The 48,034-nt window shown below is 63.5% G+C and carries 42 protein-coding genes and 1 riboswitch (1 of these 43 running past the window's edge); of the genes, 23 read left to right on the plus strand and 19 right to left on the minus strand.

Features of this window, described 5'->3' with window-relative positions; translation table 11 throughout:
• From ABB27_RS07065 to ABB27_RS07130, 13 genes are all read right to left on the minus strand, one after another.
• Positions 1 to 40, minus strand: the 5' portion of a protein-coding gene (locus tag ABB27_RS07065) for a hypothetical protein (RefSeq protein WP_152984475.1). 2,858 nt of this gene lie to the left of the window's left edge; the window shows 40 of its 2,898 coding nt (coding positions 1-40); the start codon lies at positions 38 to 40; its stop codon lies beyond the left edge, outside the window.
• A 26-nt stretch (positions 41 to 66) separates the two neighbouring features.
• The gene (locus ABB27_RS07070; protein WP_057627766.1) at positions 67 to 762 is read right to left on the minus strand and encodes a type II secretion system protein; all 696 of its coding nucleotides are present in this window, start codon (positions 760 to 762) and stop codon (positions 67 to 69) included.
• A gap of 12 nt (positions 763 to 774) precedes the next feature.
• Positions 775 to 2,031, minus strand: coding sequence for a type II secretion system F family protein (locus tag ABB27_RS07075; protein WP_057627768.1), 1,257 nt, complete (start codon positions 2,029 to 2,031; stop codon positions 775 to 777).
• Entirely contained in the window at positions 2,028 to 3,743 is a 1,716-nt protein-coding gene (locus ABB27_RS07080; RefSeq protein ID WP_083491191.1) for a GspE/PulE family protein, read from the minus strand. Before ABB27_RS07080 ends, ABB27_RS07075 begins: the two co-directional genes overlap by 4 nt.
• Positions 3,730 to 5,163 carry an ExeA family protein gene (locus ABB27_RS07085; protein WP_057627769.1) on the minus strand — a complete coding sequence of 478 codons (1,434 nt, stop codon included), beginning with the start codon at positions 5,161 to 5,163 and terminating at the stop codon, positions 3,730 to 3,732. The genes ABB27_RS07080 and ABB27_RS07085 overlap by 14 nt, the downstream gene beginning before the upstream one ends.
• Positions 5,160 to 6,137, minus strand: a complete 978-nt coding sequence (locus ABB27_RS19910; RefSeq protein ID WP_161809623.1) for a tetratricopeptide repeat protein — start codon at positions 6,135 to 6,137, stop codon at positions 5,160 to 5,162. The genes ABB27_RS07085 and ABB27_RS19910 overlap by 4 nt, the downstream gene beginning before the upstream one ends.
• A complete protein-coding gene (gene mshL, locus ABB27_RS07100) occupies positions 6,134 to 7,750 on the minus strand; it encodes a pilus (MSHA type) biogenesis protein MshL (RefSeq protein ID WP_211263684.1) in 1,617 nt (538 codons plus the stop codon). The genes ABB27_RS19910 and mshL overlap by 4 nt, the downstream gene beginning before the upstream one ends.
• A gap of 135 nt (positions 7,751 to 7,885) precedes the next feature.
• Positions 7,886 to 8,632 carry a type II secretion system protein gene (locus tag ABB27_RS07105; RefSeq protein ID WP_057627776.1) on the minus strand — a complete coding sequence of 249 codons (747 nt, stop codon included), beginning with the start codon at positions 8,630 to 8,632 and terminating at the stop codon, positions 7,886 to 7,888.
• Entirely contained in the window at positions 8,629 to 9,213 is a 585-nt protein-coding gene (locus tag ABB27_RS07110; protein WP_057627778.1) for a hypothetical protein, read from the minus strand. Before ABB27_RS07110 ends, ABB27_RS07105 begins: the two co-directional genes overlap by 4 nt.
• A complete protein-coding gene (locus tag ABB27_RS07115) occupies positions 9,210 to 9,716 on the minus strand; it encodes a hypothetical protein (protein WP_057627780.1) in 507 nt (168 codons plus the stop codon). The genes ABB27_RS07110 and ABB27_RS07115 overlap by 4 nt, the downstream gene beginning before the upstream one ends.
• A complete protein-coding gene (locus tag ABB27_RS07120) occupies positions 9,713 to 11,098 on the minus strand; it encodes a hypothetical protein (protein ID WP_057627782.1) in 1,386 nt (461 codons plus the stop codon). Before ABB27_RS07120 ends, ABB27_RS07115 begins: the two co-directional genes overlap by 4 nt.
• A complete protein-coding gene (locus ABB27_RS07125; protein ID WP_152984476.1) occupies positions 11,095 to 11,643 on the minus strand; it encodes a hypothetical protein in 549 nt (182 codons plus the stop codon). Before ABB27_RS07125 ends, ABB27_RS07120 begins: the two co-directional genes overlap by 4 nt.
• Before the next feature lie 7 nt (positions 11,644 to 11,650).
• A complete protein-coding gene (locus tag ABB27_RS07130; RefSeq protein WP_083491193.1) occupies positions 11,651 to 12,466 on the minus strand; it encodes a prepilin-type N-terminal cleavage/methylation domain-containing protein in 816 nt (271 codons plus the stop codon).
• Between the two features lie 157 nt (positions 12,467 to 12,623).
• Here ABB27_RS07130 and ggt point away from each other — a divergent pair, with 157 nt between their 5' ends.
• The 9 genes from ggt to ABB27_RS07175 all read left to right on the plus strand — a co-directional run bounded on the left by ggt (position 12,624) and on the right by ABB27_RS07175 (position 28,095).
• Positions 12,624 to 14,333, plus strand: coding sequence for a gamma-glutamyltransferase (gene ggt, locus ABB27_RS07135; protein ID WP_152984477.1), 1,710 nt, complete (start codon positions 12,624 to 12,626; stop codon positions 14,331 to 14,333).
• 204 nt (positions 14,334 to 14,537) lie between these two features.
• Positions 14,538 to 15,680: a YncE family protein gene (locus tag ABB27_RS07140; protein ID WP_152984478.1), complete on the plus strand. Its 1,143-nt coding sequence runs from the start codon at positions 14,538 to 14,540 to the stop codon at positions 15,678 to 15,680.
• Positions 15,668 to 18,040 (plus strand): NHL domain-containing protein, encoded by a 2,373-nt coding sequence (locus ABB27_RS07145; RefSeq protein ID WP_057627792.1) that lies wholly within the window; start codon positions 15,668 to 15,670, stop codon positions 18,038 to 18,040. The genes ABB27_RS07140 and ABB27_RS07145 overlap by 13 nt, the downstream gene beginning before the upstream one ends.
• Before the next feature lie 42 nt (positions 18,041 to 18,082).
• Positions 18,083 to 18,184: riboswitch (TPP riboswitch) on the plus strand.
• A 110-nt stretch (positions 18,185 to 18,294) separates the two neighbouring features.
• A complete protein-coding gene (gene thiC, locus ABB27_RS07150; RefSeq protein ID WP_057627794.1) occupies positions 18,295 to 20,169 on the plus strand; it encodes a phosphomethylpyrimidine synthase ThiC in 1,875 nt (624 codons plus the stop codon).
• Between the two features lie 106 nt (positions 20,170 to 20,275).
• Positions 20,276 to 20,866, plus strand: a complete 591-nt coding sequence (locus tag ABB27_RS07155) for a DUF4136 domain-containing protein (RefSeq protein ID WP_057627796.1) — start codon at positions 20,276 to 20,278, stop codon at positions 20,864 to 20,866.
• A gap of 68 nt (positions 20,867 to 20,934) precedes the next feature.
• Complete coding sequence (locus tag ABB27_RS07160) at positions 20,935 to 21,612, plus strand: ion channel (protein ID WP_057627798.1); 678 nt, start codon at positions 20,935 to 20,937, stop codon at positions 21,610 to 21,612.
• A gap of 240 nt (positions 21,613 to 21,852) precedes the next feature.
• Positions 21,853 to 24,126 carry a winged helix-turn-helix domain-containing protein gene (locus ABB27_RS07165; protein WP_057627800.1) on the plus strand — a complete coding sequence of 758 codons (2,274 nt, stop codon included), beginning with the start codon at positions 21,853 to 21,855 and terminating at the stop codon, positions 24,124 to 24,126.
• A gap of 133 nt (positions 24,127 to 24,259) precedes the next feature.
• Positions 24,260 to 25,162 carry a helix-turn-helix transcriptional regulator gene (locus ABB27_RS07170; RefSeq protein WP_057627847.1) on the plus strand — a complete coding sequence of 301 codons (903 nt, stop codon included), beginning with the start codon at positions 24,260 to 24,262 and terminating at the stop codon, positions 25,160 to 25,162.
• A gap of 62 nt (positions 25,163 to 25,224) precedes the next feature.
• Positions 25,225 to 28,095 (plus strand): TonB-dependent receptor domain-containing protein, encoded by a 2,871-nt coding sequence (locus ABB27_RS07175; RefSeq protein ID WP_057627802.1) that lies wholly within the window; start codon positions 25,225 to 25,227, stop codon positions 28,093 to 28,095.
• A 337-nt stretch (positions 28,096 to 28,432) separates the two neighbouring features.
• Here ABB27_RS07175 and ABB27_RS07180 read toward each other — a convergent pair whose 3' ends face one another.
• Positions 28,433 to 29,548: an HDOD domain-containing protein gene (locus ABB27_RS07180; protein ID WP_057627804.1), complete on the minus strand. Its 1,116-nt coding sequence runs from the start codon at positions 29,546 to 29,548 to the stop codon at positions 28,433 to 28,435.
• A 161-nt stretch (positions 29,549 to 29,709) separates the two neighbouring features.
• On the minus strand, positions 29,710 to 30,255 hold the full coding sequence (ppa, locus tag ABB27_RS07185; protein WP_057627806.1) for an inorganic diphosphatase: 546 nt from the start codon (positions 30,253 to 30,255) through the stop codon (positions 29,710 to 29,712).
• A gap of 220 nt (positions 30,256 to 30,475) precedes the next feature.
• Between ppa and ABB27_RS07190 the strand changes: the two genes are divergently transcribed.
• From ABB27_RS07190 to ABB27_RS07235, 11 genes are all read left to right on the plus strand, one after another.
• Positions 30,476 to 30,976, plus strand: coding sequence for an RNA polymerase sigma factor (locus ABB27_RS07190; RefSeq protein WP_057627809.1), 501 nt, complete (start codon positions 30,476 to 30,478; stop codon positions 30,974 to 30,976).
• Between the two features lie 88 nt (positions 30,977 to 31,064).
• Positions 31,065 to 32,036, plus strand: coding sequence for a FecR family protein (locus ABB27_RS07195; RefSeq protein WP_057627811.1), 972 nt, complete (start codon positions 31,065 to 31,067; stop codon positions 32,034 to 32,036).
• Positions 32,037 to 32,162: 126 nt separating this feature from the next.
• Positions 32,163 to 35,078 (plus strand): TonB-dependent receptor, encoded by a 2,916-nt coding sequence (locus ABB27_RS07200; protein WP_057627813.1) that lies wholly within the window; start codon positions 32,163 to 32,165, stop codon positions 35,076 to 35,078.
• A 177-nt stretch (positions 35,079 to 35,255) separates the two neighbouring features.
• Positions 35,256 to 35,846 carry a biliverdin-producing heme oxygenase gene (locus tag ABB27_RS07205; protein WP_057627849.1) on the plus strand — a complete coding sequence of 197 codons (591 nt, stop codon included), beginning with the start codon at positions 35,256 to 35,258 and terminating at the stop codon, positions 35,844 to 35,846.
• 43 nt (positions 35,847 to 35,889) lie between these two features.
• Positions 35,890 to 36,276, plus strand: a complete 387-nt coding sequence (locus ABB27_RS07210; RefSeq protein WP_057627851.1) for a YbaN family protein — start codon at positions 35,890 to 35,892, stop codon at positions 36,274 to 36,276.
• Entirely contained in the window at positions 36,273 to 36,413 is a 141-nt protein-coding gene (locus ABB27_RS19915; RefSeq protein ID WP_161809624.1) for a hypothetical protein, read from the plus strand. Before ABB27_RS07210 ends, ABB27_RS19915 begins: the two co-directional genes overlap by 4 nt.
• The gene (exbB, locus tag ABB27_RS07215) at positions 36,403 to 37,119 is read left to right on the plus strand and encodes a tonB-system energizer ExbB (protein ID WP_244479174.1); all 717 of its coding nucleotides are present in this window, start codon (positions 36,403 to 36,405) and stop codon (positions 37,117 to 37,119) included. The genes ABB27_RS19915 and exbB overlap by 11 nt, the downstream gene beginning before the upstream one ends.
• A gap of 9 nt (positions 37,120 to 37,128) precedes the next feature.
• Positions 37,129 to 37,554, plus strand: a complete 426-nt coding sequence (gene exbD / locus ABB27_RS07220) for a TonB system transport protein ExbD (protein WP_057627822.1) — start codon at positions 37,129 to 37,131, stop codon at positions 37,552 to 37,554.
• On the plus strand, positions 37,551 to 38,291 hold the full coding sequence (locus ABB27_RS07225; RefSeq protein ID WP_057627824.1) for an energy transducer TonB: 741 nt from the start codon (positions 37,551 to 37,553) through the stop codon (positions 38,289 to 38,291). The genes exbD and ABB27_RS07225 overlap by 4 nt, the downstream gene beginning before the upstream one ends.
• Before the next feature lie 219 nt (positions 38,292 to 38,510).
• A complete protein-coding gene (locus ABB27_RS07230; protein ID WP_057627826.1) occupies positions 38,511 to 39,731 on the plus strand; it encodes a hypothetical protein in 1,221 nt (406 codons plus the stop codon).
• A gap of 47 nt (positions 39,732 to 39,778) precedes the next feature.
• Positions 39,779 to 40,447 carry a glutaminyl-peptide cyclotransferase gene (locus ABB27_RS07235; protein ID WP_057627828.1) on the plus strand — a complete coding sequence of 223 codons (669 nt, stop codon included), beginning with the start codon at positions 39,779 to 39,781 and terminating at the stop codon, positions 40,445 to 40,447.
• Positions 40,448 to 40,637: 190 nt separating this feature from the next.
• On the opposite strand, the gene ABB27_RS07240 is transcribed toward ABB27_RS07235, so the two are convergent.
• The gene (locus ABB27_RS07240; protein ID WP_057627831.1) at positions 40,638 to 42,665 is read right to left on the minus strand and encodes a sodium-translocating pyrophosphatase; all 2,028 of its coding nucleotides are present in this window, start codon (positions 42,663 to 42,665) and stop codon (positions 40,638 to 40,640) included.
• Between the two features lie 240 nt (positions 42,666 to 42,905).
• Here ABB27_RS07240 and ABB27_RS07245 point away from each other — a divergent pair, with 240 nt between their 5' ends.
• Positions 42,906 to 43,415, plus strand: coding sequence for a hypothetical protein (locus ABB27_RS07245; protein WP_057627833.1), 510 nt, complete (start codon positions 42,906 to 42,908; stop codon positions 43,413 to 43,415).
• A gap of 49 nt (positions 43,416 to 43,464) precedes the next feature.
• On the opposite strand, the gene ABB27_RS19645 is transcribed toward ABB27_RS07245, so the two are convergent.
• The 3 genes from ABB27_RS19645 to ABB27_RS07260 all read right to left on the minus strand — a co-directional run bounded on the left by ABB27_RS19645 (position 43,465) and on the right by ABB27_RS07260 (position 46,473).
• Positions 43,465 to 44,055, minus strand: a complete 591-nt coding sequence (locus ABB27_RS19645) for a DUF2846 domain-containing protein (RefSeq protein WP_161809625.1) — start codon at positions 44,053 to 44,055, stop codon at positions 43,465 to 43,467.
• 4 nt (positions 44,056 to 44,059) lie between these two features.
• Entirely contained in the window at positions 44,060 to 44,872 is an 813-nt protein-coding gene (locus ABB27_RS19920; protein ID WP_161809626.1) for a hypothetical protein, read from the minus strand.
• Between the two features lie 344 nt (positions 44,873 to 45,216).
• Positions 45,217 to 46,473: a 6-phosphofructokinase gene (locus ABB27_RS07260; RefSeq protein ID WP_057627838.1), complete on the minus strand. Its 1,257-nt coding sequence runs from the start codon at positions 46,471 to 46,473 to the stop codon at positions 45,217 to 45,219.
• 142 nt (positions 46,474 to 46,615) lie between these two features.
• On the opposite strand from ABB27_RS07260, the gene ABB27_RS07265 reads away from it, so the two are divergent.
• On the plus strand, positions 46,616 to 47,179 hold the full coding sequence (locus ABB27_RS07265) for an adenylate kinase (RefSeq protein WP_057627841.1): 564 nt from the start codon (positions 46,616 to 46,618) through the stop codon (positions 47,177 to 47,179).
• A gap of 331 nt (positions 47,180 to 47,510) precedes the next feature.
• A partial coding sequence (locus tag ABB27_RS07270; RefSeq protein ID WP_244479175.1) for a Mur ligase domain-containing protein occupies positions 47,511 to 48,034 on the plus strand: 524 nt, incomplete at its 3' end.

Consider the following 48,034-nt stretch of genomic DNA (forward strand, 5'->3'; position numbering starts at 1 on the left):
TTGATGGTGGTGTGGCTGGGAAATGATTGGGTTGTCGCATGCCGGGCTCCGATCTGTCTTGGAGGTTTACTGATTCATCCGGATAAGCAGGGTCATTGTCTTGACCTGACCATCGAGTTTTGCATTGACACGGTCCGCATCGTCGGCGCTCCACGGGCTCTCGACCGGCGTACCGCTCAGAGGAGTGACGTCGGCGTGCTTGTTGCGTTCGCGGACGCGGCCAAAGCGTGCATCGACGCGACCATCGAAACGTGCATCCAATTGGCGGGCAAGTTCGGGCGTGACATTGCTCAGCACCATCACGTTGCGCGAACGGGTGGCATAACTGCTGTTGGCGTTCGGCTCGGCCCAGTCACCCAGGTTCTCGAAGCACACCTCCAGGTCTTGCGGAAGACCTTCGGCATCCTGGTATACCGCATGGCTTTCGAAGCCCTCGGCACGACCGCTGGGAAGGGAAACACCGTAAGTGAGCATCGCCTTGCGCAGGTTGCTTCCACATAGCGGCGTGTTCAGGGCGTTGTTGATCTTGCCGCTGGGGTTGGCCAGCAGGTCGCCCGGGACAGCGCCGACCTGGGCCGTATAGCGGTCATAGGCCATCAGCCAACCCTGGACGAACTCGCTGCCGAGACGTTCGGCCACCGCGCTGCGGTAGACATCACGCCCCACCGTGACTGCACCGAGGATGATGGCGATGATCACCAGTACCACGGCCATCTCCATCAGCGAGAAGCCACGCGCTTTGCGCGGATTGAAACGAATCATCGGTATGCCTCATTACATGTGGGACGAGGTGATCGCCTGCTGGACCAGGTCGTACACCGGTAGCAACAGGGCCACGATCAGGAACACGAACATGCCGCCAGCCAACAGCACCACCACTGGCTTGATGATTTCGGACAGATTGGTTATCAAGCGCTGCAGGCGCAGGCTGTACTCTTCCGAAAGCCGCGAGAACTGGGAATCCAGGGTGCCGGTGTCCTCACCGACGCCGATCATGCGCACCATCATCGAGGGAAAGCCGCCGACCTGGCGCATGGCTGCCGAAACCCGGTCGCCGCGCTCAAGTACCTGGCGGATGGCAATGATGCGATCGCGGTAGTACTCGTCCTGCATGGCCCGCTCCATGACCTGCAGGCTGCTGACCATGTCCACGCCAGCGCGTATCAGTAGGGCCATGTATTCGGTGAAGAACGCCAATCCCGACGAATACATGATGGTCTTGGCGATTGGCAGCTTGTGCAGGGTGTAGTGCGTGGCACGACGGAACGGTCTGCTGTAGCGCCAGGTGATCCAGACCAGGAATGCCGCCGCGACCAGGCCAACACCTATCATCATCATGTGTGAGATCAGCCACTCCGAGCCCTTCATGACCGCAATGGTCAGGGGCGGCAATTTGGCGTTCATCTGCTTGAAAAGATCGGCCAGGTTCGGGATCACGTAGTAGATCCAGAAGCCACCGGCAGCGAAGATCGCGGCGAACACGAATGCCGGGTAGATCAGGGCCTGACGTGTATCGGCAGTCATCTTGGACACGCGTTCAACGTGATCGGCCGCCTCCTTCAGCATGCGATCCATCGAGCCGGTTTCATCGCCGATCATCACCAGGTTGCGTACCGTCTCCGGAAATGCGTCCGGATAGCGTGCAAACGATTCGCTGAAGGTGGCTCCGGCATCAAGTTCTTCCAGCACGCGCCGGGCCAGCTTGGCGGGATTGGATGTCGCGCCGCCACCCACTTCATTGGCCACCGCGCGCAGCGCTTCCATCACCGGAATGCCGCTGCTGGTCATCACTGCAAGGTCGCGCAGCATGCCGGCCAGCTCGATGGGCTTGATGGTGGGTTTGACCAGGTGCGACAACGAGCGCTGCGCCTCCGCCAGCCAGCCCGGCAAGCGATAGAGCGTAAGCACCACGGCATCGAAGTTCTTCTCCAACCACATGCGTGCCGAGGCATCGCGTTCGACGGAGAGCTGGGCGACGCCGCTGCGGATCCGGCCGCTGGTCAGCAGCAGGCGGTAGTAATAGACATTCATGGATTGGGTCCAACGCCGACCACGCGCAGGATTTCCTCGCTGGTGGTCTGGCCAGCAATGACACGGCGTTGCGAGATCTGCTCGATCCCACGGAAGCCTGCGTTCATTGCCAGGTTGCGGACGGTTTCACGACTGGCGTCATCGGAGATGCCGTTGGCCAGTGGTTCGTCGACGATCATGATGTCGTAGACCGGCAGGCGCCCGTAGTAGCCGCTGCCGCGGCAACGATCACAGCCCTGGCCGCGGCGGCCGCAGCTGCCCGCGGGCAGATTCAACCAGGCCAGTTCCGCATCACTGAACGGAACTTCTGTGGCGCAGAACATGCAGTTCTGGCGGACCAGGCGCTGATTGACCACGGCCAGCAGGTTGTCGGCGATGACCTGGGCTTCCAATCCCAGTGGTCGCAGACGCGGCACCACGCCGAATACGCTGGTGACGTGCAGGGTGGAAAGCACCAGGTGACCGGTGGCAGCTGCCTCCAGCGCCGCCTGTGCGGTTTCGGCATCGCGCATTTCGCCAAGCAGGATCACATCCGGGTCATGACGGAGGAAATGCCGCAATGCCGAACCGAACTCATAACCGGCGCGACGGTTGACCTCGGTCTGACCGGCGCCGGGGACGCGGTACTCGATGGGGTCTTCAACGGTCAGCACATTGCGCTCGATCAGCGATTGCATGCGCAGTGCTGCGTGCAGCGACGAGCTTTTGCCCGAGCCGGTGGGGCCGGTGATCAGGATCAGGCCGGCCGGACGCGAGAACAGGCGTTCCAGCGCGGCCACGTCTTCGGGGAAAAATCCCATTTCCTCGAGCCCGGCCAGGTCGCTGTGCTCAGGCAACAGACGCATCACCGTCCGCTCGCCGGATTCGGTGATCAGTGTCGACACACGCACGGTGATTGGTGAATCCAGAACCGTTGCGCGGAAGCTGCCATCCTGTGGCCGGCGTTGCTCGGAGATGTCCATCTCGGCCGCCAGCTTGATGTAACCCAGCAGGCGGGCCAGAGAGTTGGGCATGGCCCACATCGGGCGTAGCACACCGTCGATGCGGAACAGTACGTGCAGGCTATGCTCGGACGGGGCGATGTGGATATCGGTCGTGCGTTCGCGGATGGCAAGGTGCAAGAGATAGTCGAGCAGCTTTTCCGGGCTGTAGGCATGGTCGTTGTCCGTTGCCAGACGACGGATCTCCTTCTCCAGCAGCGACTCGATCGGATTCTGGGCGAAGTAATAGGTCTGCCGGATAAGTCGTGCAACCTTGCCGTATTCTCCCTGCAGGAACCTGCAGCGAAGGCCGCAACGCTGCAATACCAGCTGCGCAACTGCAACCTGGTCGGCGTCGCCCAGCAATACCTCCAGTTGATCACCGATGCGACGCAAAGGCAGGAACTGGCGCAGCTGGCACAGCTCGCGATTGAACATCGCCAGTACCTGCGGATCGGCGACCGGCAAGGTGTCTACGGGGGCGTATTCGACGTTCTCCAGCTCGGCCTGGGTGCGAACGATGTCGGACTCATTGGCCAACCCGTGACGGATCAGCAGCCGTCCAAAGCTGGTCTGTTCGACCAGATTCTTCTGCCGTGCATAGAGCAGCTGGATGGGTTCGAGCAGTCCGCGCTCGCTGAGCACAACGCCCAGCTTGGCTTGTTCCAGACTTACCAGACCTTGCGTGTTGTTGGCCGAAGCGGCGGGAATGCGGGAATCAACCGTTGCCATGAGATAGAGAGTCCGGAAGGCTGGAAGAGTGGCTGGTGAGGGGGGCTGGTGCTGCCAACAGCAATAGGGTCAGAGGATCGGGGTTGCCGGTGGCCGGCAGCGCATAGCGCTGTTGGAAACGTGCCAGTGCGCGTTGGGTCAGGCGGCCATAGCGGCCATCGATTGCACCGTCGTAGTGGCCCAGTTCAAACAACCGGCGTTGCAGAGCCTGGCTGGCACTACCGACCTGGCTCGGGTCCAGGAAGCGCGTACTGGCAGCGTCCGGCGACCAAAGCAATTGCCAGCGCTCGCCGTGTTGGATCAAGCAGGTATTGGGTAGTTGGCGCAGGTGTTCGGCGGCGGCGGCCGCGACCCAATCGCTGCGTAGCGCACCTGTGACGGCGTTTTGATCGCAGGCGGTGGTGTCGCTGGCGACTGGCGCGCTCACCTGCGCCACAGCGGCATTGCTACCGGTGGTCGTTGGTGGACCATTGCGGCTATCGGCGCGTGATTCCACGCTGCCTGCGACAAGCCCGGCGATGCCCAGGCACGCCGCCAGGCTGATACCTGCGGTCAGCGCATACCTGTACGCCGCTGTTGGGCTGCGCGCGGCTTGAGCGCCGGCCTGGGCTGCTGCCCTGTTGACCAGGTCGGCGTTGATCAGTCGCTGCTCGCTTGGCTGCGCATACAGCCCGTACAAGCACCGGTCCATGATCAGGTGGATGCGCCGCGGGTTGCCGTTGCTGGCTCGGTGCAGGGCCGTCACCGCCTTGGCATCAACACGGATGCGTTCGCCGGCGCCGGCTGCGCGCAGACGGAAGTTGACATACTCGCGGGTCTGCTCGTGGCTCAACGGATCCAGCCTGACGTGTTTGCAGATGCGGCTGGTGAGCTGTCGGATCTGCGGCATGTCCAGGTTGTCGCGTAGCTCCGGTTGCCCGGAAAGCACGATCTGCAGCAGCTTTTCCTGGCCGGTCTCCAGGCTGGTGAGCAGGCGCACGAGTTCCAGGCTGGCCAGGCTCAGGTTCTGCGCATCATCGATGATGAGAACGCAGGTGGTGCGATCCTGCCAGCGGTTGATCAGGAAACGATTGAGTACTTCGATGTCGGTGGCGGCGTTGCCGTGGGGCTTCAGGCCGAAATCGCGCAGTACCGCGGCCAACAAGTCATCGCCTTGCAGGAAGGTGTTGAACACCAGCGAGACGACCATGCCGTCGCTTTCCAGCTGGCCCAGCAACCGGCGCAGGAAGGTGCTCTTGCCGGTTCCGACCTCGCCGGTCAGCAGCACGAAGCCTGCCCGCGTACGCAGCGCATGCGCGGCCTCCACCAGCTCTGATTCCAGCACCGATGTCTGGTAATAGGAGGCTGCGTCCGGAGTGGGCGGGAACGGTGAGCGTTCCAAGCCGAGTTGTTGCAGGTGACGGGACAGGGCGGGGTTCATCGCGCTTCCATGTCCAGTTCGGCCAACGCGCGGCTGACCATGGCGGAACGGCTGTTGCGCGCGGCAAGCCGGTTGAGGCGATCACGTGCCTGCTCAAGCTGGCCGTCGTGGGCTTCGATCAACGCGAGGTTGACCCCGGCGTACTCATCGTCGGGGACGCGCTGCAGAATGGCCCGGTAATACTGTTCGGCCAGCTTCAGCTCGTCGCTGCCGTGTGCGTTCCAGGCCTGCGCACGCAGGAGGGTGAGGCTGTCGGCGGGCAGCAGCGTGCGGAGGTTCTCCATGGCCTGCTGCCGCGCCGTTGCATCCTTGTCTGCTACTGCCGTCTGCAGGCGCCCCATAGCCATGCGTACGGTTGCGCCATCGGGCTCTTCAGCGGTTGCAGACCGGCTGTCGGCCGACGCGCCGGCACCTGCTGAACGTACGGAAATCTTCATCGACGGCGGAGTTGGCGGGGCTTGTGGCGGCATCGGTCCATTGTTGCCGGGTGTTGCCGGGGCGGTTGCATCGGAGTGCGCCAACGCAGCGCCGGTGATCACCGCTGCGGGTGCAACGATGTCCGCGGCCAAGGCTGCGTTGTCTGCCGGCGTTGCCGACAACGTCGCCGGCGGCGAGGACTCCGTCATGGAAGGCGAAGGCGCGGGCCTGGCGACCGCAATCGTGCTGGGTGCTGGCAGCAGGGCGGAGTCGGCACTCGCGGTTGCGCCGGGATCGCTGTGTGCGGCGGAGTGTGGCGGCTGCGATGTGACCTGCGGTACCGCGCTGGCTTGCGCCTGCGGTACCCGCTGCGACGGGTTGTGACCGATCGCACGGGCGACGAGGAACCCTACGGGGCCAGCCAGTACGACGCCCAGCGCCAACCACAGGCTGTAACGTGGCAGGGCCTGCCACGGTCGCAGCTTTGCGCTGGGTGTGCTTGCAGGGGCCGGTGTTGCACTGCCGGTTCCATGCAGGGCGTCGTAAATCAGGCTCACAGCGTTTTCACCCGCAACACGATGACCAGTTCACGGGTGTTGTGGGTCTTGGCACGGGAGCCGAACAAGCGACCGAACACGGGTACATCGGAAACGCCGGGTATGCCGCGGTCATCCAATGACGAGTTCTGGTCGATCAGGCCACCCAGCAGCACGGTGTCGCCGTCACGCAGATTCAAGGTCGTGGTGATGCCCTTGACGTTGATCTGCGGCAACGTCACCGCATTGCCGTTGGGAAACTCCTGCAGCTTCAGGCTGCCGGGTTCGACCTCGGTCTGCATCGGGTGCACCAGGAGTTCTACCGTACCGTTCTCGTGCACCATCGGCGCCACGCCGATCACCACGCCCGAGAACAGTGAGTCGGTCTGGATGTCCGAGGAGGTGAAGCCCGAACCGGTGCCTGCGCCACCAGAGAAGTTGGTGGTGGACTTGGTCACGTAGCGGATGTTGGTGCCAACACTCAGATATGCCGGGCTACCATTGCGGACGCGGACACTGGGATTGGACAGCACTTTGACGTTGCCAAATCCGCGCAGCACATTGACTGCTGCGGAGAAGGTGTCATTCATGTAGCTCAAGCCAAGTGCGCGGCCCGCTACTGAACCCAGGGTCTGGTTCGGGAAGACAATGGAGCGGCCTTGCGAGCCCAGACGGTTGGCGGTGCTGTACGGCAAGGTGGTGTCAGGCATGGGCAGGATGGTTGCCGGGCTGTCGCCATAGATGCCCGCCACCCGGTTGCGCAGCAGGTTCCAGTCGACACCGAAATTGGAGTTGTCGTTGAGTGACACGTCGAGAATCTGCGCCTCAACCAACACCTGGCGGCTGAGCTTCTTCTTGCTGTGCTCAATCAGATCCTCAACAGCTCGGACCTGTGAAGGGCGCGCGCGCACGTACAGGGTGCCGCTGCCGGGGTCCAGACTGTAACGTGCGGCTTCAGGCGGCATTGGTCCGTTTGGGTCGGCGGCGGCGCCAGCCACCTTTTCCTCCGCCAGGATGATCTTCAGGGCCGAGTCGAGTTGCTTGTATGGGTCGCTTTCCTTGCCCATGGCGCCGGAGATGCTCAGGTCGCCTTTCAGCGATTGCCCGCCACCACCGCCGCCGGCCTGCATGCCCGCGCCGAATACGTCGCCACCGGCGGCCAGCTCCATGCTGATCGAGGAATTGAGAATATCCACGTTGAAGATGCGCTCGCGCATCTGCGAGACCACCAGCGAACCACCGCGCACTTCACCATTGAGGTCGAATGCTTCAAGAATATGGTTGTAGACCTCGCGCGCGGTGACATTGCGCAGGTGCAGACTTGCGCGCTGCCGTTGCTGCAGCACTTTCGGATCGACGATGAGATTCATCTTCAACTCGTCGGCCAATGCCCACAGCAGCTGGCCGACATCGGCGTCATACATGCTCAGGCTGACGACGCTGTTTTCAAGCGGGTCGTAGGCGGGAGCGATGGGGGCCGCCGGGCGCGCAGCGGGCGCCGATTGTTCCAGGCTTTGACGGATCTGATCCTGGCGTTCAGCCAGTTTGGCCGACTCCTCGGTGATCGCAGTGCCGGTTTTCTCCAGCGCCTTGTAATCGGTCGGCGGCAGATCCAGGGTGCTGCGGGGCGGCATGTTGGTGCATGCGGCAAGTAGCAGGCTGCCCGCCGTGACAGCGAACAGGCCAGGAGAAGCAGTGCGACGAACGGGAGCTTTGTTGGTCATGGATACGAGCCTTGAAAAGGAATTTATCTAGTCGGTTCTGGCGGCTCAGCGGGTTGCTTCGATGAGCCAACCCAGCAATGTCGAAGAACCTTCAGCAACAACGATGTCGTCATAGGTGGCAGTGGCAGGCCTCCCGGGTGGAGCAACGCACATGCTTGTGCCCGAGAACCCAAGGTTCGGGCCATCAAACGGAGAACTGCTTGCTCCGCTGCCATCCAGATCCATCACTGGCGCTACCAGTAAAAACGCAGGATTGGTGATGTCGGTGCTTTGGCAGGCCGTTGAGGTGAGGGCGCTGCTGCCATTGCTGTAGTGGGGGTTGCTGCTGCTGGCCGGGGCCAGCGCCAGCTTCTCCAGTGCATTGGAAAAGCCCCCCAGTCCGCTGCTGTCGGGGATGTCCATGCCTTGGAACGTGCTTCTGGCCAGGTCGGCAACTGCTGTGTTGCGATAGACCCCATAGCGAATACGCTGGCCGGGCACCGGCTGTTGCAGCCCCAGCGAGGCATAGGGCAACCATCCGTTCTGCAGCGCGGAAGGGCAGCCTGGGCTTTCCCAGCCATTGCCGACATCGTCAGGGCAGGGCAGGCGCTTGTTGCGCAAGGCGAAGCCGCGCAGGGCTTGCTGCGCAGTCTGCAACTGGGCCTGTGCCATGTTCTGGGAACGCGCCTGTTGTACACCGTCAAAAGCCGAGACCATGGAGACGGCCAGCAGGCCGAGCACACCGGTGACCACGGTGATCTCGATCAGGCTGTATCCCCTGGGCCGCTTGAGCGGGGCGCGTGGCGTGTTCATTGCGTGCGCACAGGCTGCTTGCTGTTGACGTCGTAGCGCAGCTTTTCCTGCAGGCCCTGCAGCTCGGTGACGAGCTGCCGCAGCAATTCATCCTTCTGCGCGGACTCGGGCCGCTGCGTGGCTTCTGCCATTTCCAGCGCGATCGTCTGAGCGCGCCGGGCGACCAACAGATTAGTGCGGACCGCATCCAGGTTTATGTCCTTGCTCTTGTCTGGTTGTGCTGAAAGCTGGTCCAGCTGTGCCAGCAAGCCATCCACGGTTGCGATGTTGCGGTTGGCCTGGCTGCGAACCTGCGAGACCACCTGCGCCGCTTCGACCGGACTCAATGATTTCTGGTTGGGCAGCGTCACCTGCGCCGCCACCGGGGCAGTGCGCGGTGGTGCTTGCATCCAGGGCGGTGTTTCGGCCGGCAGGCGAGCGGGTTCGGCTGCTGCTTGCGCGGCTAGCGGCGCCTGCGCAGTTGGTGTGGCTGCCGCAGCCGGTGCTGCACCGCGGCTGCCAAGACGAAGACCTGCGACCAGGGCAATACCGGCCGCGGCGATGGCGACGCCCAGCAGCAGCGGCTTGTAGCGTGGATTCACGGCATTGCTCCGTTGTCAGGCACCTGCCCTGGCAACGGCACGCGATAGACCTGGCTGCCGGTGTCCTTGTCGCTCAGGCGTACCCAGCCCTTGCCGATTGCCTGCACGCGTGCGCCGTTGGACAGGCGCTGGCCCTGACGCACGTGTTCGCCATCGACGACCGCACTTACATGACCATTGGCTTCGAGTACCAGCGACACTTGATGGCTTATTGCCTGCGGCGCAGCGTCACCACTTGCAGCGGCGGGGCCGCTGCCGGGTCCCGCGGCCAAGGCGATCAGCGGGCCGGGTGCATAGAAGCTGGGCACCGACATCTGGTCCAGGGTGGCTTTTACCCGCTGATTGGCGTCTATGGCCAGGCGGGCGTTGGCCATTTCCGCGGTTTCTTCAACATCGCTGTTGAGGCGCAGGACCGCGGGCTTGGCAACCACCATGCTCGACAACCAGCCGGTGACACCCAGCCAGCTGGTCAATGCAAGGGCGGCGATGTATTTGGTTTTCATGGCACTGCCCCCGTTGTCGCCGGCACACTCTTGAGCAGGTAGGAGAAGTAGTTGCCCGCCCCCGCGGCGCTGCCTTCCGGTTCCACGGCAATCGGCTCGTATCCTGCGCGGCGCAGGCGGTCAACAAAGGCCGGGACCTGCATGCCGGGGACGCCGCGGGTGGTGTCGACCACGCCGTCCACGCGCAGGGTGGGAGCGTCCATGTTTGCCAAGGCGTTGCCCTGCTGCTGCGGGTTGCTGTTTGGGCGCGGTGTCTCCAGACGCACGCGCAGAATCCGCACCTCGCCATGTGCCGCGTCGCGGATCAGCGACATTCCTGCGATCGGATCGACCAGCGCCTGCAGCTGGGTGAGGCGGTCCACGAATTTCAATGTCCCGGCAAAGTTCGGCGGAATTTCCTGATTTTTTCGCATGCCTTCGATGCGTTCATCGATCTGTACCACCTGCGCGTTCAACGCCGAGGCATTTTCGGTAGCTTCAGAAGCATTGAGCGCCCAACGCGTACCCAAGCCACCCAGTGCAATGGCGAATACAATCGAGGCGGCACTGGCATAGGGCAGCAGCCATTCGGCCAGGTAGGCAAAGCGGCTGGCGGCGGGGTTGACCGAAAGCATTGGCGAGGCATTCTGCAGCAGCCAGCCTGCACCCGAGCGGTAGCGGTTGCCATCGGTATCGGTGATGGTATCCAGCGCGACGGTGTCGATTGCAAGGCCGCTGCGCGCCGAGAATATCTCGCGTACCGCGTCATCCTGCCACTGCGATTGTTCTGCGGACTGCGCTACAAGCGCCGGGCACCAATAGACCTTGATCGGGGTCAAGGCTTCCTCGCCATCTGCAAGATCGTTGGCGAACTGCTCGCCCAGAGTGCCGGCGGTCATCGCCAGATCCGAAGGATCATCGCTATAGGCCAGGGAGGTGCGACAGATGATGTTGTGCTTCAGCAAGGCCAGTACAGTGAACTGGCGGCCGGACTGGTACACCACTGCCTGCCCGGGCTTGAGCTTGTTCAGCAGCAGCGAGGTGGTGGGATACAGCAGGCAATGGTCCTGCTGCGCTTCCGCCCATGAGTAAGCCTGCTGCCACACGTCCAGTGGAACCGCGGTGAACAGGGTCTGGTAACCGGCGCCGACCGTACGCGTCTTGTGGATCAGTATCTTCGCTTCGCCGTCGATCAAGCCGTCCGCGCGCAGACGCTTTTCGATCAAGGCCACCGCATGTGCCGCGCTGCCTTCCAGAGAGACAACACTGCTGACCGCACCTTCAAGGTCGGCCAGGACCGCTGCGGCGCGGCTTGGGCGCGGACGGCTTTCGCTGAAGGCGACGAGGCCGTCGTTGAATGCCAACCAGCGGCCCTGTTGCTGGAGCAGGATTTCCAGGCTCATTGCACGCCTCCCTGCAGTTCGATCGCTGATCCGGACAAGGCGGTAGTGCGAAAAAGAGCACTGCCACGCAGGGTCAACGACAGCGGCGCGGGCACCCGCTCGACTGCCGAAGGCACATCGAACAGCCCCTCGTCCGGATGCGTGACCGACAACTCGAATGCTTCGGCACCAAAGACCCGTTGGTTGGAACGGGTGACCGATCCGATCAACGCGGTGGTGTCTTCGCGATTCATCTGTACCTGGCGCAGATTCACCAGTCGCTCACCCCAGTCAGCTGGCTGGAAGCCCTGCTGATCGGCTGCGTTGAGCAGATCAATGGCGGATTGGGCCTGCTTTACTTTCAGTTGCGCCTCCTGCTCGCGCACCTGGGCTTCGGACAGCGCTTGTTTGGCATTGCCCAAAAGACCGTATGCCTGGGACAAGGCAGAGCGTGCGTTGAGGAACCACACCGCCATCACCACCAGGGCGAGTAGCGATGCGGCAAACAGGATCAACGACGTGCGTCGTGATTGCCGCAAGCGGCTGAGCAGGTTAGGCGCGTTCATGTCGGCCTTATTGGTTCATCTTGTAATAGGCCGTCAGGGTCAACACCTGCTCGGTATCGGTGTTGTCGCCGGCTTCAACCGAGGTCTTGGCCAGGCTGCCGCCGGTAGCGTTGGTGTTGTTGCCGGTCCATTCGATGCCGTTGTCGTTGGCGTTGTCGGTAGCCTTCTTGGCGACCACATCAGCCTGACGGAAGGCACCGGATTGCGGATCAGGCTTGCCATCGATCATCTGGTCCAGCGAGCGCGCCAGGTCCGGGGTGAGGCCGGAGAGGATCATCACGTTGCCGGCACCGGAGGCGGTACCCGGTGGGTTCCATTGGAAGCAGATCTGGATTTCCTGCGGGTTGCCGTTGGTATCCAGGTAGACGTAACGGTCTTCAAAGCCTTCACCGCGACCCGGCGGCAGGCTGATGCCCGCGCCGCGCATCATGTCGCGCAGCTTGCTGCCATTGCTGGCCGCGGCGGTGATTGCCGGGGTGGTGCCCTTGGGGGCGGATACGTTGCAGATCGCCCCGGGGCTGGTCTGGCCGGTCATGTCGCCGCCGGAAAGTGAGCCGTTGCTGGATGCATAGTCGGCACCGGCAACCATCAGTCGCGGCGCGGCCTGGTTGTCGCCAACCGGGGCACCAAAACGCTGGTGATAGCTGTTGTACGCCACGACCCATTGATCAACGTACTTCTGCTTGATGCGCGTGTATTCGGCGTTGCGCTGGACGTCACGGCCGATCATCACCGCACCGATGATCACGCCGATGATGACCAGCACCACGGCCATTTCGACCAGAGTGAAGCCGCCCTGGCGGCGCTTGGATCGCATTTGCATTGAATAGCCCCTTGTGGAAGAACCTGCGTGCCCGGCGCGGATCTACAGCGCCGGGTGGTTTGTTTCAGCGGACTAGATACAAGGCCGACGTAAGACGCACGTAAGACGTGCGTAAGAGCCGTGGCTGGTCTATCGTCACGACGTCCCCTTGTTGGCCATGCCCATGCTGCGTACTGCGTTGTTGCTCGCTCTCTCGACGGTGCCGGCGGCGGCGTTTGCCGCAGACCGTGTCACCGGTCACGAATTTGCCACCCGCTCGGAAGTCATCGCGCCGCACGCGATGGCGGCTACCTCGCAGCCGCTGGCCACGCAGATCGCCCTGGACGTGATGAAGCGCGGCGGCTCGGCGGTGGATGCGGCCATCGCCGCCAATGCCGCGCTGGGATTGATGGAACCGACCGGCAACGGTATTGGTGGTGATCTGTTCGCCATCGTCTGGGACCCGGCCACGCATAAGCTGCATGGTTACAACGGCTCCGGGCGCTCACCGCGGTCGCTGAGCCTTGCCGAGTTGCAGCGTCGTGGTTTGAAGGAAATCCCCGCGACCGGGCCGTTGCCGGTATCGGTGCCTGGCGCGGTCGATGGTTGGTTCGCCTTGCACGCGCGGTTCGGCCGCAAGCCGATGGCCGAGAATCTCGCACCGGCCATCGCCTATGCGCGCGAAGGCCATCCAGTGTCCGAGGTGATTGCCTATTACTGGGACAGGTCTGTTCCCAAGCTTTCGCAGTACCCGGGTTTCACCGAGCAGTTCACCATCGACGGGCACGCGCCGCGCAAGGGGCAGATGTGGCGCAACCCGAATCTGGCCAATACCCTGCAACAGATTGCCGACGGCGGCCGCGACGCGTTCTACAAGGGCGATATCGCCCGCGGAATCGGTGCTTACTTCAAGGCCAACGGCGGCTATCTGAGTTACGAGGACATGGCCGCGCATGAAGGTGAGTGGGTGGAGCCGGTCAGCAGCAACTATCGCGGCTACGACGTCTGGGAGTTGCCGCCCAACAGCCAGGGTATCGCCGCGCTGCAGATCCTCAATGTGTTGGAAGGCTACGATTTTTCGAAGATTCCGTTTGGTTCGGCTGAGCACATCCATCTGTTCGCTGAAGCAAAGAAGCTGGCGTTTGCTGACCGCGCCCGTTTCTATGCCGATCCGTCGTTCTCCCCGGCACCGGTACAGCGGCTGATCTCCAAGGAATACGCCGCACAACGCCGCACCCTGATCTCGATGGACAAAGCCCTGAAGGAAGTGCAGCCGGGCACGCCCAGGCAGCTGGAGGAGGGCGACACCATCTATATGACCGTGGCCGACGCCGACGGCATGATGGTGTCGTTGATCCAGTCAAACTACCGCGGCATGGGCAGCGGCATGGCGCCGCCGGGGTTGGGCTTCATCCTGCAGGACCGTGGCGAGATGTTTGTCCTGCAGAAGGACCATCCCAATGGTTATGCGCCGGGCAAGCGGCCGTTCCAGACCATCATCCCGGCCTTCATCACCAAGGACGGCAAGCCGTTCGCCAGCTTTGGCGTGATGGGTGGTGCGATGCAGCCGCAAGGGCATGCGCAGATCGTGATGAACCTGGTCGACTTCGGCATGAACCTGCAGGAGGCCGGTGATGCGCCGCGCATCCAGCATGAAGGCTCGACCGAGCCGACCGGGCAGGCCACCGCGATGAGCGACGGCGGTGAGATCAATCTGGAAACCGGCTTTTCCTATGAAACGGTGCGCAGCCTGATGCGCAAGGGCCACCGGGTGGTGTTTGCCGATGGGCCGTACGGCGGCTACCAGGCCATCATGCGCGATCCGGACAGCGGCGTTTACTACGGCGCCTCGGAAAGCCGCAAGGATGGGCAGGCGGCGGGGTATTGAGACTGCCCGGCGTGGAATTGAACGGGTGGCGCTACGGCAGGCGTCGCTTGCGGTAACAGCGTAGCTATCCATTGGTACTGCGGGCCCGGTCAGCACCCTCTGGGCGACTTGCGGCTAGAATGGCGTCGCCATGGACGGGTGACGATACGCACGACAGTCGCGGATCGACCGGACTTGCACCATTCCCTTAGCCGGAGTCGCGCGATGTCCCACGCTGCATTGATGCCGCGGTTGTGTTTGTTTTCAGCTCTCTGGAGCGTCAGTCTTGCAGCGCAAGCCAGCGAGGCGCTACCGGAGATTCCTGCTGGTACGCGGATAGCCGTGGGGCGAGGCCCTGCGGACATGATTTTTTCCGCCGATGGAAAGAACCTCTATGTCACCGAGAACGATGACAACACGGTTGCCATCATCGACGTGCCGGCGGCGCACGTGCTGCGCAGAATCGGAGACTCCTCGCAATCGCCTGCAGCGGAGGATGGTTGCATGGACAATTTTTGCCGGGGCAAGGGCGCGACAGGTGTTGCGGTCAACCGCGACCAGCAACGCGCCTATGTCAGCTCCTGGGAAATCAATGCACTGACCGCTTTTGACCTGCGCAATGGCCAGGTGCTGTGGTCGACCGCATTGCAGCGTTTTCCGCAGACCGTGCTGTTGACGCCGGACGGAACGCAGGCCTGGACATTCAATCTGGTGGCAAATTCGATCTCGGTAGTGAATGCCGCTACTGGAGCGGCGCTGGGTGAGGTGATCGCGCTGGAAGGCGGCGATGCGCGGTACCTGCCATTTGGCCGGCCTTTGGCGTTTGCGATGGCGCCCGATGGACGCCACGTTTACGCTGGCAGCGTGCACAGCAACAGCATCGATGTGTTTGATGTAGCGAAGCGTTCACGTAGTGCACGTATCGACAGCGGTGAAGCGCCGCATGATCTCGCGGTAGATGCAGTGACAGGGAACGTGGTTGCGCTTTTTTCCGATGGCGTTGTGGAGTACGACCGGCAGAAGCTTGCCCCGCTGCGTGCCTATCGATTCTGCGGGGAGATGACAACCTGGAATATCGCACTAAGTACTGATGGCCGGTCGATGGCACTGACCTTCCCGAAGCAGGCAATTGCCATGGTGGTTGAACGCAACACTGGGCTGCTGACGCATGTTTTCCATACGGATGACTGGCCGTCCAAGGCGGCCTTCTCGCCGGATTCACATCGTCTGGCGGTGCTCAATGCAGGCAAGACACCAACGGTTTCACTGTTGGATGTGCATGCGAGGATGGCGCTGGACCCGCTGCGTTCGCAGATAAGTGAACTGTTTTGCCAGCCGGGTACGGAGAACACGCAATGGATGCGCTGAACATGACGATGCTGCGTTGGCCGACGATGGCTGTGCTTGGCTTGGCAATGACGGTAACGGCGCATGCGAGCCAGCGCCCGGTACTGGAATGGGAAATGGGCGATCCTGGCTCAAGCGGAAATTCGGATGGCGTTGCAACGGAGGCACGCTTCGTCGGTCCGCTCGAACTGTATCGTGACAAGGACGGAGCGTTGCTCATCGTGGACACGGGCGACGATGCTGTGCGGCGACTTGGCCAGGATGGAGTCGTCACAACACTTGTAGGCAGCCGAATTGCGCAAATTGGCGAGGAAGGGGAGGCGGAATCTACTCTTCTTGCCCAGCCGTCGGAGCTGCTGCGTTTGCAGGATGGTCGGTTGCTGGTGATCCAGAAGCGGAAGGGAATGCAAGCACTGGACGCTCGTGGGGTGAGCAAGCCACTTCAATTGAAAATTGGCGCGCCATTCGAGGAGAAGTCGTCATCGGGCAACAGCGCGATGGAGGGCGTTGTTGTCGCTCCGTCGCCTCCTTCATTCCCCTCCCTTCAATCCAGGGAACAAGCTCGCGCCGTTGAGCCTGAGGTAAGGGCCGAGGATTCGCTACCTGAGCCCAAGGGGATGGCGTTGGATGCCAAGGGACGCATCTGGATCGCTGATGGCGGCGGCTTCCGCGAGCGCACCTTGGTAATCGATACGCAGGGCGCAGTACATCACTGGGCCCCTGGGCAGATGATCATGCTGCGCAGAATCGCGACGGGTGCCGATGGCAAGCTTTGGGGTATCAACAACAACAAGGTATTCCGGTTGTATGACGACCGCGCCGAGGTGGTAGGCACGGTGGTTGTTCCGGAGTGGACGCCGCCGGCCGACTATCTCGTGTCAGCACCACGCGCGGGCGCGGTGGCCGCACTGATCGGGCAGGTGCCGTTTGCCGGGCGTGCCGCGCTGCCACCGATGCCCACGCGACCCAAGCAGTCTGAGCCGGCAGACCTCAGGGGCCTGGCCGTGGACCCACAAGGGCGGCCGCTGCTGATCGACCGTCATCGATTGATGCGTCTGGATCCCCGTTCCGGGGAGTTCACGACCTTGTTTGAGTTGCCACCGCGAGAGGATGATCGCGGATACGGTGAAAATCACATCAGCAGCCTGGCCGTCGATGGCAAGGGACGCACCTTGCTCACCATCAATGGCGACGGCGCGATATTCGCCCTGGCAGCGGACGGCAAGCTGGCGCTGGTTGCAGGCCATGCTGCGCCAACACCGTGGTGGCGCGGGGCGGACACGCACAGGCGTACATCCGCAGCGTTACCTGCCCGCTTGGATGACAGCATCGTCATGCTGCCCGACGGGGGCACTCTCTATGTCGCCAAGCTCGATAACGCGCTGATCCACATAGACCGGGAAGGGGTCCCTGCGCTGTGGGCGGGGAGTGATGGAGAGGGCCGCCAGGACGGTCCTCGCCTCGAAGCGCGCTTCAACTCACCCTCTGACCTTGCCAGGGCACAGGATGGGACCGTCTATATCGCCGATAGTGGCAACGCCCGTATTCGCAAGGTGTCGGCCGATGGCCGGGTCGAGACATTGGCAGGGCAGTATTCGGACCCCGCGCGGGAAGATGGCGGCTTCGATCGCGCCGGTTTCTGGGAGCCGGTGCATATCGCGCTGGACGAAGAACGAAACGCACTTTATGTAATGGACGAAACCCCGTATGTGGGGACGGGTGAGGTACGTTTGCGGCGCTTGGACCTGAAGACACGGCAGGTGAGCACGCTTTCATCCGATGCGTATAGGCCGATGCATGTGATTGGTCAATCCGGGGAGCTGGAACTGATCACCGAGTCGCGGCGAACCCTGGCCTACAAGGACATCGCGGTCGGGCCGGGTGGGCAGCTCTATGCCTTGGCCGAGGATGAGGTGTGGCGGATTGACCCGGTCAGTGGGCTGCACCGTCTGGTATTCGTGGTTGGGCCACGGCCGGCCATGGACGCGCATGAGCAGGCCTACGCGCAAGCAAAAAGCAGTGCTGAAAGGGAAGCGTTGCTGCGCGCGCGTTGCAACTGGGTATGGTGCCGCCCCGAGCGCATGGAAGTGGATGCGCAAGGCAATGTCTACCTCAGTGACAAGGGCAGCAACACGGTGGTTCGGATCGGCGCCGATGGTAAAGCGGGGGTGATTGCAGGAGTGCCAGGGCAGTTGGGTAACAAGCCCGGCGCGTTGCCTGGCGGCCTGGACAAGCCAGGTGGGCTGGCATTCTCAGCCGAAGGCGATTTGCTGATCAATGTCAACGAGGCCGGCGTCATGCGCTTGCGCAACCCGGCGCAGGCACCATTCTCTGTGGCTGTACCTACCGTGGGAACATCCCCATTGGCCCAGCCACTCTGACGCAACGTGACTTGGTTTTCATTGATTTTGCGGTTCTAATAGCGCCCGAAGCGGGGGTACCAAGGCCAACGGGCCGCGGTTGAGACATACCCTTCGAACCTGATCCGGTTGATACCGGCGTAGGGAAGCTTCGTGTACCGACCACGTGCCCGCCCGGGCCGTCGTGGCTGGTGTACGCCTTCGCTTCGTTCCGTCATGCAAACTCCTTGCATGGCCTTCGCACCCCGCGTGCGGGTAGACCAGGACGAACGCCAATGAATGCACAGCCCAGCCTGCAGCAACAGGCCCAGCAACTCTCCGAATCCGTAACCCGGCCGATTCCCGGCTCGTGCAAGGTCTTCGTCAGCGGTTCGCGCCCGGACCTGCAGGTGCCGATGCGCGAGATCGCGCAGACCCGCACGCCCACCCTGTTTGGTGGTGAGGAGAACCCGCCGGTCACCGTCTATGACACCTCCGGCCCGTATACCGATCCGCAGGCCAATATCGATCTCGCCGCCGGGCTGGCAGCGGTGCGTGCGCGCTGGATCGAGGAACGTGGTGATACCGAGCAGCTCGCGGGTTTGAGTTCCGACTTCGGCCGTGCCCGCCAGCACGATGCCCGGCTCGATGCGGTGCGCTTCCCGGGGCGCGTGCTGCCGCGCCGCGCCATTGCTGGTGCCAATGTCACCCAGATGCACTACGCGCGTCGCGGCATCGTTACCCCGGAGATGGAATATGTCGCCATCCGCGAGAACCAGCGGCTGGAAGCCGTGCGCGATGCCGGCCTGCTTGCGCAGCATCCGGGGCAAAGCTTTGGTGCCAACATCCAGCAGATCATCACGCCCGAATTCGTGCGTGACGAGATCGCAAGGGGGCGCGCGGTACTGCCGAACAATATCAACCACCCGGAAAGCGAGCCGATGATCATCGGCCGCAACTTCCTCACCAAGATCAACGCCAACATCGGCAACAGCGCGGTGTCTTCCGGTATTGCCGAGGAAGTGGAAAAACTGGTGTGGGCCATCCGCTGGGGCGGTGACACGGTGATGGATCTGTCCACCGGCAAGCACATCCATGAAACCCGCGAATGGATCGTGCGCAACTCGCCGGTACCGATCGGCACCGTGCCGATCTATCAGGCGCTGGAGAAAGTGGATGGCCGCGCCGAGGAGCTGAACTGGGAAATCTTCCGCGACACCCTGATCGAGCAGGCCGAGCAGGGCGTGGACTACTTCACCATCCATGCCGGCGTGCTGCTGCGGCATGTGCCGCTCACCGCCAAGCGCGTTACCGGCATCGTTTCGCGCGGCGGTTCGATCATGGCCAAGTGGTGCCTGGCGCACCATAAGGAAAACTTCCTCTATACGCACTTCGAGGACATCTGCGACATCATGAAGGCCTACGACGTGTCCTTCAGCCTCGGTGACGGGCTGCGCCCGGGCTGCATTGCCGATGCCAACGATGCGGCGCAGTTCGGCGAACTGGAAGCACTTGGCGAGCTGACCAAGATTGCGTGGAAGCACGATGTGCAGACCATCATCGAAGGCCCGGGTCACGTGCCGATGCAGCTGATCAAGCAGAACATGGACAAGCAGCTGCAGGAGTGCGGTGAAGCCCCGTTCTATACCCTGGGGCCGTTGACCACCGATATCGCGCCCGGTTACGACCACATCACCAGTGCGATCGGTGCCGCAATGATCGGCTGGTATGGCACGGCGATGCTTTGTTACGTGACGCCGAAGGAGCACCTCGGCCTGCCCAACCGGCAGGACGTGCGCGACGGCATCATGGCCTACAAGATCGCCGCGCATGCCGCCGATCTGGCCAAGGGCCACCCCGGTGCGCAGGTTCGCGACAACGCATTGAGCAAGGCGCGTTTCGAGTTCCGCTGGGAGGACCAGTTCCACCTTGGCCTGGATCCGGAAAAGGCCAAGGAGTTCCATGATGAAACCCTGCCCAAAGATGCACACAAGTTGGCGCACTTCTGCTCGATGTGCGGCCCGCACTTCTGTTCGATGAAGATCACCCAGGACGTGCGCGAGTACGCGGCAGAGCAGGGCGTGGAGGAAGCGCAGGCGTTGGCAGCAGGCATGGCCGAAAAATCGGCGCAGTTCCGTGAGCAGGGCGCGCAGGTCTACCGCGTCGAGTGAGCCCGCAGTCGGCAGCGGGGCATCCTGCCGGGTGCCCCGCTGGCCAGTTGACGCCGGGACGGGGGCGGACGTGCTAGCTTGCAGCCGTCCACACCAGGGGTATGCCATGAAAACTCGCGTCGTTGCCCGGCTTTTCGTCGTCTCATTGCTGCTCCTGCTGGCTGCCTGCGCCAGCACTCCGCGTGTCGCCAGCCAGGCTGATCCCAGTGCCGACTTTTCGCGTTACCGCAGTTTTGCGTTCTTCAGCCCGCTGGCGCTCGAGCAGCACGGCTATACCACCATCACCAGCAACCGCGTCCGCGCGGCGGTGCGTACGCAGATGGAGGCCCGCGGCTATGTGTTTGATGAAGCAAATCCGGATCTTTGGGTGAACCTCAATGCCTATCTGCAGGACAAGACCCAGATCACCACCATGCCGGAAGTGGATTACGACTATTACTACAGCTACCGCGCGCGCAGCTATGTCGCCGTGCCGTACTGGCGTGATCGCACCGACGTGCGTCAGTACACCGAGGGCACCTTGAATGTTGATGTGGTGGATGCACGGCGGAAGCAGCTGGTCTGGGAAGGCGTCGCCGTCGGCACGGTTGGGCGCATCAAGCCTGAGCAGCGGGGCGAACGGATCGATGCGGCGGTAGCGGCGATCTTCGCCGATTACCCGTACCGGGCCGGCATGTCGGCCCAGCCGCTGCCGTAAGGGCTGCTGCAGCCGGCAACACGCCCGCAACCCACCGCAGCATTGGCCAGTGAGCGAGAAGGAAGCGTATGTATTCGCGCTTGAGATGGATCGTGATGGCGCGCAAGCATCCCTCGGCCTGGTTGCTGGCGGTGCAGTTGCTGGGCGTGCTGTTGTACCCGGCCATGGAACATACCCCGGCCGGGCGCGCCTTGTTCGGCGTGTTCGGCATGGTGGTGCTGGGCCTGGCGGTATGGGTGGTACGGCGCAGCCCGCTGGGCATCTGGCTGGCGTTGACGCTGGCCATTCCGGCGGTGGTGTTCTCCATCGCCGGGGCATTGCTGGAACGCTATTCGCTGATCGCCGTGTCGCAGGCCTTCGAGTGCCTGCTGTACTTCTACACCTCGTGCAGCCTGATCGCCTACATGCTGCAGGACCACAAGGTCACGCGCGATGAGTTGTTCGCCGCTGGTGCCACCTTCACCTTGCTGGCCTGGGCTTTCGCGTTCGCTTATTCAGTCTGTCAGCACTTCTATCCAGGCAGCTTCGTGGCCACCAGTGAGGGCGATTTCCGCAGCTGGGTGGAGCTGCTTTATCTGAGCTTCAGCTTGTTGTCAGGGGTGGGCCTGAGCGATGTCGTGCCGGTGCATCCGCAGGCGCGCGGATTGGTGATGCTGGAGCAGTTTGCAGGCGTTATGTACGTGGCTTTGGTGGTTTCCAGGCTGGTTGGCCTGACCATCTACAAGGCCGGGAAAACTGAACGCTAGATAAAAAAATCGCGCCATACGGCGCGAATCATGTAGCTGATTATGTAATTACGTCGGCGAGAGAGAGCCTGATGTCATCCACGTGCAGGCACGCGGGGAACGCCGTTAGAGTAATATCCATTCCAGATGAAACATTTGCTCTTTGCGTTGATGCCTTTTGCGGAACTTGGCGGCTTGTAGGGCTTCAGCCCGGCGAGCTGGACACAGGATGAGTGTCCGCCAGCGATTTGATTGACCGCGATGGCACCGAATCTCACTGAAAAAACTAGCTCTGACCGACTGCGCGTCGGTGAGTGTCTGGTAGTGCTCTCCTCACGTGAGGTGCATTTGCCAGGGACACGCAAAACTCCGCGGCTCACTCCCAAATCGGTGGGGGTGCTGCTTGCGCTTGCGCGCAAACCCGGTCAAGTCGTCACCCGTGAGGAGTTGTTTGCCGACGTCTGGCCGGACACCATGCCGACCAACGACGTGCTGACCCAGGCCGTTACCCAGTTGCGCAAGGCATTTGCGGCAACCGGCGCGGAGGACGGCGCAAGCTATATCGAAACCATCGCCAAGACCGGCTATCGCCTGCTGGCGCCAGTGGCGTGGGAGGCAAGTGCCGACGCGACAGCTATCGATGCGCCCGATGCGGGCGGAGTTTCCGCGGCGGAGACGGCCATCGCACCCATGCAATTCGGCGTGCGCGGCAAGCACCGCCGGCTGCGTCGTCATGTGCTGCTGGTGCTCGGTATCGTGCTGCTGCTCAGCACCCTGGTGATGGCCTGGTTGCTGTGGGGCCGCGCTGCGCCGGTAGCGCAGGACACAACGGTTGCCGACGGCAATCGCGTATTGGGCAGCCCGGCGCGTCCGTATCGGCTGATCACCGCCACCGAGGATGTGGAGGTCAACCCCTCGCTTTCCCCCGACGGTGCCTTGGTGGTGTTCGCACGTGAGCGCGACAACCGCTCCAGCCTGTGGATACAGAGCGTGGGCAATGCGACTGCCACGCCGCTGCTGGCCACGCCGGCCGGCGCGTCGGACCGCTTCCCGGTGTGGTCGCCCAATGGCCGCAGCGTCGCCTTCGCGCGGTTCCTGGCGCAGGGCGATTGCGAGGTGCTGGTGGTGTCGGCGACAGGTACCGGCCTGCGCCGTGTCACCCGTTGCGATGGCACCGACATGCTGAGCTTTGACTGGGCGCCAGATGGCGGCAGCCTGCTGTTCGGCTCGATGACCGGGCGCTATGCCAGCCGTGGCATCCGCAGCCTGGACCTGGCATCCGGGCGCTGGTCCTCGCTGCAATACGCGATGGGGGCCGACGACTTCGACTATGCACCGCGCTATTCCGCCGACGGCAAGAAGATCGGCTTCGTCCGTAATCCACAGGTAGGCGATATGTGGATGATGGATGCCGATGGCAGCAACGCGCAGCGCTTGACCGACGACGCGGCGGAAATCCGCGGCTGGAGCTGGTTGGGTTCGGACGAGATGGTGTTCGGCCGGCGCATTGACAGCGAATCACGCCTGTACAGGCTGGATGTGGCCACCCGCTTGTTGCGCGACATGGGGATCGACAACGCGCAGAGCCCGGCGGTATCGCGTGGCGGCGGCAACCTGGTGTTCATGCGCAGCCACTTCCAGTCGGGCTTGTTCCGCATCCCGCTGGGCGCGAATGGCGGGCCGCCGCAACGCCTGTTCGCCTCCTCGGCACGTGACGGCCAGCCAATGGTGTCGCCGGATGGTGCGCAGTTGGCGTTCACGTCTGATCGTTCGGGCACGTTCGCGCTGTGGTGGGCACGTTTGAATGAGCCGGCTTCGCTGCAGGTCATAGAAGGAGTGCGACCGGAGGCCCGCCAGCCGATGGACTGGGCTGCTGATGGACGCCGTCTGCTGGTGACCGGGCGAGATGTTGATGGTGCTCCCGGCATTTATGAGGTGGCACCCGAGGAAGGCCATTGGGTGAAGCTGGCGGTACCGGCGGGCGAGCCGCTGCAGGCGGTCTACGGCGCAGCGGCCGATAGCCTGCTGGTGGTGGAGCGGGGCGATGACGAGCGCATGGCGCTGACCCTGTTCGATCGCAGCCAACAACCGTGGAAACGCCTGGCATCGTTGGAAGGCGTGTCGCAGGTGCGCTATGACCGTGCCGGGCAACGCATCCTGTTCACCCGCCTGGCCAGCGGTGGGCTGTGGCAGGCGGCGCCGGATCTGGCGGCGGACAGCGTGAAGCTGGTGCATGCCGAGATGCCCAGTCGCTGGCGTTACCGCACCTGGGCAGTAGCGGCCAATGGTGCCGTGGAGTACCAGGACATCAGCCGCGAGTGCAGTAGCCGGCTCACCGCGATTGCCGGTGACGGCAGCAGTCAGTGCCTGGACGCAACACGCTTCAGCGCTGGCAATGGGTTGAGCCTGGCGCCGGATGGCAGTGCGGTTTTCATTGCCTTGGCGCTCACCGATAGCGCCGATATCGGAATGATGCGGATTCCCCAGCGCGCACCGCGGCGGGTGATGGGTCTGGCTAAGTGGTTGTTGCCATAAGGAAATTTTTCTTCGGAAATTTTTCGTAGGCTCTATCGTGAAGAATTCGGAGCATTCTCGCCGGACTTTCCTGACCATCGCCGCCAAAGTTGGCAAAACGTTCGCCCAATGAAGGCAAACGATGGTGTGCGACATGCGGCAGGTTTCGTGGGTGGATCGGGGTCAGTCGGTTTCGTTCGAAAAGCAGGCAGAGGATGGCCCGCGTCCGGCCTGTGTCGGCGTAGCTCGGCTGGGCAGCCTGCAGACCTCTGGCACTGTATTCACGGTATGGCTGCAGCTGCGTGGCACCGCCTGGGTGGAATCCAAGGAGGGCAAGTTCCGCCTGCGCCAGCGCGAGTGGATTGCTTTTGAAAAGGAATCGCGTCCGCTGATCCAGGCTGGCCGTGATGGCATGTGCATTGGTATCAGCCTGGATGCCGATGCCCTGCGCATGTTGGGCACCTTGGCCGACAGCAGCGTCTATACCGGACGTGGCCGCATGAGCCTGGGCGAGGCGCGGCTGGCGCTGCGCTTGTGGCGCGAAGCACAGGCGCCGGGTGCCACCATCCATCAGCTGCGGCCCTTGTTGCTGCATCTGGCCTCCCTGCAGCGCGATCTGGCCGGCACCGTGCAGCGCTGCCCGGGCCGCTCGCGCATCCGCAAGCGCCAGGTATTTGGCCGCATGCAGCGTGCGCGCATGTATCTGGAAGGCAACAGCCATCGCGTCGTGCGTATTGGTGAACTTGCCGAGCTGACCAATTTCTCCAGCTGGTATCTGTCCAAGACCTTCCAGGCATTGTATGAAGAAAGCCCGCAATCGCTGTCGGCGCGCCTGCGCCTGGAACGTGCAGCGATGCTGTTGTGCGATACCGACATGATGATCGGTGAAGTGGCCTCTGCCAGCGGATTTGATAACTGTTGCAGCTTTGCGCGCGCTTTTCGTGCACGTTTCGGTGCATCGGCAACGCAGTACCGCGAGATGCCAATTGCGTTGAGGCCAGATTCGGCAAAGTTTAAGGATGGCTTGAGCAAAACCAAGGCGGCAGTACGAACGTAACGTTCAGGGGTGTTTAACACACCGCTAACTTTGTCGTTTGTTTTAGCTCTTTGGAGAGATTGATGAAGCTTCGTAATTCTGCAGTGCGGTTGGGCTTGCTCCCGGCCGGCATTGCTATTGCCTTGACCCCCTCTTTTGCTTCGGCGCAGGAAGCTGCTGCCGGTGCCACCACCCTTGATCGCCTGGAAGTCACCGGCTCGCGTATCCGCGGCGCTGACATGGAAACCCAGCAGCCGGTCGTCACGCTGACCCGCGAAGCACTGGAAAAGCAGGGCTTCACCTCGGTTGCTGACGTTCTGCAGAACCTGACTTCGGCCGGTTCCCCGGCCATCTCGCGTTCCGAGTCGCTGTCTTCTGGCGAGAACGTGGGCGGTTACTACGTCGACATCCGTAACCTGGGCGCGCAGCGCACGCTGGTGCTGATGAACGGCAAGCGCCTGGGCGCCACCACTGCCGGTATGCAGGATCTGAGCCAGATTCCGATGGGCGCGGTTGAGCGCATCGAAATCCTGAAGGATGGCGCCTCGGCCATCTACGGTTCGGACGCTATCGCTGCTGTGGTCAACGTGATCACCCGCAAGCGCTTTGACGGCGGCGAAGCTTCTGCCTATGTCGGCCAGTACGGCGAAGGCGACGGCGAGACCACCCAGTACTCGATGACCCTCGGTACGCAGGGCGAGCGCGGTGGCATCACCATGGCGGCTGAGTACTACAAGGCCAAGCCGGTGTGGGCCAAGGACCGTGACTTCAGTGCTTACGGCAACTCCGGCCCGGCTTACCCGGGTGCTGGCGCCAGCGCCATCAATGAAAAGGGCTCGTTCTGCGACCCGTGCGCTACCCCGGGTATCAAGAAGGGTGAGCCGGGCTACGTCTCCAACGACGACGTGCTGTGGTACACCCTGAAGGACGGCGGCAACCCCTCCAACCGTGGCGACTACCGCCTGCAGACCGCTGCTGACTCGGTCAATGCCAACCAGCAGATGGGCGTGCAGACCGGTATCGAGCGCAAGTCGCTGTATGTCAACAGCAACTACGATCTGACCGACACGATCACCTTCAACGCGGACGTGATCTACAACGAGCGCACCACCGATCAGCAGATCGCTGGCTACCCGTACCAGGCTACCGCGATGGGCACCCCGCTGTCGGCTGACAGCGTGTTCAACCCGAACGCCACGGATACCACCTTCCGTCGCCGTCTGTGGGAAGTGCCGCGCACCACCGAAAGCAAGCTGAAGACCCTGCGCTTTGCCCCGAGCATCGAAGGTTACTTCGAGTTCGCTGGCAAGACCTTCGATTGGGACGTCGGCGCGCTGTGGAACCGTAACGAATCCACCAAGACCGGTCACGGCGACATGAGCCTGATCGCTTCCGAGCAGGCCTTGGGTGCTTCGTTCATCAACAAGGACGGCGTGGCTCAGTGCGGTACCGCTGCCAACCCGGTTGCACTGTCTGATTGCCGTCCGTGGAACCCGCTGCTGCCGTACGGCGTGGCTGGCCAGGGCTCGCTGGCAGATGCTGCCACGCAGGCTTTCCTGTTCCCGCAGTTCACCAACACCGGCCTGACCAAGACCACCAGCTTCACCGCCAACATCGCAGGTTCGGTTCTGACCCTGCCGGCCGGTGACCTGGGTGTCGCGATGGGCGTTGAGCACCGCGAAGAGCAGGGCCGCTATGTGCCGGACGCGTTCGCGCAGTCGGGCATGAGCACCGGCCTGGCTTCGACCACCACCTCGGGCAAGTACGAGCTGGACGAAGTCTACCTGGAGCTGAACATCCCGGTCCTGAGCGACATGCCGTTCGCCAAGGAACTGAGCTTCAACATCGCCAGCCGTTACTCGGACTACAGCAACTTCGGTGACACCATCAACTCGAAGTTCGGCTTCGTGTGGCGTCCGATGAGCGAGCTGCTGGTTCGTGGTACCTACGCTGAAGGCTTCCGTGCCCCGACGATCGACGATCTGTACGGCGGCATCAACAGCAGCTTCGAGACCTACACCGATCCGTGCGGCATTGGCGCCACCAACAGCGTCAATGGCAATGCTGCCTGTAACAACGCAGGCGTTCCGCTGGGCTACACCCAGCTGGACCAGAGCATGAAGCCGTGCACCTCGTACCCGTGCGCTACCCCGGACCAGTTCGTCTCCGGTGCCAACGCCAACCTGACCCCGGAAACCTCCAAGAGCAAGACCGTTGGTCTGGTGTGGAGCCCGCGTTGGGTGCAGGGCCTGGACATCTCGCTGGATTGGTACCGCTACGAGATCAGCGACATGATCATCAGCGACAGCGTGGACCGCATCCTGCGTGATTGCTACGTGCTGGGTAACGCCGCTCGTTGCGACGGTATCACCCGCGCCTCTGATGGCCACATCAGCGCCATGACCTATGGCCTGGCCAACCTGGGCGAGATGAAGACCGAAGGTTACGACCTGGGCGTCAAGTACCGCCTGCCGGAACTGGCAATCGGTCAGTTCAACATCGATTGGCAGACCAGCTACCTGTCCAGCTACGACGAGCAGGGTCAGAACGGCAAGGGTGACAACATCACCATCGGCCGCGTTGGCGAAGCCGGTCTGTTCCGCGTGCGTTCCAACGTGGGCGTGAACTGGTCGAAGGGTGACTTCGGCGTCTCCTACACCGCCCGTTACTACTCGGGTATGAAGGAAAGCTGCGTCACCAACCGTCCTTGCACCGAGCCGGATCACATGGCAAACGGCGAAGGCGATGCCATCCGCAAGACCGGTTCCAACACCTTCCACGACATGCAGGTCAGCTGGAAGGCGCCGTGGGATGCAACCGTGGCCGTCGGTGCGAACAACCTGTTCAACCACCAGGGTCCGATCATGTTCTCGGCACCGAACTCGAGCTTCCCGTACTACGGTGGCTTCGACATCGGTCGCTTCCTGTACATGAAGTACACCCAGCGCTTCTGATCCATCGAAGCACTGTGATGCATGACAAAGGGTGGGCCGCAAGGCCCACCCTTTTTCTTTGCGTGGATTACTTGAAACCGCGAATACATCGCGACCGGTGTGCAATCTTCCGCAATGCCGGCCAATCCGTAGCCCGGGTAAGCGAAGCGCACCCGGGGCCAAGCAGGACCAAGCAAGGCATTCGTAGCCCGGGTAAGCGCAGCGCACCCGGGACAGGCAGGGCCAAAAAAGCATCAGCCTACGCAATGCCACCCGCGTTCAATCCCCGCAAACAACAACGGCCGCATCCGCGGCCGTTGTCATTCAATCCTTGTCCCGCAGTTGCTGCAGGTCAGGCTCAGGCGTCGACGCTCAAGCCCATCATTTCATCGGCTATCGCGCGCCACTGCTCCAGCTTCGGCAGCACGCCGACGTGGGCCAGGTACTGCTCATCCACCTCGCTGCCGGCGGCAAGTGCAGTCGCGACATGGACGGCACCGGCCACCCAGAAGCTGCGCACATTGGAACGGCCCGGCTGCAGCTGGAAGGCGACGGCTTCGATGATCGGCATCGGCAGGCCCCACAGGCCCATCAGATAGGCGCCGGCTTCGGCGTGGCCAGGACGGGTTTCTTCAGCGTCGGCAGGCAGGCGCTCGTCGCGCACGCCGGGCAGCAGCAGGCCGATGTCGGCCAGCAGCGCCGCCGTGGAGCCCAGCTCCGCGCTGGCGGCCGGCAACATCTTGGCTGCCAGGCGCGAGGCCAGCAGCGCGCGCGACTGCATCGCGTTGCGGTCCGGCCCAGACATGCCCGGCAGCGCGAACACCTCGCTGGCCAGCACCAGGTCGCGCAGCGTTGCCATGCCCAGCCGGGTCACCGCACCGCGCAGGTCGGAGATCGCGCGGCCGTTGTTGAAGAACGCCGAATTGGACAGCTGCAACACCTTGGCGGCGATGGCCGGGTCGGCGGCAACAAGCTTGGCGACTTCCGCCGCGTTGCTTTCCTCGTCATCTTCCAGCGCATGCATCAGGCTCAGATACAGGTGCGGCGGCGAGGGCAGCTTCTCGATGCGGCCGATGGACTGGCGCAGGCGCGGGCTGTCCAGCAGCTCGCGCAGCTCTTCCAGGCTGGTCAGCGCCTCGAGCAGCACTTCCGGCGGCAGCGGCAGCGGCAGGAAACGATGGGCCACGCCAATGATCCGCGCCGAAGGCACGCGCTGGCTGTTGTCGCCATCGATCAGGGCGATACGGATGGTTTCCGGGCGCAGGGTCCGGATCTGGCCGAGCAGGGTGGCCGGGGCCAGGTCGGGCAGCACCGGGGCGACGATGACCGCATCGATCGTGGCGGAGGAAACCGCAACGATGGCGGCGCTGCCGTCCGGGACCGACTCTACTTCCCACTCGTCGCCGAGATCGCCGATGTACTCAAGCAGCTCGGCCGACAGGCTGGCTTCGCCGCCGACTAACAGGATTCGCAAGACACTTCCCCTTGGACAAAACGCAAAATCCGAACAAAAAACAGGCCGGAAACCGGCCTGTCAATGTAGCTGCTCGCTGGCAAAGGGTCATGCCCTCTGCAAGGAAAACGTGATGGTTGTCGCTGCGCGGGGCCTGGTATTACGACCTCGCGCAGGGCAAATCAGACGTCCTGTTCCTGGGTGGCGAGGTAGCTCTTGTGAGCTTCGACCAGGATGCGCTTGGCTTCAGCAGCGTCGCCCCAGCCTTCGATCTTGACCCACTTGCCCTTCTCCAGATCCTTGTAATGCTCGAAGAAGTGGCCAATACGCTCCAGCCAGTGGCTGGAAACCTGGGCGATATCTTCGACATGGGCGTAGCCGCTGAAGATCTTGGCGACCGGCACAGCCAGGATCTTCTCGTCGCTACCGGCCTCGTCGCTCATCTTCAGCACGCCGACCGGACGGCAGCGCACCACCGAGCCCGGGACCAGCGGCAGCGGCAGCACCACCAGCACGTCGGCCGGGTCGCCGTCGCCGCACAGGGTCTGCGGCACGAAGCCGTAGTTGCAGGGGTAGCGCATCGGGGTGGACAGGATGCGGTCGACGAACATCGCGCCGCTTTCCTTGTCCATTTCGTACTTCACCGGCTCCGAATCCTTCGGGATCTCGACGATGACGTTGATTTCTTCCGGCGGGTTCTTGCCCGGCGAGACCAGTTTCAGGCCCATTGCGCTGACTCCGAATCGTTGTTGGTTGAAAAAGAGCTCCATTCTACGCCCACGACTATTGCGGCGCACCAAACCTCGGTGGGCGCCCTGGCCGGCAGCGTTCAGCGTCGCGGGAGCGCATCGCCACGAAATACACATGAGAATCATTATCGTTGGAGGTGTATCCTTGCCGGCCCACGACAATCCCGCGCGGGCGGCCTGCCGCGCCTGCACAGCCTCCATGTCCAGCAATGCCACCACGTTGACCGAACTGCTGATCCGCGAACGCCCGGCGCTGCTGCGTCTTGTGCGGCAGATCCTCGGCAGCGACGGCGGCGCCGACGACGTCATCCAGGGGGTGTGGTTCAAGGTCCGTGGGGTTGGCAATGAGCCGGTGATCGGCAATCCGCGCGCCTACCTGTACCGGTTGGCGACCAATCTGGCCACCGACCATGGCCGTGAGCGCACGCGCCGGTTGCGCCTGCAGGCCGAAAATTACCTGTGGGGGCCGGACGAGGTGCTGTCCACCGAGGAGCAGGTGATGGCGCAGGACGAATTGACGCGGGTACTGGAGGCGGCCGGGCATCTGCCGGAGCCGACCCGCAGCATGTTCCGCCTCAACCGCCTGCAGGGGCTGACCCAGCCGGAAGTGGCGCGGCGCATGGGGGTATCGGTGACCACGGTCGAAAATCATCTGCGGCTGGCCCTGCAGCGCCTGGCCTGGGCGCGCGGTGGCGGCTAGCGCTGCAGCTTTCCTTGGGGATACGGCGGCGCCAATCGTCTTGTATTTCGTCCCTACCTGTCCTTGCCGCCATCACCTGAGCCAGCCCATGCGCCCGCCGTCATCTTCCGTCCCACCCGAAACTCCCGTTGCGCAGCAGGCGCGCGACTGGCTGCTGCGGCTGGCATCGGGAGCCATGGGCGAGCCCGACATGCAGGCCTTCGAGCAGTGGTTGCTGCTGCCCGGGCACCGGCACGCGTTTGAGCGGCAGCGCGTGCTTTGGCGCAGCCTCGGCGCCCGCCCGCAGACAAGCGTGGTGCTGCAGCAGCCTGTACGGCGCACGCAGCGGCGCTGGTCGGCAGCGGTGGCGGTACTGATGCTGTTCTGCGCGGTGATGTCCGCACCGGAACTTGCATTGCGTCTGCGCGCCGACCATCGCGCGGGTGTGGCCATCCGTCATGTCAGCCTGCCTGACGGTTCGACTGCAGTGCTGGATGCCGGTGCCGCCATTGCCGTGCATTACGGCCAGGCCACGCGGCGTATCGAACTGCTGCGTGGGCGCGCCTGGTTCGAGGTCGTGCCGCAAGCCGGCGCGCCATTCCGCATCACCGTCGGTGAGGGTGTGGTGGAAGACATCTCCACCGCATTCGTGGTCAGCCGGGAGGGTGATCGCGTCGATACTGCAGTGGAGCAGGGCCGTGTGCGGGTTGCGGCGCGTCCGGACCAGGGCTGGATGTACCTGCAGGCTGGGCAGGCTGCGGCTTGGAGCAAGCGCGGCGTTGCCGAACGCGGTGCGTCACTGGCGCCTGATCATGTCGCGGCATGGCGACGTGGCGAACTGCTGCTGGAAAACGCAGCTGTGACGCAGGTGCTATCCGAATTGCAGCGCTACCGTCCGGGCCACGTGTTTGTGCGCGGCGATCTATCGGCATTGCCGCCGATCAATGCCGCGCTGCGCCTGGATCAATCTGAGCAGGCGCTGGATGCGCTGGCTGCGGGCAGTGGCCTGAGCGTGACGCGACTGCCGTTCGGCATCGCCATCGTGCAGGCGCAAGAAGACGCGCTGCCAGCGCGTCGCTAGCTGAGAAGGACGATTGGTCTTGGGGTTTTGCCTGGCTCATTCGTCTCAACCCCGACCGTACCTCAGCCGCCGCCACGTACGTCGAACCTCCGCCGCCTGATTGCGGCTTCGACAACAGGATTTTCAATGCCCAGTTCTTTCCGCGCCGGCACACGCCTGCGTCTTTCCCGCCTGCACGTTGCAATGCTGGCCGCCGGCCTGGCAGTGCTGACGCCAGCCATCCCGGCAATGGCGCAGGCCACGGTTGCCAGCGCCAACGTGCAGTTCGATATCCCCGCGCAGCCGCTGGCCGCAGCCCTGGGCCAGTACATGCGCCAGTCGGGCGTGCAGGTGGCCTATGCGGCAGCCTTGGCCGAGGGGGCGACCTCCACGCCGGTATCCGGCCAGTTGCCACCGGCGACGGCGCTGCAGCAGTTGCTGCGTGGCACCGGCCTGGCTGCGCACCGTAGCGGCAATGGCGCTGTGGCTCTTGAGAAGCTGCCGGCAAGCGCCAACGCGGACGACCTGGTCGTCACCGGCACGCTGAGCGTGGCCGGCGACCAGCGCGGGGGCGACGGCGTAGGCAATGATGCCGCGCGGCTGCTCGATACCTATCGCAGCACCGGTTCCAGCAACTACATCCCGCAGCAGACCATCGAGCGTTTCCGCGGCACCTCCACCGCCGACATCATCAAGGGTGTGGCCGGTGTTACCGCCGGCGACCCGCGCGTGGGCAATGCGCTGGATGTGAACATCCGCGGTATTCAGGGCCAGAGCCGCATTCCGGTGATCATCGATGGTGGCCAGTCGACCATGGACACCTACCGTGGCTATGCGGGGCAGTCGCAGCGCACCTATCTCGATCCGGACCTGATCTCCAACATCACCATCACCAAGGGGCCGAGCCTGCAGGCCAACGCCTCCGGTGGCATTGGTGGCGTGGTCGAGATGGAGACCTTGAAGGTGGACGACGTGCTGCGCGAGGGCCGCGACAGTGGCATCCGCGTGCGCACCGGCCTGGCCAATAACAGCGCCAACAACGTGCCCGGGTACAGTGCTGCGCCGCGTACCGACCGCAACGCCACCGGCAACCAGTTCGCCAACGTGGCCGTGGCCCAGCGCTGGGACCGCTTCGATCTGGTCGCCGCCTATGCCTGGCGCGATACCGGCAACTACTTTGGCGGCAAGCACGGCTATGACGATTTCCCGCAGACCCGGCGCACGCTGGCACCGTTGAACCCACCGCGCACCGAAGTATTCAATACCTCCTCGCGTTCGGAGTCCGCGCTGCTGAAGGGTACCTGGCGCATCGACGATGCACAGACGCTGGAGCTGGGCTACCGTCGCTACGAAGGCACGGCCGGCGAGATCATGGCCTCGCAGATCATCCGCGTTGACCGTGACCGCGTACCACAATGGGACCCGGGCCATGTTGACATGGACAGCTACAGCCTGCGCTATCGCTTCAACCCGGACAGCGCGCTTGTCGACCTGCGCGCAAACGCCTGGTACACCGATGTCGAAAGCATGATGTACAACAGCCTGACCGGTATTACTCCGTGGTATTTCGACCGCCGCACCGAGTGGTACGACGCGCCCAGCTTCAGCGGCAATCCCGGTTACAAGGATGCATACGCCAATCCGCTCAAGCAGAAGCGCTTCGGCCTGGACATCAGCAATACCTCGCTGCTGGAAACCAGCGCCGGCCTGTTCACCTTCGACTACGGCCTGTCGCTCAGCGATGAGGATATCCGCCCGAATGCGCCGGTGATGCACGACGATCTGGTCAACAACCGCTTCCTGCGCAATGCCGAACGCAAGGAATACAGCGCGGTCGCATCGATCAAGTGGGAGCCCGATGAACATTGGGAGTTCATGGCCGGTGGCCGCTGGAACCGGGTCAACGTGCACGACCGCAATCGCCTGGCCACCGAAGATCGCTTCGAGGCATCCGGGCAGTACCGCTATACCCAGCTGCTTGATGGCAATCCGAACCTGCCGTCGTGGCGCGCCAAACGCATCGCCATGCTGAACTGGTATCCCGATGCCAACGGCAATTTCACCGAAGCCTCGCTGCTGGCCTCACCGTACAAGAAGGGCACGGTGGCCGACATCGATGGCTGGAACTTCTACGATGCCGATGACGCTGAGGATCTGATGGTGCCGGTGAGCTGGACCTGGTCCAAGCCGATCAAGCGCCGCGACAGCGGGTTCTCGCCCAGCGCCAGCGTCACCTATCGCTTCGATGACGACAGCATGGTCTACGTGAAGTATGCCGAAGGCACCAAACTGCCCAGTCTGTTCGAAACCACGCTGGGCCTGTTCACCGCCGCCAAGCCGGTGGGTGAGTTGAAGCCGGAGCGTGCCGGTAGCTGGGAAATCGGCGCCAGCACCATCAAGCGTGACCTGTTCGCCAATGGCGACCAGCTGGCAGTGAAGCTGGCCTACTTCGATACCCGCGTGGACGACCTGATCACCCGCGACTACCGCACGCTGTCAGCGGGGCTGATCCGCAACGTGGACCGCTTCAAGGTCTCGGGCATGGAGTTCCAGTCCAACTACGATGCAGGCAAGGTGTTCGCCGATCTGTCCGCGCACTACTACTTCAAGGCCAAGACCTGTGCGCCGGACATTGCCGCAGAGCGGCGCGAGTACGGCATCAAGCGCAACATCGAGGAGTTGAAGAACACCCCGAACTGCGTGGATGGTGGCTTCGAAGGTTCCTATAGCAACACCCAGAACCCGCCGCGCTACACGGTCAATGTGACGTTGGGCTCGCGCCTGTTCGACCAACGGCTGAGCTTCGGTACCCGCGTGGTGCACAACGCCGGCCCGATCAGCAAGCTGGACAAGGAGTGGAACGTGGGTCTGTCGGCGATCCAGCAGCTGTATCGCCCAGCGACCATCGTCGACCTGTTTGCCAGCTGGTCGTTCAACGCGCAGTGGGCGGTGGATGTGAACCTGGACAACGCCACCGACCGTTATTACCTGGACCCGCTTGCGCTGGGTATCTTGCCGGCACCGGGCCGTACCGCGCGCATGTCGCTGACGTTCCGCTATTGATGGATAGGGACTGATCGAAGTGCAAGCTAATCCCGGCGCACGCGCCGGGATTGCCGGTTGCAGCGCATCGTGCAGTCCACTTGGGGGAACGCCCCCGGCAAACGTCTCAATCAGGAAAGCTGGCGAATCCATCAAAGGGCGCAGCCGGCTTCCCCCTCCGCTTTGTTGTTGCAGACCATGACCACCGCCGAAACCAATGCCACGCCTACCCGCAGTCAACGCCTGAAGGCAGCCACCAGCAACACCCATGATTCGCTGGACAAACGCATCATGGCCGAGGACATCTTCGCCAGCCGCGAGCGCTTCGCCAGGTTCGTGCGCGTGCAATACCGCTTCCACCGTGACATCCAGGCGCTATACGCGACGCCGCTGCTGCGCGCGCTGCTGCCGGATCTGGCACAGCGCCAGCGTCTGCAGCAGATTGTTGCCGACCTCGGTGATCTGCAACAGGACATTCCCGCCGAAACCGCCGCGGTCATCCCTGACGACATCGAGCTGCCGCAGGCACTGGGCTGGCTGTACGTTGCGGAAGGCTCCAACCTGGGCGGCACAGTTCTGTTCAAGCTCGCAGGCAAGCTGGGCTTGGGCGCCGACTTTGGTGCCAGCCATCTGGCCGCACATCCCGATGGCGCAGCCCGCCACTGGCGTGAGTTCACCGCATCCATGGATGCAATCACCATGAGCGAGGCGCAGGAAGCGGCAGCCATCGATGCCGCCAACGCCGCATTCCACACGGTGCGCGGCTACGTCGAGCAGGAATTCGCCTGATGCACGGCGCTGCACAGCCAGACGCCAGCAAGGCCGCGACGTGATTCGCTGGCTGTGGTTCTGCATGGGCTGGTTGATGGTGGCGCTGGGCGTGATCGGCGCATTGCTGCCGGTGATGCCGACCACCATCTTCCTGATCCTGGCGGTGTGGTGCTTTTCAAAATCCTCGCCGCGCTTTGAAGCGTGGCTGCTGCAGCATCCGCGTTACGGTCGGCCGCTGCGGTTGTGGCGCGAGCAGGGTGCTGTGAGTCGCAAGGGCAAGTGTTTTGCCGCTGGCGGTATGGCGCTTGGTTATGTGTTGTTCTTCATCGGCGCGCATCCGGGTTGGAAGCTGGCCGTGCCGGTGGCTGTCTTCTTCCTTGCCAGTGCCGCCTATGTGCTGTCGCGGCCTAGCCCTCGCGAGCCGGTGGCTGGTGAGGAGCGGTCATGAACCAGTCTACCGCTGCTGATACGCAACAAGCTGCGTCGTGCCTATGCGGCGCCATTTCGCAGAACTTTCAACGCACCAGCCAGATCGCCAGTGCGACTTTCTCCAACGACGATCCGGAATCTCCCCATGCACGCTGACATTTCCCCGCACGCCGCCGCGCAGGCACTCACCCCTTGGGCCATGTACCAGTCTGCCGACTGGGTGGTGCAGGCGGTGATGATCTGCCTGGCGCTGGCGTCCCTGGCCACCTGGACCGTGCTGATCGCCAAGACCCTCGAGCTGGCGCGTATCGGCCGCGAACTGCAGTTGGCGCGCGAGGTATTGGAGGTGAGTGGCAGTCTCGATGCCGCGGACACGCAGTCGGTACTGCTGCGACCAGGTCTGGCGCGCAGCATGCTGGATGCTGCCCGCACCGAACTGACGCTGTCGGCCGACGCGCAGGGCCATGACGGCACCAAGGAACGTCTCGGTTCGCGGCTTGAACGCATTGAGTTGGGCACCAGTCGCCGCCTGCGCAGCGGCGTTGGCCTGCTGGCCAGCATCGGTGCGGTGGCACCGTTCGTCGGTCTGTTCGGCACCGTGTGGGGCATCATGAACAGCTTCGTCGGCATTGCCGCTTCCAATACCACCAACCTGGCGGTGGTTGCGCCCGGCATCGCCGAAGCCTTGCTGGCGACCGCGATGGGCCTGGTCGCTGCGATTCCGGCGGTCGTCATCTACAACCATTTCAGTCGCCGGCTGCTGACGTTGCGTGCGCTGGGTGGGGATATCTCCGCCAGCGTGCAGCAGATCGTCTCGCGCGATCTGGATTGCGGCCGTGCGCTGTCGCGCGCTGCGCGCTGAGGTCGGGTCATGGCCATCCGTACTTCCCGCGAGTCCGACGATGACGTGCTGGACGAAGCACACGAAATCAATGTCACCCCCTTCATCGACGTGATGCTGGTGCTGCTGATCATCTTCATGGTGGCCGCGCCGTTGGCCACGGTGGATGTGCCGGTGGAACTGCCGGCCAGCAGCGCCAAACCGCAACCGCGCGACGTGGAACCGTTGTTCCTTACCGTGCAGGCCGATCTGTCACTGCGTATCGGTGATGATGCGGTCACCGCGCACGCCCTGGGCGCCGCACTGGAAGCGCGCACGCAAGGTGACCACTCGCAGCGCATCTTCCTGCGTGCTGATCGCTCGGTCAGCTATGGCGAGCTGATGGAGACGATGAATCTGCTGCGTCGCGCGGGCTATCTGAAAGTCGCGCTGGTCGGGGTAGAGCAGTCGCCGTGACCGTCGCTACTGCATCGTCCGGCCCGCGTTGGGGCAGCAGCTTCGTGCTGGCGCTGTTGCTGCACGCCGCAGTGATTGGTGCGGCGCTGTGGTGGAACCTGCACACGCCGGCCCTGCTGGCGGATCAGCAACCGCAGGAAGCGGTGATGGTGGACCTGGCCGAAATGCCCGAGGCACCAGCGGCGGTGCCGACCGATATTCCGCCCGGCCCGCCGCAGCAGCAACAGCAGCGCAGCGAGCCACTACCTGCACCTCGGCTGGAGCGCGAACCGCCACCGCAGGAGCCGGAGGTGGTGGATGCCTATGTGCCACCGCAACCCCCCGATCCGACACCCGACTCCGATGCCCACACGGTGGACCAGACCTTGGCGCCACCGAATGTCAGCGCCAAGCCCAGCGAGCGCTACGCCGCCCTGCAGACCACCTCGGGCCTGCAGGCGCAGGCCTCGGTTACCTGGCAGGGTTTGTTGCTGGGCCACCTGGAGAAGTACCGCCGCTATCCGCGCATGGCCGAGCGCCTGCGCCAGCAAGGGGTAGCCTATGTGCGCTTCAGCGTGGACAGGCAGGGGAATGTCAGCAATGCGCGGATCGGCCGCAGCAGCGGCCATGACAGCCTGGATGAGGCCACACTGGAGACCTTGGCAAGGGCAACACCGGTGCCGGCGCCGCCGGCGGAGATGGCAGGCAAGCCGGTGGAAGTGATGGTGCCGGTGGAGTTCTTCATCAATCGCAGGTAAGCGGCAGCAGTCTGTCTGACGGCAGGCCAGGGCTGTCCCTCTCCCGCAAGGCGGAAGAGGGGAGGGGGAGGGCGCTGTTGGCAGCAATCCTGTGGCGCGATGGCAACCAAGCGCCGATAGGCATTCACGGTGATGGGCCCGCCAAGCTTCCAAGCGGCTATTGCGAACGTGCACGAGCAGAAAAGTGCATCCGTGCACGCCCGCGGTTAGCCTGCAGCAATGGATTCCCTTATCGCAGCATCCGCCCGCGCCCTGGCCAGTGGTGATGTCCTCGCCGCACTGAAGCATGTTGCCCTGCGTGACGATCCCCCTGCATTGGCTCTGCGCGGCATCGCCATGGCGCAGCTGGGGGAACTGCCGCTTGCGCGCGAGTTGCTGCGGCGTGCGCAGCGCGGCTTCGGGGTGCATGAGGTCGTGGCGCGTGCGCGCTGCGGACTGGCCGAGGCCGAGGTGGCGCTGGCGCTGCGCGAACTCGGCGGTTCTTCCGATCCGCTGTCGGCTATTGCCGCCCAGCTGGATTCCCGTGGCGATACCGCAAATGCGTTGCAGGCATGGTTGATCCTGGCGAGGCGTTTGTTGCTGCTGGGGAAGCTGCAGGAAGCCGCACGCGTGCTGAGGCTGCTGGAAAACCGGCCCATGCCTGCCGCCTTGGTGGCGATGAGCGCGCTGACGGCGGCGACGCTGGCGTTGCGCACGTTGCAGACCGAACAGGCGCGTGCCGCGCTTGAGCGCGCCCGGATGGCGGCGGCGCAGGCCGGTATTGCCACATTGCAGGCGGAAGTCGATGAGGCCTGCCGCAAGCTGGATCAGCCGGCGGCCCGCTGTCTTGGCGGCGGTGCCGATGCGCTGCTGCGTATCGATCAGGTGCAGGAACTGCTGGCCTCCGGGGCATGGGTGGTGGATGCCTGCCGGCGCGGTGTGAGAGTAGGCAGTCATTGGCAATCGCTGGCAAGACGGCCGGTGCTGTTCGCGCTTGTACGCGCGCTGGCGGAGGCGTGGCCGGGCGACGTCGATCGTGATGACCTCATTCTGCGCGTATTTGGCCGGCGCGACGGCGACGAGACGTTGCGCGCACGGCTGCGGGTGGAGATCGGTCGCCTGCGTGCGTTGATTGCCAGTCACGCGCACATCGAAGCCACCCCGGCGGGCTTTCGGTTGTCGCCGTGTACTGCAACTCCGGTGCGGGTGCTGGTTCCGCCCATCGAAGGTGAACAGGCTGCGTTGGTGGCGCTGCTTGGCGATGGCGCTGCATGGTCGACGTCGGCGTTGGCCTTGGCCCTGGGCGGCAGCCAGCGCAATGTGCAGCGGGCACTGGTGGAGCTGGAAGCGGCCGGCCAGGCGCGCTCCAGCGGGCGCGGCCGGGCACAGCGCTGGTGGTCGATGCCCTTGAACGGATTCACGACGATCTTGTTACTCCCTGCTGCGCTGCCGATTGACTAGTGTCGGTGGCAGGCAGCCAATCGCGGACATGCCAGGAGATTGCAGCGATGAACAGTGAAACCCTGAGCCCGGCCAGGACCGTGGCGAATGTGCATGCAGCCGAAGTGGTGCGTGAGTACGGGCCGTTCGCCGGCTCGGACACCATCAATGGCGTCAGCTTCGATGGACAGAATGTGTGGGCGGCGACCGGTGCGGCGCTGGTCGCGTTCGACCCGAGCAATGGCAAGCCGGTGCATACGCTGGCAGTTCCCTGCGATGCCGGCACGGCGTTCGATGGTACCCATCTCTGGCAGATCGCCGAAGCACGCATCGACAAGATTGATCCACGCAGTGGCAAGGTGCTGGCTTCGATTCCAGCGCCGGGCGCAGGCACCGATTCGGGCATGGCCTGGGCCGAAGGCAGTCTATGGGTGGGCCAGTACCGGCAGCGCAAGATCCATCAGATCGATCCTTCCAATGGCGCGATCCTGCGCACCATCGAATCGGACCGTTTCGTCACCGGCGTGACCTGGGTGGATGGCGCGCTTTGGCATGCCACTGGTGAAGCCGGGCAGAGCGACATCCGTCGCTTGCAGGTCGATACAGGTGAGGTGCTGGAACGCCTGCAGATGCCAGACAACATCGGTGTCAGTGGTCTGGAGTCGGATGGCGGCGAGTTGTTCTACTGCGGTGGCGGCGATGACGGCCGGGTGTATGCGGTGAAGCGTCCGCGTTGAGTGGTGTTGTCCTCCTTTACGGGTAGCTGATGTGATGACAGCTTCGCGGCTTACGCCGCTCCCACAAGTGCTGCTTCCTGTTGGACCGCTCCGCGGACCCTCCGGTCTCTCCATCGCTGGATACAGGAGCCCCTCTCCCGCATGCGGGAGAGGGGTTGGGGTGAGGGCAGCTTTTCGCTGCCAGCGTGGATTACAGCAATGGCACCAGCAGCAACGCCACGATATTGATGATCTTTATGAGGGGGTTGATCGCCGGCCCAGCCGTATCCTTGTACGGATCGCCGACCGTATCGCCGGTCACCGCTGCCTTGTGCGCTTCACTGCCCTTGCCGCCGAAGTGACCATCCTCGATGTACTTCTTGGCGTTGTCCCAGGCGCCACCGCCGGTGGTCATCGAGATCGCCACGAACAGGCCGGTCACGATGGTGCCGATCAACAAGCCACCCAGCGCCTTCGGCCCAAGCAGCAGGCCAACCACCACCGGCACTGCGACCGGTAGCAGCGACGGCACGATCATTTCCTTGATTGCCGAGCGCGTCAGCATGTCCACTGCCTTGTGGTATTGCGGCTTGGCGGTGCCCTGCATGATGCCGGGGATTTCGCGGAACTGGCGGCGTACTTCCTCCACCACCGCACCCGCGGCGCGGCCCACCGCTTCCATCGCCATCGCACCGAACAAGTAGGGAATCAGGCCGCCGATCAGCAGGCCGATGATCACCGTGTGGTCGGACAGGTCGAAGGCGAAGGTTTCACCCGGATGCGCCATCTGCAGGTTGTGGGTGTAGTCGGCGAACAGCACCAGCGCGGCCAATGCCGCCGAACCAATCGCATAGCCCTTGGTGACCGCCTTGGTGGTATTGCCCACCGCATCAAGCGGGTCGGTGATGTTGCGGATCTCCGGCGGCAGATCGGCCATCTCGGCGATGCCGCCAGCGTTGTCGGTGATCGGGCCGTAGGCATCGAGGGCGACGATCATGCCGGCCATCGACAGCATTGCCGTTGCGGCGATGGCAATACCGTAGAGACCACCAAAGTGGAACGCCGACCAGATTGCAGCGCACACCGCAATCACCGGCAATGCCGTGGATTTCATCGAAACACCGAGGCCGGCGATGATGTTGGTACCGTGACCGGTGGTTGATGCCTGTGCCACGTGCTGTACCGGCTTGTACTGGGTGCCGGTGTAGTACTCGGTGATCCAGACGATCAGGCCGGTCAACACCAGGCCAATCAAGGCGCAGATGTACAGGTTGGTGGCGCCGTGGCTGTTGTCGGCCATCAGCTGCGTGGTCACCGGCCAGAAGGCGATGGCCGCCAGCACGCCGGAGACGATAACGCCCTTGTACAGCGCGCCCATGATCGAGCCGCCAGCTTTCACCTTGACGAAGAACGCACCGATGATCGAGGCGATGATCGAGACGCCGCCAAGTACCAGCGGATACAGCACCGCGTTGCGGCCAACCTCGGCCATCATCATGCCGCCCAGCAGCATGGTGGCGATCACCGTCACCGCATAGGTTTCGAACAGGTCTGCGGCCATGCCGGCGCAGTCGCCGACGTTGTCACCGACGTTGTCGGCAATCACCGCCGGGTTGCGCGGGTCATCCTCGGGAATGCCGGCTTCGACCTTGCCGACCAGGTCCGCGCCTACGTCCGCACCCTTGGTGAAGATGCCGCCACCCAGCCGCGCGAAGATTGAAATCAGCGAGCTGCCGAAGGCCAGCCCAACCAATGCGTGCAGGTTGTCGGCCTGGCTCAGGCCCATACGTTGCAGAATCAGGTAGTAACCGGCTACGCCGAGCAGGCCCAGGCCCACCACCAGCATGCCGGTGATGGCACCGCCGCGGAAGGCGACATCCATCGCCGCGCTCATGCCATTGCGCGCAGCCTCGGCGGTGCGCACGTTGGCGCGTACCGACACGTTCATGCCGATGTAACCAGCAGCGCCGGACAGCACGGCGCCGATCGCAAAGCCAATCGCCGTATACCAGCTGAGGAAGAAACCGACCAAGACGAACAGCACCACGCCGACCAAGGCGATGGTCAGGTATTGGCGGTTGAGGTAGGCCCGCGCGCCTTCCTGGATGGCGGCGGCGATTTCCTGCATGCGGGCATTGCCGGCAGGTTGGCGTAGGACCCATTGGGCCGAGATGATGCCGTAGACGATGGCGACAGCGGCGCAGACCAGCGAAAGCACAAGACCGTACTGTTCGAGCATGACCCCTCCAGCGTTGGTGGATGCCATACAGCTGTGGATGAAGCGGGGACACGCCGGGTAGATCGAAGCACTGGAACAGACCCGGGCCGCGTGCGGCTGTGGTACGTGTCGCTGTGTTCAAACACTCTGAGGCGGCCTGAGTATGACTGGCAGCTGTCTCCACCGCCAGCAGGCAGCGTTCTTGCCCAGCGGTTCAGCCGCACGCTGGCAACGTCGACAGCTTGCCGATAGGGAAACACCATGATGAAAGCCGCATTCCACTTGATCCTGCTTGCCGCGCTGCCATTGCCGTTGTTCGCGACCAACGCCAAGCCCGAGATCGAACGGCCTGCAGCCAGTCCGCAGGCCGATGCTGCGCTGCACACCGTACGCCAGATTCCAGAAGCCTGCACCCGCATCGAAGGGCGTTTCACCGGCGATGCCGCCGCTCCCTATGACATGCAGTTGGTGCGGACCAGCGCGCAATGCCAACCGCGCGCCGCATTCCTGGATTCCAGCAAGGTAACGCCAAGCGAAGCCAGCGGCTGGAAGCTCAACGAAGTGGTGCGCATTCCCTCGGCAAGCTGCAGCACGCAACAGGCCATGATCGAGGTGTGGCGCAAACCGGCCGGCCAGCAGGTCGCGCTGGACGGGCAGGGCCAGAACCGGGTGTACCTGGAAGATGCCAAGACGCAGGCAGCGGCCGGGCGCTTGGCCGCGTTGCCGGCCTATTCGGCCATCTTGAAGATGGAAGGAAAGACCTGCCGCTGAGCGCGGCAGGTTTGGCCAGGGGCGCAGCACTGCGCCCCTGACGGATTGCTCACTCGCGCAGCTTGAGTTTGTCTGCCATGCCGTCGAAGGTGCCCTGGTCGGACGGCGACAGATTGGGACGGCCGGCGAACACACCCATGGTGATGGTTCCCTGCACGAAGTAGGTCTCGCCTTCTTCCACTTCAATCGTCAACATGTCCTTGGCTTCGGAGTGGACGGTGTACTCGTGGGTGCCTGGCTCGGCCAGGTGGATGAAGTAGTTGCCGCTGCGCAGCTTGCCCAGTTCCTGCTCACCCTCGCGGACCTTGAAGCCGATCGCGCCGCCAGTGAACTTCGATGGGCGGAAGAACACGATCTGTGCCTTGTCTGCGGGTGCTGCGGCAATCAGACCGCTGCGGGCGGCGGTTTCACCTGCGACAGGACTGTCGGAAACTGCCGCATGTGCAGCTTGCGCAGTATCAGCAGTGGTCGCGGTATCGGCTGCTTCAGCCTCTTCCGGCGCGCTTGCGTCGGCCGCGGACGCTTCCTGCGCGGCGATGGCGGCATCGGTGGCAGGTGGTGCCTGCACTTGCTGTGCGAAAGCACCCAGCGGAATCAACAAGCTTGCAGACAGGGCCATCGCGCACGAACGTAGAAGCATCGAACTACTCCTTGGATTGGACCGGGGTTTCCGGCTGGGATGGAACAACAGGTTCTGCAACGGCGCTGCTGCCGTTGCCGGTTTCGACCGTTGGATCAGAAGTGTTTGTGGTGTCTGGCATGGCAGCGGCTGTCGTGCTTGTTGCAGGCGGTGCTGCGGCCTTGGTTTTGGCGATGCCGCGTGTGCCTGCAGGAATCTCGATCTCGCGGCCTCTGATGAACATCGCAAATGGCCCCGCTGCGAGTGATACGCCAAGCGCCATTCCACTGTTGTCATCACCGGTGGCACCGAGTTTGAACCCGCGCAGCGGCAGCTGGCCTTGTGGCGTTTCCAATGTGCGTGCGGCGATCAACAGCTCACCCGGGGCGCCACCGCCACGCGCAGCTGCGGCGTGGACGATTTCGCCAGTTCCACGGGTTCCGCGCGGGAGACGTTCAATGCCGTCCAGCAGCAACGGCTCGACCAGCCTGATGGCGAATACGTCGCCGCGCTTGTTGCTGGACGATGCCAGGGGTTCGGCGATTTCGATGACGACCGGCGTGCCGACAGGAATCGCGGGAAGCGCGTCAGCTGCCGGTGCAGGCGCTGTCTCGGCAGCGCTTACGGTAACGGGTAAGACCTGATCCTGATTGGCTGCGCTACTGGACGCAGCATGCAGTGCCAGCGCCATGGCGGCGCAGCGGAACAAACGTGATGACATGCGGATAGCCCCCCCTGCCTGAACAGGCGATCCTAGCGGGACCAACGCAGGTTTGGAATGTGTCACGCAGACCTCCCGCTGGCGGCGGGAGAGGCTGGCTTCTGTTGTTTGTTGCAACGTGTTGATGCTGAGAGGATTTACCTCGCAGCGGCTACCTTGTCCTGCTGTGCCAGATGCTGGCCAACACGGTAACCCGCGCCGGCCAGTACGCAGACGACGAAGAAGCCAAGCATCCCGATCATTATCTTGCGGAACATGCTGCACCGCCTGGGTGGAGACCTTGGCGGCAGGATGCGCCGCCATTCCACGCGGCACACCTGTCTGAAGTAATGACTGTAGAGCCGAGCCATGCTCGGCTGGGGCGTTACCGACAAAGCTCCACCTGTAGAGCCGAGCGATGCTCGGCTGCGGCGTTAACGGGCAAGCCCCTGCCGAGCATGGCTCGGCACTACATTGCCTGCTCAGCCTTCCCAGCTCGGGAGCTTCTTGGCGACGGCGAGGTTCTTCAACGTCACGTACTTGGGCAGGCCATCGCGGCCATATGGCAGCGGTGCTTCACCGCGGATCAGCGGCTGCAGGTAGCGGCGCGCCTTCTCGGTGATGCCGAAGCCATCCTTGCGGATGAAGCCGGCCGGCATCTTTTTCTCGTGGTTGGCAACCTTGGACAGCGGCGCGGCCTCGATTTTCCAGCGGTAAGGCACATCCGAGCTGCGCACGATCACCGGCATCACCGAGTTGTGCCCCTTCAGCGCAAACTGCACCGCGGCCTTGCCCACCGCCTGCGCCTGTTCCCAGTCGGTCTTGGAGGCGATATGCCGTGCCGAGCGCTGCAGGTAGTCGGGCAGCGTCCAATGCACCTTGTAGCCGAGTTCGGCCTTGACCTTGCCGGCCAGGTAGGAAGCCACGCCGCCCAGCTGGGTATGGCCGAAGGAATCCTTGACCCCACCGGCATCGGCAACGAACTGGCCGTCGGCGGTATGGATGCCTTCGCTGGCCACCACCACGCAGAAGCCGACCTTCTCCACCACCTGTTTCACCTTGGCCAGGAATACCGGCTCGTCATAGGCGCGCTCGGGCAGCAGGATGATCTGCGGTGCATCGTTGGGGTTCTCGCCAGCCAGCCCGGCGGCCGCCGCCAGCCAACCGGCGTGGCGGCCCATCGCTTCGTAGATGAAGACGCGGGTGGAAGTTTCGGCCATCGCCGCCACGTCCAGCGCGGCCTCGCGCACCGACACGGCGGTGTACTTGGCGGCCGAGCCGAAGCCGGGGCAGGTGTCGGTCACCGCCAGGTCGTTGTCGATGGTCTTGGGCACGCCCACGCAGGTCAGCGGGTAGCCGTATTCCTTGGCCAGCTGCGAAACCTTCAGCGCGGTATCGGCCGAATCATTGCCGCCGTTGTAGAGGAACCAGCGCACGTCATGCGCCTTGAAGACCTCCAGCAGGCGCTCGTATTTGGCGCGGTCGGCTTCCAGCGACTTGAGCTTGTAGCGGCACGAGCCGAAGGCTCCGCCCGGCGTATGGGCGAGGGCAGCGATGTTGGCGGCCGACTCCTTCGAAGTGTCGATCAAGTCCTCGCGCAGCGCGCCGAGAATACCGTTGCGCGCAGCCAACACCTTGATTTTCTTCGACCTTGCTTCGGCGATGACGGCCGAGGCGGTGGCGTTGATGACGGCGGTGACACCGCCGGACTGCGCATACAGCAAGGTTCCTTGGGACATGGGCAATACTCTCCAGAGCGGGGGACATTCCGGGACATTGGCCGGATGCGGTAAGCTGCACATATTGCGGTGCAGCGTGAATCGGCCCATGAGTCTAACGCCGCTGTCCGTCCCGTTTCCTCAAAACATATGGGAGTCAGGAATGCGATTGGTTCTGTTGGGACCGCCCGGTTCGGGCAAGGGCACACAGGCAACGAGCCTGAAGGAACAACTGCAGGTTCCACACATTTCCACCGGTGATCTGCTGCGCGCCGAAGTGGCCGCCGGCACCGAGCTGGGCAAGCAGGCCAAGGCCGTGATGGATGCCGGCAACCTGGTGTCCGACGACATCCTGCTGGGCATGCTGGAATCGCGCCTGTCGCAGGCCGATACCGCCAAGGGCTTCATCCTGGACGGTTACCCGCGCAACGTGGCCCAGGCCAATGCGCTGGGCGAGCTGTTGGCCAAGCTGAACCAGCCGCTGGACGCCATCGTGCAGCTGGATGTGCCGACCGAACTGCTGGTCGAGCGCATCGCTGGCCGCGCCCAGGAGCAGGGCCGTGCCGATGACAATCCGGAATCGGTGCGTCAGCGTCTGCAGGTCTACAACGATTCCACCGCACCGGTGATCGATTTCTACGCAGCCAAGGGCACCCTGGCGCGCGTTGACGGTGTTGGCGCGCTGGACGAAGTGCTGGCCCGCATTCTGGCGGCGATCAAGCGCTGAGGATGCCGCGCTGTGCCGGGTGACCGTCGCAGCGCACAGCGGCCTGGCAGGCTCAGGCCGCCGCACATACTGAAACGCCCGGAGCCATGAGCTGGATCCGGGCGTTTCGCTTGTAAAAGCCAGCTAAGGGCGTGCTCACGGCCCCATCAGCATGAGCTCCCTGGGGATGGCCTCTTGGGGAGTAGGACCTGAGGGATACTGAGGCTGGCATCACGTATTCTCATTGTGAAGCGTGCGTGACGGTATCGGGGAATCCCCTACAGGCGTTAGGGGTACACCTACACGACCTCAGGCTTACCCCTTGGCGGCGCGCATCGGCGACAATCTGCGGATGAGCAAGATCCATATTCTCGGCATTGCCGGTACTTTCATGGGCGGTGTGGCCGCCTTGGCCCGCGAACTTGGCCATCAGGTCGAAGGCAGCGATCAGGCGGTGTATCCGCCCATGTCCACCCAGTTGGAAACGCTGGGGATTTCACTGGCGCAAGGCTATCTGCCCGGCAATATCAGCCCGGATTGCGACGAAGTAGTGGTCGGCAACGCGCTTTCGCGCGGCAATCCGGCGGTGGAGGCGGTGCTGGACTCGGGCCGCCGTTACACCTCGGGTGCGCAATGGCTGTCCGAGCAGGTACTGCCCGGCCGCGACACGCTGGCCGTCGCCGGTACCCATGGCAAGACCACCACCACCACCATCCTGGCCTATCTGCTGCAGGCCGCCGGGCGCGAGCCGGGTTTCCTGATTGGTGGCGTGGCGGAGGATTTCGGGGTGTCGGCGCGCTTGGGGCGTTCTGTGCTTGGGGTTGCTGGTGCAGGTGCAGCCCAACCCCCATCCCCCCCTTCGGGGCACCTTCCCCC

The organism is Stenotrophomonas terrae (assembly GCF_001431465.1).
In the GTDB taxonomy this organism is placed as follows: domain Bacteria; phylum Pseudomonadota; class Gammaproteobacteria; order Xanthomonadales; family Xanthomonadaceae; genus Stenotrophomonas; species Stenotrophomonas terrae.

Excerpts from the sequence above, each read along its gene's own strand:
- ABB27_RS07070 (WP_057627766.1), bottom strand. The coding sequence starts at position 762 with ATGATTCGTTTCAATCCGCGCAAAGCGCGTGGCTTCTCGCTGATGGAG.
- ABB27_RS07075 (WP_057627768.1), bottom strand. The coding sequence starts at position 2,031 with ATGAATGTCTATTACTACCGCCTGCTGCTGACCAGCGGCCGGATCCGC.
- ABB27_RS07080 (WP_083491191.1), bottom strand. The coding sequence starts at position 3,743 with ATGGCAACGGTTGATTCCCGCATTCCCGCCGCTTCGGCCAACAACACG.
- ABB27_RS07085 (WP_057627769.1), bottom strand. The coding sequence starts at position 5,163 with ATGAACCCCGCCCTGTCCCGTCACCTGCAACAACTCGGCTTGGAACGC.
- mshL (WP_211263684.1), bottom strand. The coding sequence starts at position 7,750 with ATGCCGCCCCGCAGCACCCTGGATCTGCCGCCGACCGATTACAAGGCG.
- ABB27_RS07105 (WP_057627776.1), bottom strand. The coding sequence starts at position 8,632 with ATGAACACGCCACGCGCCCCGCTCAAGCGGCCCAGGGGATACAGCCTG.
- ABB27_RS07115 (WP_057627780.1), bottom strand. The coding sequence starts at position 9,716 with ATGAAAACCAAATACATCGCCGCCCTTGCATTGACCAGCTGGCTGGGT.
- ABB27_RS07120 (WP_057627782.1), bottom strand. The coding sequence starts at position 11,098 with ATGAGCCTGGAAATCCTGCTCCAGCAACAGGGCCGCTGGTTGGCATTC.
- ABB27_RS07125 (WP_152984476.1), bottom strand. The coding sequence starts at position 11,643 with ATGAACGCGCCTAACCTGCTCAGCCGCTTGCGGCAATCACGACGCACG.
- ABB27_RS07130 (WP_083491193.1), bottom strand. The coding sequence starts at position 12,466 with ATGCAAATGCGATCCAAGCGCCGCCAGGGCGGCTTCACTCTGGTCGAA.
- ggt (WP_152984477.1), top strand. The coding sequence starts at position 12,624 with ATGCCCATGCTGCGTACTGCGTTGTTGCTCGCTCTCTCGACGGTGCCG.
- ABB27_RS07140 (WP_152984478.1), top strand. The coding sequence starts at position 14,538 with ATGTCCCACGCTGCATTGATGCCGCGGTTGTGTTTGTTTTCAGCTCTC.
- ABB27_RS07145 (WP_057627792.1), top strand. The coding sequence starts at position 15,668 with ATGGATGCGCTGAACATGACGATGCTGCGTTGGCCGACGATGGCTGTG.
- thiC (WP_057627794.1), top strand. The coding sequence starts at position 18,295 with ATGAATGCACAGCCCAGCCTGCAGCAACAGGCCCAGCAACTCTCCGAA.
- ABB27_RS07155 (WP_057627796.1), top strand. The coding sequence starts at position 20,276 with ATGAAAACTCGCGTCGTTGCCCGGCTTTTCGTCGTCTCATTGCTGCTC.
- ABB27_RS07160 (WP_057627798.1), top strand. The coding sequence starts at position 20,935 with ATGTATTCGCGCTTGAGATGGATCGTGATGGCGCGCAAGCATCCCTCG.
- ABB27_RS07165 (WP_057627800.1), top strand. The coding sequence starts at position 21,853 with ATGGCACCGAATCTCACTGAAAAAACTAGCTCTGACCGACTGCGCGTC.
- ABB27_RS07170 (WP_057627847.1), top strand. The coding sequence starts at position 24,260 with ATGCGGCAGGTTTCGTGGGTGGATCGGGGTCAGTCGGTTTCGTTCGAA.
- ABB27_RS07175 (WP_057627802.1), top strand. The coding sequence starts at position 25,225 with ATGAAGCTTCGTAATTCTGCAGTGCGGTTGGGCTTGCTCCCGGCCGGC.
- ppa (WP_057627806.1), bottom strand. The coding sequence starts at position 30,255 with ATGGGCCTGAAACTGGTCTCGCCGGGCAAGAACCCGCCGGAAGAAATC.
- ABB27_RS07190 (WP_057627809.1), top strand. The coding sequence starts at position 30,476 with ATGTCCAGCAATGCCACCACGTTGACCGAACTGCTGATCCGCGAACGC.
- ABB27_RS07195 (WP_057627811.1), top strand. The coding sequence starts at position 31,065 with ATGCGCCCGCCGTCATCTTCCGTCCCACCCGAAACTCCCGTTGCGCAG.
- ABB27_RS07200 (WP_057627813.1), top strand. The coding sequence starts at position 32,163 with ATGCCCAGTTCTTTCCGCGCCGGCACACGCCTGCGTCTTTCCCGCCTG.
- ABB27_RS07205 (WP_057627849.1), top strand. The coding sequence starts at position 35,256 with ATGACCACCGCCGAAACCAATGCCACGCCTACCCGCAGTCAACGCCTG.
- ABB27_RS19915 (WP_161809624.1), top strand. The coding sequence starts at position 36,273 with ATGAACCAGTCTACCGCTGCTGATACGCAACAAGCTGCGTCGTGCCTA.
- exbB (WP_244479174.1), top strand. The coding sequence starts at position 36,403 with ATGCACGCTGACATTTCCCCGCACGCCGCCGCGCAGGCACTCACCCCT.
- exbD (WP_057627822.1), top strand. The coding sequence starts at position 37,129 with ATGGCCATCCGTACTTCCCGCGAGTCCGACGATGACGTGCTGGACGAA.
- ABB27_RS07230 (WP_057627826.1), top strand. The coding sequence starts at position 38,511 with ATGGATTCCCTTATCGCAGCATCCGCCCGCGCCCTGGCCAGTGGTGAT.
- ABB27_RS07235 (WP_057627828.1), top strand. The coding sequence starts at position 39,779 with ATGAACAGTGAAACCCTGAGCCCGGCCAGGACCGTGGCGAATGTGCAT.
- ABB27_RS07240 (WP_057627831.1), bottom strand. The coding sequence starts at position 42,665 with ATGCTCGAACAGTACGGTCTTGTGCTTTCGCTGGTCTGCGCCGCTGTC.
- ABB27_RS07245 (WP_057627833.1), top strand. The coding sequence starts at position 42,906 with ATGATGAAAGCCGCATTCCACTTGATCCTGCTTGCCGCGCTGCCATTG.
- ABB27_RS19645 (WP_161809625.1), bottom strand. The coding sequence starts at position 44,055 with ATGCTTCTACGTTCGTGCGCGATGGCCCTGTCTGCAAGCTTGTTGATT.
- ABB27_RS07260 (WP_057627838.1), bottom strand. The coding sequence starts at position 46,473 with ATGTCCCAAGGAACCTTGCTGTATGCGCAGTCCGGCGGTGTCACCGCC.
- ABB27_RS07265 (WP_057627841.1), top strand. The coding sequence starts at position 46,616 with ATGCGATTGGTTCTGTTGGGACCGCCCGGTTCGGGCAAGGGCACACAG.